Source organism: Jatrophihabitans lederbergiae (assembly GCF_031845305.1).
GTDB classification, from domain to species: domain Bacteria; phylum Actinomycetota; class Actinomycetes; order Mycobacteriales; family Jatrophihabitantaceae; genus Jatrophihabitans_A; species Jatrophihabitans_A lederbergiae.
Map to the genome: position 1 here is coordinate 1 of NZ_JAVREH010000030.1, position 43,772 is coordinate 43,772.

45 protein-coding genes, 1 tRNA gene and 1 pseudogene are annotated in these 43,772 nt (G+C 68.2%); 26 read left to right on the forward strand and 21 right to left on the reverse strand.

The annotated features are described in order from the left end of the window. Positions 1–123: 123 nt before the first annotated feature. The gene (locus RM423_RS17330) at positions 124–858 is read right to left on the reverse strand and encodes an aminotransferase class IV (RefSeq protein WP_311424300.1); all 735 of its coding nucleotides are present in this window, start codon (positions 856–858) and stop codon (positions 124–126) included. A gap of 107 nt (positions 859–965) precedes the next feature. Here RM423_RS17330 and pabB point away from each other — a divergent pair, with 107 nt between their 5' ends. Continuing rightward, positions 966–3,095 (forward strand): aminodeoxychorismate synthase component I, encoded by a 2,130-nt coding sequence (gene pabB / locus RM423_RS17335; protein ID WP_311424301.1) that lies wholly within the window; start codon positions 966–968, stop codon positions 3,093–3,095. Here pabB and pstB read toward each other — a convergent pair. The 6 genes from pstB to RM423_RS17365 form a co-directional block, all read right to left on the reverse strand. Further along, the gene (pstB, locus tag RM423_RS17340; protein WP_311424302.1) at positions 3,071–3,850 is read right to left on the reverse strand and encodes a phosphate ABC transporter ATP-binding protein PstB; all 780 of its coding nucleotides are present in this window, start codon (positions 3,848–3,850) and stop codon (positions 3,071–3,073) included. The genes pabB and pstB overlap by 25 nt on opposite strands. A 32-nt stretch (positions 3,851–3,882) precedes the next feature. Further along, complete coding sequence (pstA, locus tag RM423_RS17345) at positions 3,883–4,818, reverse strand: phosphate ABC transporter permease PstA (protein WP_311424303.1); 936 nt, start codon at positions 4,816–4,818, stop codon at positions 3,883–3,885. After that, positions 4,815–5,867: a phosphate ABC transporter permease subunit PstC gene (gene pstC / locus RM423_RS17350; protein ID WP_311424304.1), complete on the reverse strand. Its 1,053-nt coding sequence runs from the start codon at positions 5,865–5,867 to the stop codon at positions 4,815–4,817. Before pstC ends, pstA begins: the two co-directional genes overlap by 4 nt. Positions 5,868–6,032: 165 nt before the next feature. Then, positions 6,033–7,226: a phosphate ABC transporter substrate-binding protein PstS gene (pstS, locus tag RM423_RS17355; protein WP_311424305.1), complete on the reverse strand. Its 1,194-nt coding sequence runs from the start codon at positions 7,224–7,226 to the stop codon at positions 6,033–6,035. A gap of 154 nt (positions 7,227–7,380) precedes the next feature. Further along, on the reverse strand, positions 7,381–8,271 hold the full coding sequence (mshD, locus tag RM423_RS17360; RefSeq protein ID WP_311424306.1) for a mycothiol synthase: 891 nt from the start codon (positions 8,269–8,271) through the stop codon (positions 7,381–7,383). Further along, positions 8,268–9,056 (reverse strand): winged helix-turn-helix domain-containing protein, encoded by a 789-nt coding sequence (locus RM423_RS17365; protein WP_396327767.1) that lies wholly within the window; start codon positions 9,054–9,056, stop codon positions 8,268–8,270. Before RM423_RS17365 ends, mshD begins: the two co-directional genes overlap by 4 nt. A gap of 301 nt (positions 9,057–9,357) precedes the next feature. Here RM423_RS17365 and RM423_RS17370 point away from each other — a divergent pair, with 301 nt between their 5' ends. The 6 genes from RM423_RS17370 (at position 9,358) to RM423_RS17390 (ending at position 12,917) form a co-directional block, all read left to right on the forward strand. Next, positions 9,358–9,897, forward strand: coding sequence for an alpha/beta hydrolase family protein (locus RM423_RS17370; protein ID WP_311424308.1), 540 nt, complete (start codon positions 9,358–9,360; stop codon positions 9,895–9,897). Beyond that, positions 9,894–10,775: a hypothetical protein gene (locus RM423_RS17375; protein WP_311424309.1), complete on the forward strand. Its 882-nt coding sequence runs from the start codon at positions 9,894–9,896 to the stop codon at positions 10,773–10,775. The genes RM423_RS17370 and RM423_RS17375 overlap by 4 nt, the downstream gene beginning before the upstream one ends. Positions 10,776–10,833: 58 nt before the next feature. After that, positions 10,834–10,908, forward strand: coding sequence for a putative leader peptide (locus RM423_RS25730; RefSeq protein ID WP_396327768.1), 75 nt, complete (start codon positions 10,834–10,836; stop codon positions 10,906–10,908). Positions 10,909–11,040: 132 nt separating this feature from the next. Next, entirely contained in the window at positions 11,041–11,874 is an 834-nt protein-coding gene (locus tag RM423_RS17380) for a sulfurtransferase (RefSeq protein WP_311424310.1), read from the forward strand. 6 nt (positions 11,875–11,880) lie between these two features. After that, positions 11,881–12,180, forward strand: a complete 300-nt coding sequence (locus RM423_RS17385) for a DUF1416 domain-containing protein (RefSeq protein ID WP_311424311.1) — start codon at positions 11,881–11,883, stop codon at positions 12,178–12,180. A 191-nt stretch (positions 12,181–12,371) separates the two neighbouring features. Beyond that, a complete protein-coding gene (locus RM423_RS17390; protein ID WP_311424312.1) occupies positions 12,372–12,917 on the forward strand; it encodes an FABP family protein in 546 nt (181 codons plus the stop codon). A gap of 272 nt (positions 12,918–13,189) precedes the next feature. Here RM423_RS17390 and RM423_RS17395 read toward each other — a convergent pair whose 3' ends face one another. Next, complete coding sequence (locus tag RM423_RS17395; RefSeq protein ID WP_311424313.1) at positions 13,190–14,074, reverse strand: aminodeoxychorismate lyase; 885 nt, start codon at positions 14,072–14,074, stop codon at positions 13,190–13,192. A gap of 161 nt (positions 14,075–14,235) precedes the next feature. Here RM423_RS17395 and RM423_RS17400 point away from each other — a divergent pair, with 161 nt between their 5' ends. From RM423_RS17400 to nrfD, 6 genes are read left to right on the forward strand one after another with little or no spacing between them, the layout of a single operon-like run. Then, complete coding sequence (locus RM423_RS17400) at positions 14,236–14,604, forward strand: Fur family transcriptional regulator (RefSeq protein WP_396327766.1); 369 nt, start codon at positions 14,236–14,238, stop codon at positions 14,602–14,604. Then, positions 14,597–15,688, forward strand: a complete 1,092-nt coding sequence (ygfZ, locus tag RM423_RS17405; RefSeq protein WP_311424315.1) for a CAF17-like 4Fe-4S cluster assembly/insertion protein YgfZ — start codon at positions 14,597–14,599, stop codon at positions 15,686–15,688. The genes RM423_RS17400 and ygfZ overlap by 8 nt, the downstream gene beginning before the upstream one ends. A gap of 49 nt (positions 15,689–15,737) precedes the next feature. Continuing rightward, on the forward strand, positions 15,738–16,724 hold the full coding sequence (locus RM423_RS17410; protein WP_311424316.1) for a TIGR03557 family F420-dependent LLM class oxidoreductase: 987 nt from the start codon (positions 15,738–15,740) through the stop codon (positions 16,722–16,724). 59 nt (positions 16,725–16,783) lie between these two features. Further along, positions 16,784–20,119 carry a formate dehydrogenase gene (gene fdh, locus RM423_RS17415; RefSeq protein WP_311424317.1) on the forward strand — a complete coding sequence of 1,112 codons (3,336 nt, stop codon included), beginning with the start codon at positions 16,784–16,786 and terminating at the stop codon, positions 20,117–20,119. Further along, positions 20,119–21,030 (forward strand): 4Fe-4S dicluster domain-containing protein, encoded by a 912-nt coding sequence (locus RM423_RS17420; protein ID WP_311424318.1) that lies wholly within the window; start codon positions 20,119–20,121, stop codon positions 21,028–21,030. The genes fdh and RM423_RS17420 overlap by 1 nt, the downstream gene beginning before the upstream one ends. Beyond that, entirely contained in the window at positions 21,027–22,157 is a 1,131-nt protein-coding gene (gene nrfD / locus RM423_RS17425) for an NrfD/PsrC family molybdoenzyme membrane anchor subunit (RefSeq protein WP_311424319.1), read from the forward strand. Before RM423_RS17420 ends, nrfD begins: the two co-directional genes overlap by 4 nt. Positions 22,158–22,190: 33 nt before the next feature. Here nrfD and selD read toward each other — a convergent pair whose 3' ends face one another. Next, entirely contained in the window at positions 22,191–23,183 is a 993-nt protein-coding gene (gene selD, locus RM423_RS17430) for a selenide, water dikinase SelD (RefSeq protein WP_311424320.1), read from the reverse strand. 40 nt (positions 23,184–23,223) lie between these two features. On the opposite strand from selD, the gene RM423_RS17435 reads away from it, so the two are divergent. The 5 genes from RM423_RS17435 to RM423_RS17455 all read left to right on the forward strand — a co-directional run bounded on the left by RM423_RS17435 (position 23,224) and on the right by RM423_RS17455 (position 28,061). Further along, a tRNA-Sec gene (locus RM423_RS17435) sits at positions 23,224–23,319 on the forward strand. A 44-nt stretch (positions 23,320–23,363) separates the two neighbouring features. Continuing rightward, positions 23,364–24,662 (forward strand): L-seryl-tRNA(Sec) selenium transferase, encoded by a 1,299-nt coding sequence (selA, locus tag RM423_RS17440; protein ID WP_396327770.1) that lies wholly within the window; start codon positions 23,364–23,366, stop codon positions 24,660–24,662. After that, a complete protein-coding gene (gene selB, locus RM423_RS17445) occupies positions 24,659–26,422 on the forward strand; it encodes a selenocysteine-specific translation elongation factor (protein WP_311424322.1) in 1,764 nt (587 codons plus the stop codon). Before selA ends, selB begins: the two co-directional genes overlap by 4 nt. A gap of 120 nt (positions 26,423–26,542) precedes the next feature. Beyond that, the gene (locus RM423_RS17450) at positions 26,543–27,208 is read left to right on the forward strand and encodes an HAD family hydrolase (protein ID WP_311424323.1); all 666 of its coding nucleotides are present in this window, start codon (positions 26,543–26,545) and stop codon (positions 27,206–27,208) included. Then, a complete protein-coding gene (locus tag RM423_RS17455; protein ID WP_311424324.1) occupies positions 27,195–28,061 on the forward strand; it encodes a DUF72 domain-containing protein in 867 nt (288 codons plus the stop codon). Before RM423_RS17450 ends, RM423_RS17455 begins: the two co-directional genes overlap by 14 nt. Before the next feature lie 26 nt (positions 28,062–28,087). Here the strand turns inward: RM423_RS17455 and RM423_RS17460 are convergent, their stop codons facing one another. Beyond that, positions 28,088–28,987, reverse strand: coding sequence for a Rieske 2Fe-2S domain-containing protein (locus tag RM423_RS17460; protein WP_311424325.1), 900 nt, complete (start codon positions 28,985–28,987; stop codon positions 28,088–28,090). Between the two features lie 510 nt (positions 28,988–29,497). On the opposite strand from RM423_RS17460, the gene RM423_RS17465 reads away from it, so the two are divergent. After that, positions 29,498–30,670, forward strand: coding sequence for a S53 family peptidase (locus tag RM423_RS17465; protein ID WP_311424326.1), 1,173 nt, complete (start codon positions 29,498–29,500; stop codon positions 30,668–30,670). Positions 30,671–30,741: 71 nt separating this feature from the next. Here the strand turns inward: RM423_RS17465 and RM423_RS17470 are convergent, their stop codons facing one another. The 3 genes from RM423_RS17470 to RM423_RS17480 form a co-directional block, all read right to left on the reverse strand. Further along, positions 30,742–31,254 (reverse strand): hypothetical protein, encoded by a 513-nt coding sequence (locus RM423_RS17470; RefSeq protein WP_311424327.1) that lies wholly within the window; start codon positions 31,252–31,254, stop codon positions 30,742–30,744. Then, positions 31,251–31,946, reverse strand: a complete 696-nt coding sequence (locus RM423_RS17475) for a hypothetical protein (protein WP_311424328.1) — start codon at positions 31,944–31,946, stop codon at positions 31,251–31,253. The genes RM423_RS17470 and RM423_RS17475 overlap by 4 nt, the downstream gene beginning before the upstream one ends. 86 nt (positions 31,947–32,032) lie before the next feature. Next, the gene (locus tag RM423_RS17480; protein WP_311424329.1) at positions 32,033–32,620 is read right to left on the reverse strand and encodes a hypothetical protein; all 588 of its coding nucleotides are present in this window, start codon (positions 32,618–32,620) and stop codon (positions 32,033–32,035) included. Between the two features lie 480 nt (positions 32,621–33,100). Between RM423_RS17480 and RM423_RS17485 the strand changes: the two genes are divergently transcribed. The 3 genes from RM423_RS17485 (at position 33,101) to RM423_RS17495 (ending at position 34,773) form a co-directional block, all read left to right on the forward strand. Further along, complete coding sequence (locus RM423_RS17485; RefSeq protein WP_396327771.1) at positions 33,101–33,532, forward strand: helix-turn-helix domain-containing protein; 432 nt, start codon at positions 33,101–33,103, stop codon at positions 33,530–33,532. Further along, on the forward strand, positions 33,516–34,286 hold the full coding sequence (locus tag RM423_RS17490) for a hypothetical protein (RefSeq protein ID WP_311424331.1): 771 nt from the start codon (positions 33,516–33,518) through the stop codon (positions 34,284–34,286). Before RM423_RS17485 ends, RM423_RS17490 begins: the two co-directional genes overlap by 17 nt. A gap of 190 nt (positions 34,287–34,476) precedes the next feature. Beyond that, positions 34,477–34,773 carry a DUF2516 family protein gene (locus RM423_RS17495; protein ID WP_311424332.1) on the forward strand — a complete coding sequence of 99 codons (297 nt, stop codon included), beginning with the start codon at positions 34,477–34,479 and terminating at the stop codon, positions 34,771–34,773. Between the two features lie 22 nt (positions 34,774–34,795). On the opposite strand, the gene RM423_RS17500 is transcribed toward RM423_RS17495, so the two are convergent. The 5 genes from RM423_RS17500 to RM423_RS17520 all read right to left on the reverse strand — a co-directional run bounded on the left by RM423_RS17500 (position 34,796) and on the right by RM423_RS17520 (position 37,097). Continuing rightward, on the reverse strand, positions 34,796–35,182 hold the full coding sequence (locus tag RM423_RS17500) for a DUF962 domain-containing protein (RefSeq protein ID WP_311424333.1): 387 nt from the start codon (positions 35,180–35,182) through the stop codon (positions 34,796–34,798). Between the two features lie 287 nt (positions 35,183–35,469). Continuing rightward, entirely contained in the window at positions 35,470–35,889 is a 420-nt protein-coding gene (locus RM423_RS17505) for a TraR/DksA family transcriptional regulator (protein ID WP_311424334.1), read from the reverse strand. 160 nt (positions 35,890–36,049) lie between these two features. Next, positions 36,050–36,397, reverse strand: coding sequence for a hypothetical protein (locus RM423_RS17510; protein ID WP_311424335.1), 348 nt, complete (start codon positions 36,395–36,397; stop codon positions 36,050–36,052). 33 nt (positions 36,398–36,430) lie between these two features. Next, positions 36,431–36,793 (reverse strand): DNA ligase LigA-related protein, encoded by a 363-nt coding sequence (locus tag RM423_RS17515; RefSeq protein WP_311424336.1) that lies wholly within the window; start codon positions 36,791–36,793, stop codon positions 36,431–36,433. 52 nt (positions 36,794–36,845) lie between these two features. Beyond that, complete coding sequence (locus tag RM423_RS17520) at positions 36,846–37,097, reverse strand: hypothetical protein (protein ID WP_311424337.1); 252 nt, start codon at positions 37,095–37,097, stop codon at positions 36,846–36,848. Between the two features lie 165 nt (positions 37,098–37,262). Between RM423_RS17520 and RM423_RS17525 the strand changes: the two genes are divergently transcribed. Further along, the gene (locus tag RM423_RS17525) at positions 37,263–37,439 is read left to right on the forward strand and encodes a hypothetical protein (RefSeq protein ID WP_311424338.1); all 177 of its coding nucleotides are present in this window, start codon (positions 37,263–37,265) and stop codon (positions 37,437–37,439) included. Between the two features lie 88 nt (positions 37,440–37,527). Here the strand turns inward: RM423_RS17525 and RM423_RS17530 are convergent, their stop codons facing one another. After that, positions 37,528–39,135 (reverse strand): APC family permease, encoded by a 1,608-nt coding sequence (locus RM423_RS17530; protein ID WP_311424339.1) that lies wholly within the window; start codon positions 39,133–39,135, stop codon positions 37,528–37,530. 99 nt (positions 39,136–39,234) lie between these two features. Here RM423_RS17530 and RM423_RS17535 point away from each other — a divergent pair, with 99 nt between their 5' ends. Further along, positions 39,235–40,311 carry a lactonase family protein gene (locus tag RM423_RS17535; RefSeq protein WP_311424340.1) on the forward strand — a complete coding sequence of 359 codons (1,077 nt, stop codon included), beginning with the start codon at positions 39,235–39,237 and terminating at the stop codon, positions 40,309–40,311. Positions 40,312–40,325: 14 nt separating this feature from the next. Here RM423_RS17535 and RM423_RS17540 read toward each other — a convergent pair whose 3' ends face one another. Then, positions 40,326–40,733: a hypothetical protein gene (locus RM423_RS17540; RefSeq protein WP_311424341.1), complete on the reverse strand. Its 408-nt coding sequence runs from the start codon at positions 40,731–40,733 to the stop codon at positions 40,326–40,328. 345 nt (positions 40,734–41,078) lie between these two features. Between RM423_RS17540 and RM423_RS25735 the strand changes: the two are divergent. Both RM423_RS25735 and RM423_RS17550 read left to right on the forward strand, forming a co-directional pair. Next, positions 41,079–41,563, forward strand: a pseudogene (locus tag RM423_RS25735) (DUF6932 family protein). Next, positions 41,560–42,537 carry a hypothetical protein gene (locus RM423_RS17550; RefSeq protein ID WP_311424343.1) on the forward strand — a complete coding sequence of 326 codons (978 nt, stop codon included), beginning with the start codon at positions 41,560–41,562 and terminating at the stop codon, positions 42,535–42,537. Before RM423_RS25735 ends, RM423_RS17550 begins: the two are co-directional and overlap by 4 nt. A 109-nt stretch (positions 42,538–42,646) precedes the next feature. Here the strand turns inward: RM423_RS17550 and RM423_RS17555 are convergent, their stop codons facing one another. Further along, a complete protein-coding gene (locus tag RM423_RS17555) occupies positions 42,647–43,567 on the reverse strand; it encodes a toll/interleukin-1 receptor domain-containing protein (protein WP_311424344.1) in 921 nt (306 codons plus the stop codon). Positions 43,568–43,772 lie beyond the last annotated feature (205 nt).

The following is a 43,772-nucleotide window of genomic DNA, read 5'->3' on the forward strand; positions in this document are numbered from 1 at the left end:
CGCCGCAATCGAGACTTACATCGACGCCTGGAACGAACGCTGCCAGCCGTTCACCTGGACCAAGACCGCCGACGAAATCCTCACCAAAGCAACCAGCGGTCAAAGATCATCGTTCACGCTACACTAGAGCGATTCCTGCTGCGCTTCCAGCCACGTCTGCCAGGCCGGTGCGTGGACGGCCGATCCCGCCGCCGTAGCAGTGCCGAGCCAGCGCGTCACCGGACGGATGCCGTGCAGGGCGTTGACCAGCCACGCCTCCCGCCCGTCGAGTTCGTCAATGCTCACCCGGCAGTGCCGGACCGGAATGCCGAGCTCGCCGGCCCGCTGAAGGAGTACCGCCGCCGTCACGCCGGGCAGCACCGGCAGCTCGGGCGCAGGCATGCACAGCACCTCATCGCGCCACCAGAAGAGGTTGGCAGTCGTGCCCTCCAGCAGGGTGCCGTCCGCGGTCCGCAACAGCACTTCGGCCCCCGGCGCGCGTGCCCACCGGGTGCGAAACGCCGCGAGCCGGTTCAAGTCGGGGCCTTTGCGCAGCGGCAGGACGCGTGGGTCCGGGGCCGCGGCCAGGGCCGCCTGCACGCTGGCCGACCGCTCCGGTGCCGGACGCAGCGCGAGCCGGAACTCGACCTCGTCGCCGTCCGGGACAGCTTCGATGCGCGGAAACCACTCGCCGTGCCGGGGAAGTGACCTCATGGCCACGTCCCAGAAGACCCCGGCATCCGCTCTCGATGCCGGACGGGACAGCAGTTCCTGGCATGAGGCGAGGAACCGCTGCCGGTGCAGGTCCAGCCGCCGGACGCGCCCGTCGACGAGCAAGAACGAGTCCGCGACGAGCAGCGGGGGAACGGGATTCGGCACGAGGAGGATTGTGCAGCAGCACCCAACCGCTACGGTGTCGCCACAGCGTCCGCCGCCGACGGGCTGACAATTACGGGCCGGCTGACAATCAACGGAAGGGGGACCGGATGCGGGTACTGATCGTCGACAACTACGACTCGTACACCTATAACCTCTTCCAGCTCTTCGCCGAGGTGGGCGGTGAGGACCCGGTCGTGCTGCGCAACGACGCCGACCCGGCCCCCGATCTCGCCGACTTCGACTGCGTGGTCATCTCCCCAGGACCGGGCACGCCTACCAACGCCGCGGACTTCGGCCTGTCGGCCGGCATCATCGCCGATGCCACGATCCCGCTGCTCGGTGTGTGCCTGGGCCACCAGGGGATCGCGGTGGATGGCGGATCGCTCATCACGCGGGCACCCCAACCGAGGCACGGGCAGTTGAGTGCCATCAGTCACCTCGACGTCGATATCTTCCAAGGCCTGCCGCAGCGGTTTCTGGCCACCAGGTACCACTCGCTGTCCGTTGTCGAACCACTGCCTGCCAGCGTGCAGGCCATCGCCTGGTCCGAGGACGGTGTGGTGATGGGCCTACGGCATCGAATGAAACCCGCATGGGGTGTGCAGTTTCATCCCGAGTCCATCGAGACCCAGTTCGGTGCTGAGCTGGCGGCCAACTTCCTGAACCTCGCGCGCGAGTACGCGAGGCCCTCGGGCCCTCAGGTGGCCACCGTTACGTCACCACTGCGGGCGCGACCCCAACTCCCGCCGCGGTACCAGCTGCACGTGCGATCGATGCCCGGGGCCGTCGACACGCAGTCCGCGTTCGCCGCGCTCTTCGCGGACAACCCGCGACCGTTCTGGCTGGACAGCGCTGCACCTGGCCGGTTCTCCTTTCTGGGTGACGGCAGCGGACCGCTGGCGGAGTTCGTTCGGTACCGCCTCCCTGACCGGGCAGTCGAGATTGAGGCTTCTGAGAAAGGTAACTCTCGGGTCGCTGGTTCGGTGTTCGAGTATCTGCGCGAGGAATTGCTCCGGCGTGGCGTCGACGGCCCACCGCTGCCCTTCGGATTCGGATGCGGGTACGTCGGATACTTCGGCTACGAACTCAAGGCCGACTGTGGGGCAGCGGCGGCTCACGACAGCGATATCGCCGACGCGTGCTGGCTGTTCGCCGACCGGATGATCGCCGTCGATCACGAGCGGGACCGGACGTACGTGCTTGCGCTCAGCGAGATCGGCCGGGAGGGGATGAAGGGCGACGAAGCGGACGCCCAATGCTGGATTCGCGCCGCCGCCGACCGGCTCACCAGCCTCACTGAGCAAACCGGCAATCCGTTGAACTACCTGCCTGACACGGCGAATTCCGAGCCGGAGCCGGGCGTCTTCGACCGTAGCCGGGCTGGTTACCTCGCCGACGTGCGCACCTGCCAGGAGCTGCTTCGTGCCGGTGAGAGCTACGAGATCTGCCTGACCACGACGGCCAGGGCGCCGGTCACCGGGCCGGAGCTGGACTACTACCTGCGGCTGCGCTCGGCCAACCCCGCGCCGTACGCCGCCTTCCTCGCCTTCGGGAACGTCACCATCGCCTGTGCGTCACCGGAGCGTTTTCTCAGCATCGATGAGCACGGCACTGTCGAGGCAAAGCCGATCAAGGGGACGATGCGCCGCGGCGGCACCGCCGAAGAGGACGCCTCACTGAGCGAACAGCTCGCGTCGGATCCGAAGGCGCGGGCCGAGAACCTGATGATCGTGGATCTGCTGCGCAACGACCTCGGCCGGGTGTGCGAGGTGGGCAGTGTGCGGGTGCCCCGCCTGATGGCCGTGGAAAGCTACGCCACCGTCCACCAGTTGGTGTCGACCGTGTCCGGGCGGCTGCGCCCCGACATGGACCCCATCGACTGTGTGACCGCGTGCTTTCCTCCCGGGTCGATGACCGGCGCCCCCAAGCTGCGCACCATGGCCATCATCGACGACCTGGAGAACGGTCCTCGGGGGGTGTACTCCGGTGCCCTCGGTTACCTCGGACTACGCGGGGCCGTCGACCTCAATGTGGTGATCCGGACGGCGGTTTCGGCCGGGGGTCAGTGGCGGATCGGAGCGGGCGGTGCGATCGTGCTCGCCTCTGACCCCGACGAGGAGTACGACGAGATGCGGCTCAAGGCGGCGGCCACCCTCGCAGCCCTGCCGACTGAACCCGAAGCCGCTGACCCCTTGAACCGGGCAGTGACGGCTCAACCGAACCGTCCGGAGATGTAGTCCTCGGTGCGGCGCTCGGTCGGGTTGGAGAAGATCTTCTGGGTGTCGTCGATCTCGACCAGCTGGCCGGGCTTACCGACGCCGGCGAGGTTGAAGAACGCGGTGCGCTCACTCACCCGCGCGGCCTGCTGCATGTTGTGGGTGACGATGACGATCGTGTACTTCTCTTTCAGCGACTGGATGAGGTCCTCGATCGCCAGCGTCGAGATCGGGTCGAGTGCTGAGCACGGCTCGTCCATCAGCAGCACCTGTGGCTCCACGGCGATCGCGCGGGCGATGCACAGGCGCTGCTGCTGGCCACCGGAGAGCCCCGCGCCGGGCTTGTCGAGGCGGTCCTTCACCTCTTCCCAGAGGTTGGCTCCGCGCAGTGACTTCTCGACCGTGATGTCGAGATCTGCCTTCTTCATGCGACCTGATTGCAGCTTGAGCCCGGCCACCACGTTGTCATAGATGGACATGGTCGGAAACGGGTTCGGCCGCTGGAACACCATGCCGATGGTCCGTCGCACGTCCACCGGGTCGATCGAGGGGCCGTAGATGTTCTCGCCGTCGAGCAGCACGTCACCCTGCACGCGGGCGCCGGCGATCACCTCGTGCATCCGGTTGATGGTGCGCAGCACCGTGGACTTGCCACAGCCGGACGGCCCGATGAAGGCCGTCACCGACCGGGGCGCGATGGTGAAGTTGACGTCGGCGACAGCGAGGAACTTGCCGTAATAGATGTTGAGGTTCTTCGCGTCGATCCGCTTTGCCATGAGTGTCCTTTGCTTGACTGATGAACGAGACGTTACTGGCTGACCTTGCTGCGCCGGGCGATGAACCGGGCCAGCAGGTTCAGTGCCATTACCAGGATGATCAGGGTCAGGGCCGCGCCCCACATCCGGTCCGCCGCGAAGTGCACGGTGGCCCGGTGGCCGTTGGGCAGCAGGATGGTGGTGTTGCCGAGATTGCCGAACTGGTCGCGGATCAAGCCGGGCAGTGACGCCTGCGGCCCACTCAGCAGGTTGCGGTTCCGGTTGGGGGAGTAACCGACCAGGATCAGCAGCGGTGCCGTCTCACCGGCCACCCGAGCCACCCCGAGCACCACGCCGGTGACGATGCCGCTCATCGCGGTGGGGATGACGATGCTGGCGATGGTGCGCCACTTCGGCACACCCAGCGCGTACGAGGCCTCCCGCAACTCGTTGGGCACCAGCCTCAGCATCTCTTCGGTGGTTCGCACGATCACCGGAATCATCAGCATTACCAAGGCGAGCGACACCAGCCAGCCGGCCTGCTGCCCATGGAAGGTGGTGATGACCACGGCGTAGATGAACAGCGCGGCCACGATGGACGGGATGCCGGTGAGGATGTCCACCATGAAGGTCGTCGCGCGGGCCAGTGGTCCCCGGCCGTATTCCACCAGGTAGATCGCGACGAGCAGCGCGATCGGCACCGAGATCAGCGTGCACAGGGCGACCTGTTCCACGGTGCCGATGATGGCGTGCAGGGCGCCGCCGCCCGGTGTCCGGTAGGTCGTGCCGCGCTGGCTGCGGGTGAACCAGCCGTCGCGGGTGATCGCGTGCAGGCCGCGGCTGAGGACCGTCCACAGCAGCCAGATGAGCGGCACCAGCGCGACGAGGAACGAGCCGTACACCAGCGTGGTGGCGAACCGGTCCTTGAACTTGCGGCCACGGTTGGCCGACAGCCCGGCCAGGGTGTTACTGGTGCTGGCGGCGGTCATGAGAACTCCCTGCGGCGGTTGACGACCGCGCGCGCCGCGGCGTTGACGGCGAAGGTCAGGACGAACAGCACCAGGCCCGCGACGATGTACGCGCCGGTCTGCTGGGGGCTGTTGAACTCCGAGGAGTTGTTGGCGATCTTGGACGCGAACGTCTCACCGCCGTTGAAGAGGCTGAACGAGAACGGGCCGGTGTTGGCTACCTTCGACAGGATCAGCGAGATCGCGATGGTCTCGCCGAGCGCCCGGCCGAGGCCCAGCATGGCACCGCTCACGACCCCCGGACGACCGTAGGGCAGCACCGCGAGCCGAATCATCTCCCAGCGGGTGGACCCGAGCGCCCAGGCCGCCTCGATGTTCGCGCGCGGCGTCCGTTCGAAGACGTCCCGGCACACCGCGGTGATGATGGGCAGGATCATCACCGCGAGCACCACACCGCCGGTGAAGATCGTCCCGCCCCGGACGTTGTAGTCCTTGAACAGCGGGAACCAGCCGAGGTGGCCGGTGAAGAAGTCGGCCACCGGCTGGATCTTCGGCGCCAGCACGGCGATGCCCCAGATGCCGTAGATGATCGAGGGGATCGCCGCCAGCAGGTCGATGACGTACGCGACCGGCCGGGCCACCCGGCGCTGCGCGTACTGGGAGATGAACAGGGCGATCCCGATGGCAACCGGAACCGCCAGAACCATCGCCAGCAGCGAGATCAGCACGGTCACCCAGAGCAGCGGCAGCACGCCGAAGCGCAGCACCGGTCCGTCGACGTCCCAGTCGCGCGAGGTGAGGAAGTTGACCTTGTCGGAGGTGATTGCCGGGATCGCGCGGATTACCAGGAAGGCGGCGACCAGGCCGATCAGGACGACGATGAACAGGCCGGCGCCGGAGGCGAGCGTGCTGAACAGCCGGTCGCCCAGCCGGACTCGGGCCTTCTCCCCACCGGCCGACGGCAGGCCGGCGCCCGGGACCGGCGGAATGTCAGCCAGGGTGCCGACGGCCGCCGGCTGGGCGGAGCCGACCACCGGTTCGTCGATGAGCCGTGGAGTGTGATCTGTCATGATCTCTCGCTCTGGCATCGTCTTCTTGCTCCGTCTCACGAGTAACCCCGCCGGGCGGTACGCGGCCTTCGGCCGGGCGCCCAGCGGGGTCCTCGTCGGTGAATGGAAATCTAGCTGCACGTCGATCTTCTCGGCTAGCCCTGCTGGTTCGTTCGACTCACCAGGTCAGCTGATCGTGGCGACCGCGGCCGTGACCTGGCTCTGGATGCTGGCGGGCAGCGGTGCGTAGCCCAACTCCTTCAGCGCACTCTGACCCTGTCCGGCGGTGTAGGTCAGGAACGACTTCACCAGCGAGCCGATCTTGGGATCGGAGTACTTCGAGCACACGATCTCGTAGGTGACCAGGATGATCGGGTACGCGCCCGGTGCCTTGGTGGCGTAGTCGAGCTTCAGCGTCAGGTCCTTGCCGCCATTGCTGGCGACCTTTGCGGCGGCGACCGCCGCTCCGGCCGAGTCGGCGGTCAACTCGACCGCGCCGCCGCCGTTGTCGACCTTGGCGGTGTCGAGGTTCCCGCTCACCGCGTAGGACCACTCGTCGTAGCCGATGGCGCCCTCGGTGGTGCTGATGGCCTGCTGGACGCCCTGTGAGCCGGTCTTGCCCTGGCCGGCGAAGCCCGCCTTGGACGAGTCCTTGTCCGGGGTCGCGGTGAAGTCCTTGGCGTCGTTGGCAGCGAGGTAGCGCTCGAAGTTCTGCGTGGTACCCGATGAGTCGCTGCGGTAGAAGACCGTGATCTTCTGCGACGGCAGCTTCACGCCGGAGTTGGCGGCCTTAATGGCTGGGTCATCCCAGCTGGTGATCTTGCCCAGGAAGATCTGGGTGATCAGGGTGGGAGTCAGGGTGAGGTCGGTCACGCCCTTGAGCTTGTACGCGACCGCGATCGGGCCGGTGACCATCGGCAGATCGAGAGCAGGCGAGCCACAGGCTGCGGCTGCCTTGGCGACCTCGCCCTTCTTGGGATCCAGCGCCGAATCGGAGCCGGCGAAGTTGTCCTGCTTGGCGAGAAAGTTCGAAACGCCGGCGCCCGAGCCAGTGCCGTTGTAGGTCACCGTCGTCCCGCTGCACTGGCTCTGGAAGTCCTTGACCCACTGGTCCATGGCGTTCTTCTGTGCGGTGGAGCCTTCTGCCTTCAGCGAGCCGGTGCCGCACGCGGCGGCGGCCGGCGCCGGGGACGAGGCCGCGCTGGTGGTGGAGGCGCTGCTGGTGGTGGACGCGCTGCTGGCGGTGGAGGCGCTGCTGGCGGAGGTCGCGGCGGCGCCGGTGGTGTTGCTGCTCGTCACGCCCTTGTCAGAACCGCAGGCAGTCAACGCGATGGCGCCTGCCGCAAGTCCGGCGACGACGCCTGCACGGGTGATCAACACCTGTAATCCCTCTCTAGTACGTCGGGCTGCGGGCATGAGTGCCTGCGCAGCGCGGGACCAGCCGAAGTGGCTGATGACGCCGACGGTAGGGAGCGGAAGTGGCCTGCTGGGAAGTCCTCGGTGAACGGGAAGTGAACGCCCGCACCGGGCTCGGTCAGGGCCGGACGTACTGGACGTCGCGCGAGAATTCCGCGAAGCCGAGCGTGCGGTACAGCGCGACGGCGCCGGTGTTCGTCTCGTCCACATAGAGCAGCACCGTGCCGAGTCCCAGCCCTCGCAGGTGCCGCAAGCCGGCCGTCAACAGCACCCTGCCGAGGTGCATGCCCTGCGCGGCAGGATGGATGCCCAGGACGTAGACCTCGCCCATCGGCTCGGGGGTCTCGTCGTGCACCTTCGTCCAGTGGTAGCCGACGAGCTCGCCGTCGCGTTCGGCGAGCAGGAAGCCGCCCGGGTCGAACCACGGCTCCTGCAGCCGCTCGTCGAGGTCCCGCTGCGTCCAGCCGCCCTGCTCAGGATGGGACGCGAAGGCAAGGGCGTTCAGCGCCAGCCAGGCCTGGTCGTCGCGCCCGGGGACGAACGGGCGGATGTTCACGCCGGCCGGACGCGGGACGTCGCCGAGCTCCAGGTCCGGCAATGAGCGGCGCAGCTGCAGCAACTCGCGAGTCACCAGCAGGCCGGCCTGCTGGGCTGCCCGTCGCGCGACGCTGGACTCCCCGTGCGCCCACAGCCGCAGCTCACCGTGCGGGTCCTCGGCGTCGAGCTTCTCGAGGGCGCCCAGCAGCTCGAGTGCGACCGCGTCGTCGACGGCGACGAGTTCAGCGGCCGTCGCCTCGGCGTCCGGAGCCAGTTGGGCGTAACCCAGCAACTCCGACCCCTCGGATGTGGCGAGCAGGTGCCGGACCGGCGCCCCGGCGTGCAGGCGCAGCAGGCCGCCCTCGCTGATCGGCGGGTTGTCCTGAGCACCAGCGGACTGGGATACCAGCCGGCGGACCTGGTCGGCCTGGTCCTCGGTGAGGGTCGTTACCGAGCGGAGGTCAGGGGTCACACCTGAACGTTAGCCGCGTCCTCCGCGCTCGCTCGCCGCATCGCCGGATCATCGCCCGCCTCCGCAAGGTCGCCGCCCTCGGCCAGCGGATCGCCACCGCGGGCACGCAGGCCCGGCTCGGCAGGCTTGACGAACTTGTAGCCGACGTTGCGCACGGTGCCGATGAGCGCCTCGTGCTCCACGCCCAGCTTGGCGCGCAACCGGCGCACGTGGACGTCCACCGTGCGGGTGCCGCCGAAGTAGTCATAACCCCACACCTCTTGAAGCAGGTGCGAGCGGGTGAACACCCGGCCGGGGTGCTGAGCGAGGAACTTCAGCAGCTCGAACTCCTTGTACGTCAGGTCGAGCACGCTGCTCTTCAGCCGGGCCGTGTACGTGGCCTCTTCGATCGTGAGCTCGCCGACCTTGACCACGCCAGGCTCGCCCTGGACCACGGCGCTGCGGCGAGCCAACGCGAGCCGCAGCCGGGCGTCGACCTCAGCCGGACCAGCGGTGTCGAGCAGCACGTCGTCCACGGACCAGTCCGCCGACAGTGCGACGAGGCCGCCCTCTTTCAGGACCACGAGCACCGGCAGGCTGACCTCCGCGGTGGCCAGGACCTTGGTGAAGGCGCGGGCACCGGCCAGGTTGAAGCGGGCGTCGATCAGCACGGCGTCGGCCTTGGTGGTCAGCAGTGGGCTGACGTCGAACTCCGACACGATGACGTCGTGTCCGAGCAGCCCCAGCGCGGGAAGAACCTCGGTGGTCGGCTGCGCTGCCGTGGTGAGGAGGAAGATTTCCATGATGCCTCCCAGATAGCCCGAATCAAGCGGTGATCACAGGGCCGTCGAATGGTCGAGGAGAGAATATGGACATATGGGGCCCGGAACCTGTGCTGCTTCGAACAGGTGACGACATTGTTCTATCGGTGGCCTATTACGTCGGTGTTTCCGACGGTCCGTCGTACCTGCTCGGTCATGGTTTTACCGGCTCCAGCTCCAATGAGCACTTCCGCAGCGTGGCGGAGCGGCTGCACGCTCGCGGCGCGGCCGTCCTTGCCCTTACTTTCCGGGGCACGGGCGGTCCGGCGGCACCTCGACGGTGGGAGTGGACGAGGTCCAGGACATCACCGCGGGCCTCGAATGGCTGCGCCACCGACGCCCGGGTGTGCCGGTGATCACGCTCGGCTTCTCGATGGGCGCGTCGGTGGTCATCCGGCATGCCGGACTGGCACCGGCCGGGACGGCGGCCGACGTGGTGATCGCGGTCAGCGGCCCCGGCCGCTGGTACGAGCGCGGCACCAAGCCGATGCGCAGGCTGCACTACGGGGTCGAGACCCGGATCGGCAGGTTTGTGCTGCACCGGGTCTTCAAGACGCGCATCGGCGGCGGCTGGGACCCGCTGCCGGTCTCGCCCGTCGAGGTCGCCGCGTCCATCCGCGTTCCGACTCTCGTGGTGCACGGCGACCGCGACCCGTACTTCGGTGTGGAGCACGGCCGGATGATCGCCGCGGCGACGCCGGGAGCGCAGCTCTGGCTCGAAGCCGGCATGGGGCACGCCGAGAATGCGACAAGCATGGAACTACTCGACCGGATCGATGACTGGGCACGGCACGCGGTGAGCGTGTCTGAGAGCATGGCCCGGTGACCGTGGACAGCTCGGCCAGCACCGCGATGCAATCCGACCGGTCGGGGACAGGTTCGGCCCCCCACCTCCAGCTCGCCGTGCTGAGCCTGCTGGCCGGTGGTGTGCTCGCGGGTGGCTCCTACCTCGGCGACATCGGCCTGCTGGTGGCGACCGCCGTGGTGCAGGCGCTGCTCGTGGTGAGCTGGGTGCTCGGGACGGGACTGCCCGGCCGGACGGGGGCGCTGGCGATCGGCGGTCTGGCTGCCGCCGCGGTGGACGCGGCGACGACGCACTGGCACGACAGCGGCTACTCACCGGTGCTCGGTGTGCTCGGGGTCGCGATCCCGCTGATGTTCGTCCACCAGCTGATCCGTGGCGTGGTCCGTGCCCGGGTGGTCGAGTCGCTGGCCGACATCACCGTGCTGCTGCTCGCCGTGGTGGCGCTGACGGGCCTGATGGTGCTGCGCAGGCAGGGTGACGGGAACGTTCTGGTTCCGGCCGTCGTCGCGGCTATCGCGGCCGGAATGGCGGCCAGCCACGTCACCGACGCCGGGTGGTCTGCCCCCCGCTTCGATCCGGCGGTGGACCGCGGGCTTCCGGCGGTGGTCGTCGGCATCGTCGTCGGTGGCGGAATCGGCCTGCTGGCGCTGCGCCGGATCATCGACTTCACCGGTGGCCGTGGTGGTTTCGTCGGAGCGGCGGTCGCGGCGGTGGCCTGCCTGCTGTCCATCGGCGCCACCTTCAGCGGCACCCACTCGACCCTGGACGCCCCGACCTCGGCGGAACCGGGTGGAGCGCTGCCCCGGGGCGCGCGCCTGCGACCCGTGGCCGCGACCCTGATGACCGTCGCCTTGAGCGTGCCGGCGGCCTACGTCCTGGTCAACGCGCTCTCGAGCTGATCGGACGGCCGACCCCCAGCTTGGCCGAAGGGCTCCCGATCGCTACCCTGATGAGATTATGGGACAGCTGCTCACCTCTCGCCGCGCGGTCGATCTGTGCCGCGTCGGCAGCGCGCTGTGTCCCCTCTTCTGATCGGGTAGCTCGTTCAGGCCCCTGCCGCCGACTGCCCCACCCCCGCACGTAGCCCTCTCGCCCTTGCCGAGCCGTGCCACGGGGGTCCGCGAAGTTTCTATAGCTCGCCCACCAATCGAGGAGAAAACAACCATGAGCCGCTCCGAAGCGCTCGTCCCGGCCGACTGGGTCGAAGAGAATCTCAACACCCCCGGCATCGTGATCGTGGAGGTCGACGAGGACACCACCGCCTACGACGGCGGCCACATCGCTGGTGCGGTGAAGCTCGACTGGAAGACGGAGCTGCAGGACCAGGTCCTGCGCGACGCGGTCAACAAAGAGGACTTCGAGAAGCTGCTGTCGGCCAAGGGCATCGGCAACGACGACACCGTGGTCCTCTACGGCGGCAACAACAACTGGTTCGCCGCATACGCCTACTGGTACTTCAAGCTGTACGGCCACGACGACGTCAAGCTGCTCGACGGCGGCCGCAAGAAGTGGGAGCTCGACGGACGTGAGCTGTCCAAGGACGAGGTGAGCCGGCCGGCCACCGAGTACCAGGCCGCGGACCAGGACCTGTCCATCCGCGCCTTCCGGGACGAGACGATCGCCGCCATCGGCAACAAGAACCTGGTGGACGTCCGCTCGCCCGACGAGTTCTCCGGCAAGCTGCTGGCACCCGCGCACCTGCCGCAGGAGCAGTCCCAGCGCGGTGGACACATCCCGACCGCGGTGAACGTCCCGTGGTCCAAGGCGGCCAACGAGGACGGCACCTTCAAGAGCGACGACCAGCTGGCCCAGCTCTACGCCGACGCCGGCCTGGACGCCAGCAAGGAGACGATCGCCTACTGCCGGATCGGCGAGCGCTCCAGCCACACCTGGTTCGTGCTGCACCAGCTGCTCGGCCACCAGAACGTGAAGAACTACGACGGCTCGTGGACCGAATACGGTTCGCTCGTCGGCGTGCCGATCGAGAAGGGAGCCTGAGCCATCATGTGCGGAGCCCCAGCGCAGACGCCCACGCTGCCAGCCCACGTGGACATCACCAAAGAGACCGTCATCTACGGAACCGTGGTCAAGGACGACGCCCCGGTTCCCTCCGCCTACGTCCGGCTGCTCGACTCCACCGGCGAGTTCACCGCGGAGGTCGTCACGTCGGCCACCGGGGACTACCGGTTCTTCGCCGCTCCCGGCGAGTGGACGCTGTCCGTGCTGCACAACAGCGGCTCGGTGCGCAAGCAGGTCCACGCCCTCGAGCCTGGGTTGGTCGAAGCTCAGCTCGTCCTGAACTAGGCGCGAAGCGCAGCTCGTCCTGAGCTGAGCGCCACACTCTGCCGCGGCTGGTCGCGGGGAGCGCCGCAGCGACTATCCTGATCGACATGGAACAGTTCTATGTCGGCCTGCTGATAGTGGCGTTCCTCGCGATCGGCGGTATGGCCGTGCTCGTCATCACCAAGCTGTTCGCCGGCCAGCAGTAAGCCGCGGTGGCCGACCCTGTGACCCCGCAGGTCCCTGCCCTGGATGACACCAGCGACCTGCGCCTCGGTCCCGAGATCGACGAGGCGCTGCTCGCTGTCCTGCCGCTCGTGGGCTCGTGGAGCGGGCACGGCACCGGCGTGGACCCGGCGTCCGGAGAGCAGTTCACCTTCGCGCAGCGGGTGACTTTCGCCCATGACGGGCGACCTTTTCTCTCCTATGACTTACACAGCTGGGTGCTCGACCAGGCCGGGTCTGTGCTCCGGCAGGGGGTGCGCGAACACGGCTTCCTGAGGATGGGCGAAGCCGAGGACGAGCTCGAACTCGTGCTCACCACGGCCGACGGGGTCATCGAGATCTTCACCGGCCTGGCTGGCGACCTCCGCTGGGAACTGGTGACCACCGCGGTCGGGTTCACGCCCTCGGCGGAGCAGATCGCGGGGGAGCGGCGGCTGTACGCGATCGCCGGGGACACCCTGGCCTACGTCCAGGAAGTGGCGGTCGAGGGTGGCAGCTACCAGCCGCTGGTGAACGGGCAGCTCCAGCGCGACTGACCACGCCTGATCTCGGCCGGGACCCGGGTGCGGCCGGTCCGGACAGTATGAAACCCCCGAGCCGGTTCAGGGTGAACCTGCTGCCGTTCGGACAGCGCGGCGGCTCGGGGGTTCGGTGGGACGCCGGAATTAACCGGCGACCTCCTTGGGAGTCCGAGTGTGCATCAAGTTACGGACCACCTCCTTTCCTTACGCCGTTGAGGATATGACGTCTCGAGCAGAGCTGCCAGTCTTTATTCGAGGTGTCGAATCAGAAGATTCACGGCGTCGAATCAGAAACCCGCGAGCTTGCTCAACCGCTCCGTCGCCTCGGCGCAATCGCGCAGCGGGCTCCCGTCCAGGGTGTGTATCCGGGCGACACCGCGGCCGCTGGACACCAGCCAGACGCCGTCGGCAGCGTGCAGGTCGGTCACCGTACCGAGGGCGTAGTCGGTGGTGAAGCCGTCACCCTCGGCCTCGGTAAAGAGCGCCTGCTGCGTGATGGAGGCGAGAATCCCTGTTCCACCGTGGGGTGTTGTGTGCAGCGTGGAGCCGGTCAGCCACACGACGGACGCGGTCGGCGCTTCCAGCACGAAGCCGTCCGTGCTGGTGAAGAGCACGTCGTCGGCGCCGCGCTCGGTCGCAGTCCGCAGTGCCGCCACGTTCACCGCGTACGAGAGCGTCTTGACGCCACCGAGCAGCCACGGCGCGTCGGTGTAGGTGTTAGACGCGGTGCCACGCGCCAGGGTGGCGACGCCGATGCCCCGCTGTCGCTGCCGCAGCACCTTCTCCGACGTCGCCGTCACGCTGGCAATGCCGGTGATCGGCCCGCCGGGGCTCGACTCGCGGCCGCGCGTGAGCATCAACTTCAGCATCGCCTCGCCCGGACGGTGCCACTCGGTGAGAACCTGGCCGACGAGCTCCAGCCACCGCTCGCGATCGGGTTCGGGCAGGGCCAGCAGGGCGCACGAGACGGCGAGTCGGTCGAGGTGGGCGTCCAGGTGGTCGACCTCGTGCGAGCCGCTCTCTGAAGTGACCACGCGGGTGGCCTCGAAACAACCGTCGCCGCGGGTCAGGCCGAGATCGTCGGCGGCGAGCACCGGATCATCAGCCGGAACCAGCCCCGCTCCGAGAACACCCAGCACTGGCAACGTCGTATCGGTAGGCCGCTTCGTCACCCCGGCAGCGTAGGCGCCGATCGGCTGAGTGCCGGTAGGCGCCGATCGGCTGAGTGCCAGATCTACCATGGGCCATCATGAGTTCCTCCGAGTCCGGTCCGCCGGGTAGGCCGCATCAGCCGGATTTGTTGGCTGCCAGGTTGCGAGAACGCGGAATGCGGATGACACCGCAGCGCCAGCGCGTTATGGATGCCGTGACCCAGCTCGTGCACGCGACCCCGGACCAGGTCGCGGAGGCGACCCCGGACGTCGACCTGACGACGGTGTACCGGACGCTCGAAGTCCTCGAGCAGATCGGCATGCTGGCGCACACTCACCTCGGTCACGGCGCGCCGTCGTACCGGCTCGCCGACGACGATCACATCCACGTGGTCTGTCACCACTGCTCCGCCGTCGTCGACGCGCCGGCCGGGCTGGCCGATGATCTTGCCGCCCGACTGCTCGACGAGCGCGGCTTCCATCTCGATCGTTCACACTTCACGGTTTTCGGCACCTGCGCCGACTGTGCGGCTGGAGGGCTCCATGGCTGATTACCGATCACTGCTGCTGGACTGGCCAGGTGCCGTGGCGGCCGACGGCGTCGACGCCGGCGTCGCCTGGCACTACGGCGACCCGTTACGCGAGCAGCGGCGGGCCGCCGAGGCCGCGGGGCTGGTGGACCTCTCTCACCGCGATGTGCTGGTCGTCCCGGGCCCGGACCGGCTGGAATGGCTGCACGCCATCTGCTCCCAGCACCTGTCGGCTCTCGCCGACGGGGACTCGACCGAGGCGCTGGTGCTCTCGCCCAACGGGCACGTCGAGCAGCACTGGCAGGTCACCGAACTCGGTGGCCAGGTGTGGATCGACACCGAGCCTGCCGCTGCGGACGAGGTGCTCGGCTACCTGCTCAAGATGCGCTTTCTCAAAAGGGTGGAACCAGCAAAGGTGACCGCGGACTTCGCGGTGCTGGCACTGCTCGGCCCGAGCGCGGCAGCGGTGCTCGCCGACGCCGGCCTGCCGGTTCCGGATCAGGGCGCGTTGGCCTCGGCAAGCGGTGGCTTCGTACGGCGCGGTGGCACTGGCACGTCCGGCAACGGCGCGTTCGATCTTGTCATTCCGCGGGCTGAGCTCGCCGGCATCGCGGGTCGGTTGCGCGATGCCGGAGCCGAGCCGACCGGAACCTGGGCGTCCGAGGCGCTGCGGGTGGAACGGCGCCGGCCGCGTCTCGGCCTCGACACCGACCACCGCACCCTTGCCCACGAGGCCGGCTGGATCGGCTCCGCGGTGCACCTGGACAAGGGCTGTTACCGGGGCCAGGAGACGGTGGCGCGGGTGCAGAACCTGGGCAAGCCGCCTCGCCGGTTGGTGCTGCTGCACCTGTCCGGCGACTCGGAGCAGTTGCCGACGCCGGGCAGCCCCGTCGAGCGGGACGGTCGCGCCGTGGGCTTCGTCGGTACCGCGGTGCAGCACTACGAATTCGGGCCGATCGCGCTGGCCATCGTCAAGCGCGGACTGTCGGCCTCGGACGTGTTGACCGTGGCAGGGCACTCGGCGGCGCTCGATCCGGACGATGCCGTCGCGGAGCTTCCGACCGGGTTTGCCGGCCACGCGGGACCGGCGCAGACCAGCGCCTGAGGTTGGGCGGTAACGGCACGGGCGTTACCCGCGATGACGATCACGATGCATGACTCGTTTCGGATACACCCTGATGACCGAGCAGAGTGGACCCAAGGACCTCGTCCGCTACGCGGTCGGCGCCGAGCGGGCCGGCTTCGACTTCGAGGTGTCCAGCGACCACTACTTCCCGTGGCTGCAGTCCATGGGACACGCGCCGTACGCCTGGTCGGTGCTGGGCGCGGTCGCGCACGCCACCGACCGGGTGGAGCTCATGACGTACGTGACCTGCCCGACCATCCGCTACCACCCCGCCGTGGTGGCGCAGAAGGCCGCGACACTGGGCATCCTGTCCGACAACCGGTTCATCCTCGGCCTCGGCGCGGGCGAGAACCTCAACGAGCACGTGGTCGGCGAGGGCTGGCCCGCGGCCGCCGTCCGCCAGGACATGCTGGTCGAGGCCATCGAGATCATCCGAGCGCTGCTGACCGGTGAGCAGACCACGCTGGAAGGCCAGTACTTCCGGGTGGATTCGGCCAAGGTCTGGGACGTGCCCGACGTCGAGGTGCCCATCGCGACCGCCATCTCGGGCGAACGCGGCATCGAGCAGTTCGCCCCGCTCTCGGACCATCTGATCACGACCGATCCGGTACCGGACCTGCTGCGGAGCTGGGATGCCGCCCGCCGCGAGCAGGGTGCCGAGAGCAGCCGCAAGATCGGGCAGATCCCGATCTGCTGGGGGCCCGACAAGCAGGCAGCCATCACCCGCGCCCACGAGCTGTTCCGGTGGTTCGGCGGCGGCTGGCACGTCAACGCCGACCTGCCGCTCCCGGTGAGCTTCGATGCCGCCAGCCAGTTCGTCCGGGAAGAGGACGTCGCCGGGTCCATCGCCTGCGGTCCCGATCTGGATGAGCTCGTCGAGTCCTTCCAGCCCTTCCTGGACGCGGGCTTCACCGACATCGCGCTGGTCCAGGTGGGTAATGAGAACCAGCAGCGGTTCCTGGACGAGATCGCCGAACCGCTGCTGGAGAAGCTGCGCCAGGCCGCGTCCGCATGACACCCCCTACCAACAGGCAGCGGTAGTAGGGTGACTCGAATGCGGAAGGTGAGCAGCTCATGAGCGTACGTAAGACCCTGCTGTCCTGGCCGGTGCTTCGTCAGGCCATCGACGGCGACGGGCTCGGTCGCGGCAAGGCCGTGCAGTCCCAGCGGACCGCGGACTGGACCGCTCGTACCGAGACCGCCGACCGGGTCGTCGAGAGCGTGTGCCCGTACTGTGCCGTCGGCTGCGGTCAGCGGATCTACGTCAAGGACGAGAAGGTCATCCAGATCGAGGGCGACCCCAACTCGCCGATCAGCCGGGGCCGGTTGTGCCCCAAGGGCTCGGCCAGCGAGCAGCTGGTGAACTCTCCCGGCCGGCAGACCGCGATGCTCTACCGCAGGCCCGGCGGAACCGAGTGGGAGCCGCTCGACCTCGAGACCGCCACGGACATGATTGCCGACCGCATCGTGGACACCCGGGCGCGGACGTGGCAGGACGCCGACGATCAGGGCCGGCCGCTGCGCCGCACGCTCGGGATCGCCTCGCTCGGCGGGGCCACGCTCGACAACGAAGAGAACTACCTGATCAAGAAGCTGTTCACCGCCATGGGCGCGATCCAGATCGAGAACCAGGCCCGTATTTGACACAGTGCCACCGTCCCCAGTTTGGGGGCATCGTTCGGACGCGGCGGCGCGACGTCGTTCCTGCAGGACCTGGCCAACTCTGACTGCATCGTCATTCAGGGGTCCAACATGGCCGAGTGCCACCCGGTCGGTTTCCAGTGGGTGATGGAGGCGAAGAAGCGGGGCGCGAAGGTCATCCACATCGACCCGCGGTTCACCCGGACGTCCGCGGTGGCCGATCAGCATGTGCCGCTGCGCGCGGGCAGTGATATCGCCTTCCTGGGCGGCATCATCAACTACATCCTGGCGAACGAGAAGTTCTTCCGCGAGTACGTGGTCGCCTACACGAACGCCTCCACTATCCTGCGCGAAGACTTCGCAGACGTGGACGACCTCGACGGGGTGTTCTCGGGCTATGACCCGAAGACCGCCACGTACAACAGCGAGACGTGGGCGTACGAGGGTGTCGAGGACATTCCGGCACCCGGTGACCGCACGCCGCGCTCGGACGACGGCAGTGACGGTGGCGAAAGCCACGAGTCCCAGGGCGAGCGGGGCGCGGGCCACGAGCTCGGTGGCCACGGGGTGAAGCTGGCCCACTCCCGGGTACGCCGCGACGACACCCTGCAGGACCCGCTGTGCGTATTCCAGGTGCTCAAGCGGCACTACGCCCGCTACACCCCCGAGATGGTCCAGCAGGTGTGCGGCGTCGACCCCGCGGACTTCCTCGCCGTGTGCGAGGCGGTCACCGAGAACAGTGGCCGCGAGCGCACCACGGCCTGGGTGTACTCGGTCGGCTGGACCCACCACACCGTGGGCGTGCAGTACATCCGGGGCTCGGCGATCATCCAGTTGCTGCTGGGCAACATCGGCCGGCCCGGCGGCGGGATCATGGCGCTGCGCGGGCACGCCAGCATCCAGGGCTCCACCGACATCCCGACGCTGTTCAACCTGCTGCCCGGCTACCTGCCGATGCCGAAGGTCGGTGAGCACGACACCCTGTCCGGCTACGTCGACACCATCCGCAGCCCCGAGCAGAAGGGCTTCTGGTCCGAGGCCGAGTCCTACATCGTCAGCCTGCTCAAGTCCTACTGGGGCGAGGCGGCCACGGCCGACAACGACTTTGCCTTCGACTACCTGCCCAGGCTCACCGGCGACCATGGCACGTACCAGACAGTCATGGACATGCTGGAGGACAAGGTCGAGGGCTACTTCCTGCTCGGCCAGAATCCGGCGGTCGGCTCGGCGCACGGCAAGATGCAGCGCTTGGGCATGGCACATCTCAAATGGCTGGTCGTGCGCGACCTGAACATGATCGAGTCGGCCACGTTCTGGAAGGACAGCCCCGAGATCGAGACCGGTGAGCTGCGTACCGAGGACATCGACACCGAGGTCTTCTTCTTCCCGGCTGCCTCGCACGCCGAGAAGGACGGGACGTTCACCCAGACCCAGCGGCTGCTGCAGTGGCATCACAAGGCGGTCGAGCCACCGGGTGACTGCCGCAGCGAGCTGAACTTCTTCTTCCACCTCGGCCGCAAGATCCGGGAGCGGCTGGCCGGCTCGACCGAGCAGCGGGACCGTCCACTGCTCGACCTGACCTGGGACTACCCCGTCAACGAGCTCGGTGAGCCCTCGGCCGAAGCGGTGCTGCGAGAGATCAACGGCCAGCACCTGACCGGTGAGAAGGCCGGCCAGCCGCTCACCAGCTACACCGAGATGAAGGCGGACGGCTCGACCGCCGGCGGCTGCTGGATCTACACCGGGGTGTACGCCGACGGCGTGAACCAGGCGGCCCGGCGCAAGCCCGGCCAGGAGCAGGAGTGGACGGCGCTGGAATGGGGCTGGGCGTGGCCCGCCAACCGGCGGACGCTCTACAACCGCGCTGCCGCCGATCCCGAGGGCAAGCCATGGAGCGAGCGCAAGGCCTACGTCTGGTGGGACGAGGACCAGCAGAAGTGGACCGGTCACGACGTCGCGGACTTCGTCGCGGACAAGGCTCCCTCGTATCGGCCCGAAGCCGGTACTCCCGGCGCGAAGGGTCTGGCCGGCGATGACCCGTTCATCATGCAGGCCGACGGAAAGGCCTGGCTGTACGCACCTGAGGGGCTGCTCGACGGGCCGCTGCCGACGCACTACGAGCCGGCCGAGTCGCCGATCCGCAACCCGATGTACAACCAGCAGGCCAGCCCCGTCCGACAGGTGTACCCGCGGCTGGACAATCTGCAGAACCCGTCGCCGCCCGAGCCGCACGCCGACGTGTTCCCGTACCTGTTCACCACCTACCGGCTGACCGAGCACCACACGGCCGGTGGGATGAGCCGATGGCTTCCGTACCTGTCCGAGCTGCAGCCGGAGTTCTTCTGCGAGGTGTCACCCGCGCTCGCCCGCGAACGCGGCCTGACGCATCTCGGCTGGGCCACCATCGTTACGGCCCGGACGGCCATCGAGGCCCGCGTCCTGGTCACCGAGCGGGTGGTTCCGCTGCGGATCGACGGCCGGGAGTTCCACCAGATCGGCCTGCCGTATCACTGGGGCGTGGGCAGTTCAGCCCTGGTGTCCGGTGACTCCGCCAATGACCTCTTCGGCGTCACGCTCGATCCGAACGTGCATATCCAGGAGAGCAAAGTGGCGTCCTGCGACATCCGGGTGGGCAGGCGTCCCACCGGACCGGGCCTGCTGTCGTTCGTCGAGGGCTATCGTCGAAGGGCAGGAATAACCGTGGAGACCGGAAACAAACAGCGCACACCCGAATCGACGCCTGTCGCAACCGAAACCCAGGAGGTCTGATGTCCAGGCTGTCCGGTCCACTGCATAATCCCGCCACCGACGCCGGTTGGGAGGATCCCCCACCACGTAAAGGATTTTTTACCGACACGTCGGTCTGCATCGGCTGCAAGGCGTGTGAGGTTGCCTGCAAGGAATGGAACGACGTTCCCGAGGACGGCCTCAACCTGCTCGGCTCGTCCTATGACAACACCGGCGCGCTGAGTGCCTCGACGTGGCGCCATGTGGCGTTCATCGAGCAGCCGGCGAAGCCCGCCGCCAACACGGTCAGCCTCGGCATGCCGACGACTCAGCGTCCCGGCGACACCATGGACGCCAGCACCCTCACGGACTTCCGCTGGCTGATGTCCTCCGACGTGTGCAAGCACTGCACCCACGCCGCGTGCCTGGACGTGTGCCCCACCGGGTCGCTGTTCCGGACCGAGTTCGGCACGGTCGTCGTGCAGGACGACATCTGCAACGGCTGCGGCTACTGCGTGCCGGCGTGTCCGTTCGGCGTCATCGATCGCCGCGCCGGTGACAAGAACACCAAGAACGTCGGCATCGCGCAGAAGTGCACGCTCTGCTACGACCGGATCGGTGTCGGTGAGACCCCCGCCTGCGCGAAAGCCTGTCCGACCGAGTCCATCCAGTTCGGCGATGTGGACGAGCTGCGCGAGCGCGCCGCTGCCCGGTTGGCCACCCTGCAAGACCAGGGCGTAAGCACCGCCCGGCTCTACGGCGAGAGCCCGGACGACGGCGTGGGCGGCTCCGGCGCGATGTTCCTGCTGCTCGACGAGCCGGAGGTGTACGGATTGCCGCCGGACCCGGTGGTGACCACCCGCGACCTTCCAGACATGTGGAAGAAGGCCGCGTTGGCCGCCCTCGGGCTGCTGGCCGGCGCCGCCGCCGCGTTCCTCGGAGGCGGGGGATGAGCGAGCAGCAGGCGGAGTTCCGGGCCGAGAAGCGCACGGACGTGCCGGAGCAGTCCACCACTGGGGTCTTGGACGAGAAGCTGCAGCCCGGTGCTGCCGTGGAGTCCGGCGAGCGGACCGGCCGTCGCGGCGCCGGCCGCGGCGGGCGTCGGGGCAGGCGCCGCCGCGACGAGCACCAGATGGTGCCCGATGCGACCTTCACCTCGTACTACGGTCGGCCGGTCGTCAAGGCGTCCCCGTGGGAAGCCGACATCCCCGCGTACCTGTTCCTCGGTGGCCTCGCCGGAGGCTCTTCCCTGCTGGGCGCAGGCGCACAGCTCACCGGCCGTCCCGTGCTGCGCAAGGTGGGCCGCATCGGGGCACTCTCGGCCATCACCGTCAGCTTTGCCGCGCTCGTCCACGACCTGGGCCGGCCGTCGCGCTTCGTCAACATGCTGCGGGTGGCGAAGCCGACGTCCCCGATGTCGGTGGGCACCTGGATCCTGACCATGTACGGGCCGCTGGCCGGCGCCGCGGGGGCGGCTGAACTGGTCGCCCCGTTCGTCGACCTCGCCCCCAAGCGGCTGCGATTTTCCTTGAGGCTACTGGTGAAAGCGGCGTCGCCTGCCGGTCTGGGCGCTGCCCTCGTCGGCCCGGCGGTCGCCTCATACACCGGCGTGCTGCTCGCGGACACCGCGACTCCTACCTGGCACGCTGCCCGCAAGCACCTGCCGTTCGTGTTCGTCGGCTCGGCCGCCGCGGCGTCCGGCGGCCTGGGCATGCTGCTCTCCCCGCCGTCCGAGGCAGGACCGGCCCGGCGGCTCGCGCTCGGCGGTGCGGTCCTCGAACTCGCGGTGGAGCACCACATGGAAGGCGGCATGGGCATCACCGCCGAACCGCTGCACACCGGCAAGCCGGGCATGCTGATGCGGGCCAGCAAGGCCCTGACCGCGATCGGAGCCGCGGGATCACTGCTCGCCGGCCGAAGTCGGCTTGCCGCCGCAGTCTCCGGAACGGCGCTGCTGGCCGGTTCGGCGTGCACCCGGTTCGGCATCTTCCACGCCGGTCAGGCGTCGGCCCGCGACCCGAAGTACACGGTGGTGCCACAGCGCGAGCGGATCGAGCGTGGCGAGGCGGCGGGCGCGTAAGCCGGTCCGCTCCTCAGCGTTGTGGGGGTCAGTTCAGCGGACCTGCAGTACCGCGTCACCCCGGGGAGCCACGAACTCTCCGATCACGGTGCCCAGCGGCAGTTCACCCGCCACCAGCAGGCCACCGCTCGTCTGGGCGTCGGCCAGCAGCAGCAATTCGTCCTCGGGGACCGACGCGCTCAGGTGCGGCCGTACCCAGTCCAGATTGCGGCGGGTGCCACCGCTGACGTAGCCGGCGGCCAGCGCCTCGCGAGCCCCGTCCAGGTACGACACGGCTGCGGCGTCCACCACGGCGGTGACGCCCGAGGCACGCGCCATCTTGTACAGGTGGCCGAGCAGGCCGAAACCCGTGACGTCGGTGGCTGCCCGCAGGCCCGCGTTCAGGGCCGCCTCGCAGGCGGCGCGGTTCAGCGTCACCATCGAGGCGATCGCGTTCTCGAATACCTCCCCGGTGGACTTGTGCCGGTTGTTGAGCACCCCCACGCCCAGCGGCTTGGTGAGCGAGATGGCCAGCCCCGCCTCGGCCGCGTCATTGCGCAAGAGCCGATCCGGATTCGCGATCCCGGTCACGGCCATGCCGTACTTGGGCTCCGGATCGTCGATGCTGTGCCCGCCGCCCACGTGGCAGTCCGCCTCCCGCGCCACGTCGAGGCCCCCGCGCAGGACCTCGCGCAGCAGGTCGGACGGCAGGACGTCGCGGGGCCAGCCCACCAGGTTCACCGCCATCAGCGGCCGGCCGCCCATCGCGTAGATGTCGGACAGCGCGTTGGCCGCGGCGATCCGGCCGAAGTCGTAGGCGTCGTCCACCACCGGGGTGAAGAAGTCGGCGGTGCTGATGACCGCGGTGTTCCCGTCGATCCGTACCACGGCTGCGTCGTCGCCATCATCGAGCCCGACCAGCAACTCCGGACTGGCCTTGCTGCCGGTGAGGCCGGCGACGATGTCCTCCAACTCGCCGGGCGGGATCTTGCAGGCACAGCCTCCGCCGTGTGCGAACTGGGTCAACCGGTACGCCGTGGCAGTCATGGTTTCGAGGTTAACTCGCCGACCCGCTAGCGTGGCGGGTGGAGGCGTACAGGTGCCTGGTGGCCCTCCCGGTCTTCAAAACCGGTGAAGCCGAGTATCTCGGCTTGGCGGGTTCGATTCCCGTCCGCCTCCGCCACGCTCGGAACAGAAGGAGGCCCGGTGCATATCCCCGAGGGCGGGCTGAGCGCTGCCGATCCGCGCCGGCGGGTTCCCCGTACCGACGTGGTGCTGGCTGATCCGCTGCTCGCCGATGCGGTCGACCGGCTCGGTGCCGGCGAGGTGAAGCAGGCGGTGGTGCGGGTGCAGCAGCTGGTACGGGACGGGCGGCTGGCGCCTGAGCGGGTTGTCGACTCGGTGCTGGAACGGTTGCCGGACTCGGCCAGCTCCATGCAGCCCGTGCTGAACGCGACCGGGGTCGTGCTGCACACGAACCTGGGCCGCGCCAGCCTGTCCGCGGCGGCTGTCGACGCGGTGGTCGCGGCAGCCGGTTACGTCGATGTGGAGTACGACCTCAGCGACGGCCGCCGTGCCCGTCGTGGTCGCGGCGCCCTCGCTGCACTGGCAGGGGCGGTTCCCGGAGCGGGCGACGTGCTGGTGGTCAACAACGGCGCGGCCGCTCTGGTGCTTGCCACGACGGCTCTGGCCGCCGGGCGCGAGGTTCTGGTCAGCCGCGGTGAACTGGTCGAGATCGGCGACGGCTTCCGGCTGCCCGAGCTGATCGAGTCGACCGGCGCGCGCATCCGCGAGGTGGGCACCACCAACCGCACCAAGCTGGCCGACTACGCCGAAGCCATTGGGCCGGACACGGGGTGCGTCCTCAAGGTGCACCCGAGCAACTTTCGCATCGAGGGATTCACGTCCAGTGTCTCGATCGCGGAGCTCGCCACTCTGGGTGTGCCGGTGGTCGCCGACGTGGGCAGCGGCCTGCTCAACGCCGACCCGCTGCTTCCGGACGAGCCCGACGTGGCGAGCGCGGTGGACGGCGGTGCGTCGCTGGTGACCTGCAGCGGGGACAAGCTGTTCGGCGGTCCCCAGGCCGGCCTGATCTTCGGAGCCGCCGACGCGGTGAACGGGCTGCGCCGGCATCCGCTGGCCCGCGCGCTCCGGGTCGACAAGCTGACGCTGGCCGCCGTCGAGGCGACGCTGCGCGGGCCGTCCACTCCCACAGAGCGGTACCTGCATGCCGACCCGGCCCGGCTGCGGAGCCGGTGCGCTGCGCTGGCCGCCGAAGTCGGTGGCGAGGTCGTCCCCAGCGCCGGTGCGGTCGGTGGCGGTGGCGCACCGGGGCTCGAACTTCCGGGGTGGGCGGTGGCATTGCCGGCTGCGTACGCGCGCCGGCTCCGCGCCGGCAAGCCCCCCGTGATCGGACGGGTCGAGCACGGGCGGTGCCTGCTGGACCTGCGCTGCGTCGAGGAGTCGGCGGACCGGACGCTCGCCGAGGCCGTCCGCAGGGTGTCGCCGACGGTCGTGTCGCTATGAGGGTGGTGGCGACGGCCGGGCACGTCGATCACGGCAAGTCGACGCTGGTGCGCGCGCTGACCGGAATGGAGCCGGACCGGTGGGCCGAGGAGCGCCGCCGGGGAATGACCATCGATCTGGGCTATGCCTGGACGACGCTGGACTCCGGCGAGCAGCTTGCCTTCGTCGACGTGCCCGGCCACCACCGCTTCGTGTCGAACATGCTGGCCGGTGTCGGGCCGGCACCGGCGGTTCTGCTGGTCGTGGCGGCCGATGAGGGCTGGCGGCGGCAGACCTCGGAGCACCTGGACGCCATCGATGCCCTGCGCATCGAGCACGGTCTGCTGGTGATCACCCGGGCCGACCTTGCCTCGCCGGCCCAGGTGCAGGCGGTGCTCACCGACGCCCGGGAGCGGATCGCCCGGTCCAGCCTCGGGAACGTGCCGGCGGTCGTGGTGTCGGCGGTCACCGGCGCGGGCCTGCCCCAGCTGCGCACCGCGCTCCAGGAGCTTGTCGACGTCCTGCCCGCGCCCGACACCACCGGCCGGGTGCGGCTCTGGGTGGACCGGTCGTTCACGGTGAAGGGCAGTGGCACCGTGCTCACCGGAACGCTGGGGGCGGGGCAGCTCGCGGTCGGGGATCAGCTGGAACTGCACGGCAGGACGGTCACCGTGCGGGGCCTGCAGGAACTCGGAGCGCCGCGCGACCGGGTGGCCGCGGTGGCGCGGGTCGCGGTGAACGTCCGGGGCCTGGATCGGGCACGGGTGGGCCGGGGCGACTGCCTGCTCAGTCCCGGTGCCTGGCGGCTGAGCGACCAGGCCGACGTGCGCTTGGATCCGCTGCTGGCCGAGCCGGGCACCGAGCTGGTATTGCACATCGGCTCCGCGTCCCTGCCGGTGCGCGTCCGGATGCTCGGCGAGGACACCGCGCGGCTCAGCCTGGCGCAGCCGATTCCGCTGCAGGCCGGTGACCGGGCCGTGCTGCGCGATCCGGGGCAGCAGTCCATCGTCGCCGGCGTGCTGGTGGCCGACGCCGACCCGCCGGCGCTGCGCAAGCGCGGGGCGGCCAGGGCCCGGGCGCTGGAACTGTCCGGTGGTGCCGCCAGCCGGCTCGAGGCCCAGGTGGCTCGCCGCGGCGCCGTCCGGACCTCGACTCTCGCGGCCCTGGGCATCGCGGTCGACGACCTGTCCCAGGTGCTGGTGCGGGGGCAGTGGCTGGTCGATCCCGACACCTGGCAGGCCTGGACCGACGCGCTGCTGGCGACGGTGGACGACTACGCCGGGACGCATCCCGAGCAGCCGCGGATGCCTGAAGAGGCGGCGCGACGGACCCTCGGCGTGCCGGACGCGGAACTGCTGCGAGAGCTTGCCACGGCGGCTAAGCTGCAGGTCCAGGGCGGCCGGATCGCCCGTCCCGGAACGCAGATCTCCCTTGGCGCGGCTGAGGGATCCATGCACAAGGTGGTACTGCGACTGGTCGCCGACCCCTATGACGCACCGGAGCGCGCGGAGCTCGCCGAGCTCGGCCTGCGCCCGAAAGAGCTGGCCGCCGCGGCTGCCAAGGGACAGGTGCTCCGGCTGGCGCCCGATCTGGTGGTGGCGACGAACGCGCCGGAGCACGCGCTGGAGGCGCTGCGCCGGTTGCCGCAGCCGTTCACCGCCAGCCAGGCGCGGCAGGCGCTGTCCACCACGAGGCGGGTGGCCCTGCCGCTGCTGGAGCATCTGGACAGCCTCGGCCTGACCGAGCGGGTGGATGGCACCAGTCGCTCGGTGCGGAACTGAAGCCGACGTGCAGTACCGTTCATAACAGGCTGAGCGCACATGCCTTGGTGAGATTCGGGCACTGGAGTGCGAGCACATGGGTATCAGGCACCTGGTCATCAAGCACGTGGGGATCGAGCGATGAGCGACAGGCGTGGTGTGCTGTTCGACGTGGACGGCACCCTGGTGGACACCACCTACATCCACACGGTGACGTGGTGGCAGGCGATTCGCCAGGCCGGTTTCGACGCAACGATGGCAGTGATTCACCGCAGTGTCGGCATGGGTTCTGAGAACCTCGTCGAGCAGGTGCTCGGCAAGGAAGCCCTCGACCAGGTCGACCAACTCGCCGATAGCCACAAGGCCCTCTATGCGGCCTACTGGCCGGCGCTGCGGCTGCTCCCCGCCGCGCGCGACCTGGTCGTGCGCTGCCACGAGGCCGGTCTGGTGACCGTGCTGGCCAGCTCGGCGAGCGAGCGTGAGCTGACCGTTCTCAAGCAGGTCCTGGACGCCGACGACTATCTCGACCACTCGACCAGTTCCGATGACGCGAGCAGCAGCAAGCCCGATCCGGACATCGTGCTGGCGGCGTTGAAGAAAGCCGAGCTTGAACCGGGCGACGCGATCTTCGTGGGCGACGCGGTGTGGGACGTGGAAGCCTCGGCGAAGGCCGGCCTGACCTGTATCGGACTGGAGTCCGGTGGCACCAGCGCCGCCGAACTACGCGATGCCGGCGCGGTCGCCGTCTACCGGGATCCGGCCGACCTGCTCGCGGCATTCGACGAGAGCCCGCTTGCCTCGTCCTGATAGCGCGCTGCCGGCGGTGGCGCCAGAAGAGTTGCCGACCGGGCCCGGGAGGGCGCGGATCGGCATCTCGGGTTGGACGTATGCCCCGTGGCGTAAGGACTTCTACCCGGCTGGGCTGGCGCACCATCGCGAATTGGCTTACGCCGCCGAACGATTGTCGTCGATCGAGGTCAACGGCTCGTTCTATTCGCTCCAGCGGCCGACCAGTTACCACCGGTGGGCGGAGCAGACGCCGGACGACTTCGTCTTCTCCGTCAAGGGCGGCCGTTTCATCACGCACATGAAGAAGTTGCGGGACACCGACTCGGCAGTGGCGAACTTCTTCGGCTCGGGTGTGCTGGCGTTGGAGGACAAGCTCGGTCCGGTGCTCTGGCAGCTACCGCCGTCCCTGCCCTTCGACGCGGACCGGCTGGACGGCTTTCTGCAGCGACTGCCGAGGTCAACCGGTGAGGCCGCCTACCTCGCCCGCGGCCACGACGAGCGGCTGGCGGAACGGTCGTGGACCGGCACCTTGCATGATCGGCCGCTGCGGTACGCGGTGGAGGTGCGGCACGACACGTACGGGGCGGACTTCGTCGAACTGCTCCGCCAGCACCGGGTCGCCACCGTCGTCGCCGACACCGCCGGGCGCTGGCCGCAGTTGTTCGACGTCACCGCCGACTTCGTGTACGTCCGGCTGCACGGCGCGCAGGAGCTGTACGTCAGTGGGTACGACGCTCCGGAGCTTGCCGTATGGGCCGAACGGATCCGGCTGTGGATCGGCCAGGGCCTGGACGTCTATGTCTACTTCGACAATGACGTCAAGGTCCGGGCGCCCTACGACGCGATGGCGCTGGCGGCGTTGCTCGGCTGAGGTACCTTACCGGGCGAGCGAATCGCTCAGCTGACGGGATTTCCCCGCAGGACGCCGGGCTCGTCCGCCCGCCGGACCTGCACCGAGCCGTACCGGATACGGACCTCGAACACCTGCTCCGAGCGACTCGGCGGCCCCTCGATCACCTGGCCGTCCGAGACCCGGAAGGTGCCGCCGTGCCAGGGACAGGTGATGCAGCCGTCCTTGAACGTGCCCTCGTGCAGCGGGCCGCCGCGGTGGGTGCACCGGTCGCCGATGGCGAGCAGCTCGTCACCGGACTTCACCAGCATCACCGGAACGCCGTCGGCGTGCACGAGCACGGGCTCGTCCGGTTGCAGGTCGGCCTCGCTGAACACATCGGTCCATTCTGATGGGACCACCTCGAACGCGGTGGTGTCCACACCGACGCCCCGGGCGTACGTCAGGTGGCCGCCGAGCCAGCCGGTCAGGGTGACGGTCACCGAGCCGGCCGCCGCGAGCGCCTTCCCGAGGCCGACCCGCTGCCGGCGGCGAGCCGTCCAGCTGCCGAGGTAGAGCCCGAGCGCGAAGTAGTTGCCGGCCGCGTGCACCAGTCCGACGCGGCGTTCCGCCCCGCTCGTGTACATCCAGTCATTCGCACCGGTGAGCGCCGCGGGAACGGCACTGACGACGCCCATGGCCACCAGTCTGCGAGCGGCACACTCGCCGTCCGTACCACCGACGAGGTCGAGGTACGTGGCGCTCAGCCAGGACCCGACGGGGACCAGCACCATCGCCGGGTGCGCCGGGTGGCCGACCGGGGTGCCGCTGAGAATGCTGCGCATGGGCGCGGGCGACAGCGGTTTGCTGAGAGCGGCCGACAGCTTGTCCGCGATGGGATCGAGTGATTCGGCGCGCTCGATCTTGCCGATGAACGTGTCCAGAACGCGATTGAGTCGCGATATCATGAGGCCTCCGCATGCCGCGTCACTTCGATCACCACCAGCTGTGCGCTCAGCCCGGTTCTCCGACACTAGCGCATGAAAAACCGCGCGGCAGTCCACCGATCGAGCGCTCCGCACGCGTTACCCGATGCCGATTAGCTTCAGCCTGATCGTCGCTGCCGGGCCTGGGCGGACCGCGTGCGGGTGGCGGAGCAGCCCAACGGCGGAAAGCCGGGGCACTGAACACCGGCATCGCTACCGCGCTCGGTGACATCCTCGTGCTTGTCGGCGGTGACACGGTGTTCGAGCCATCGCCATGCCGTTCGAGAGCCCGCGGCCGCTGCGGGCCCTGCTGACGCAGTAGTTGGTGTACCGGCAGCTCATGTGCATTGCGTACGAAGTCCCAGCTTGACACCCCTGTCAGTGGTGTCACACTTACGCGGATATGACGGGCACTGGTCCATCATCGTTCGATCCGGGCGACGCAGACACTCCCTCGCACTAGCCCGACCCACTCCCCACTCTGGAGGTTAGGTGAAGTTCTCCACCACGCTCGCTGTGACCGGTTCCGCCCTGACGGTTGCCGCGTTCGCAGTCACCGGCGTCGCCAACGCGGCTCCCGCATCCGCCCGCAACGGCAACCACGCGGCGCGGATCTGTTCGGCCCCGGCGGCCGGCCAGGCCGCGTGCCTGAACCAGGTCGTCGTCGACGCGACCGGCAAGCCCGCCGTGACGGGTACTCCATCCGGTCTGAACCCGGTGGACATCCGGTCCGCCTACGCACTCACCACTGCGTCCGGCGGCGGCCGCACGGTTGCGATCATCGACGCCTACGACGACCCGACCGCTGAGGCGGACCTCGGCGTGTACCGCTCGCAGTTCGGGCTTGCCGCGTGCACCACCGCGAATGGCTGCTTCCGCAAGACGAGCCAGACCGGCGCCTCCAAGCTCCCCCGCACCAACGCCGGCTGGGCCACCGAGACCAGCCTGGACCTCGACATGGTGTCGGCCACCTGCCCGGACTGCAAGATCCTGCTGGTCGAGGCGTCCTCCGCCTCGTTCGCCGACCTGGCGACCGCGGTGAACTACGCGGCCACGCAGCCGGGTGTCGTCGCGATCAGCAACAGCTATGGCGGCAGCGACACCGCCCCCTCGTCCGCCTATGACCACCCCGGCATTGCCATCACGGCCTCGACGGGTGACTCCGGGTACGGCATCGAGTCGCCTGCCTCCTACGACACGGTCATCGCGGTGGGTGGCACCAGCCTGCGCAAGGCGAGCACGACCCGTGGGTGGACCGAGACGGCATGGAACGGCGCGGGCAGTGGTTGCTCGACCTTGAACGCCAAGCCGGCGTGGCAGACTGCTGCCACCCAGTGCTCGGGCAAGGCCAACGCCGACGTCTCGGCGATCGCTGACCCTAACACCGGCGTGTCGGTCTATGACTCCACCGCGTACCAGGGCTCCTCGGGCTGGTTGGTCTACGGCGGCACCAGCGTCGCCTCGCCGATCATCGCCAGCGTGTACGCGCTGTCGGGCAACACGGCGGGCTACCCGGCGTCCTACACCTGGGCGCACACCAGTGGTCTCAACGACGTGACCAGTGGCTCGAACGGCACTTGCACCACCGCGGTGTGGTGCAGCGCCGGCTCCGGCTGGGACGGTCCGACCGGCCTCGGTACCCCGAACGGAACCAGCGCATTCTGAGCTAGCGCTAGCAGCTCACGCTGCATGTGATCGACAGAAGTTCCCGTGGTGGGTGATCGGCGTACAGCCGGTCACCCACCACGCTTTATGTGCTCAGATGGCTGGGTGATGAGCGGCAGCAGAACTCCACCGAAGCCCAGGCGCAGCGCGGTGCTCGCGAGTGCCTCACGTAGGTAGGGGTGGACCACCATCGTCGCCGTCATACTGCCGAAGCGCTCAATACAGGGCGGCGGAGGAGCTGGTGCGGTGAGGGTCAGCGTAAGGACGACGGAGGCGCTGACCTGCCCGTAGTCGGTGCCGGCCTCATCGGTGAGCTGACCGGTCGCGTCGAAGCGGTAATGGACGGCGTCGGTCTCGACTTGATACGCGGCGCCCAGGTCGAAGCGGGTCTGTGTGGCCTCCCCGGCCGCGCGGCGCTCGCCACCGATGCCGACGACGTTGATTGCGGTCAACGCGACCGAGGTCACGAAATCGTTGTAGGTCCCCGGATCGACAGTGTCGCCGCTCGCGGCCGGCTCGTGGACGGAACCGTCCTCGGCGTCCTCGATGCTGTCGGCGTGTGTCTGCTCTTGCGCGCTTGTCATCGCGTCGCAAGCCGTTGAGAACTGTCGGCCGCCGGTCCGCACACGTCCTCGAGGACGTCGTGGAAGCGGGTGTACCGGCCGCCGACGGCGCCTGAACCCAGCACAATGGCCTGCCCGGTCGCGGTCGTCACGTGCGGAGTCTGCACATGCATCGGCCGCCACGGCAGCTCCGGTGCGGCGGCTGGCTCCGCCAGGCCGGCGAGCTCGGCGTTGAGGTCGGCGGACTGGGCGCTGTCGAGGTAAGTGATGCCTTCGTCCGGGTCGATGCTGATGACGTCACGAACCCAGGACAGCACCTCGCGCCAGGCGTAGAGACTCATGGTCTTGCCGCCGGAACCGGACCCGACGACCTGGCGCGGCGCGGGAAACGCCCGGACTGAGGAGCGCCGCTTTCCCGCAGCCCACAAGCGCACCGCCTCGGGCGCGACCGCGCAGCGCGCGGCGATGTCGGCGGTGCTGACTAGCTCATCGAAGGCCTCAGCCACGTACACGCCGGGTATCAGCTTGAGGATGCGACGTGCCCACTCGGCAGCCTCGTGCGCCGGTGAGGGCTCATCGGTGTAGACGACAGCGAGACTGACACCGCCGTGGGATTGAAATGACAGCTCAGCGAGGTCCTCCGGGATGCGCTCGTAAGCCTCCGAATGGCGCAGATCCAGTCCTTCCAAGCGCAGTGCAACTTTTACCGTCACGGTTGCCTCCTTCGATGCTTGGTTGAGAGTACGCACAGTGTTGGAAAGTTCCAACAGATAAACCATCGACTGAGCCCGATCGTTCCTTACAGCCTCTCCAACCGTTCGCGAAGCTCGGATACGCGGCTTCTAGCGGCCTGGGCCCTCGTCCTCAGCGGTACAGCGATACCCTGACGACGGATCTTCGCCGCCACATCTCGGGCTTCCCCCGCGGCAACATCGGCATCGCCCAGTGTCCTCGCGATGTCTGCGGCACCAGGAGCATCCTCCAGGTCGGCAGCTCGCTCCAGAGCCTGCTCCTGCTCAGCGGCGAGGACCTCGTCCGCCGTCGCATCGGCGGTATCGAGGACAATTCTCAGTCGGTCGAACTCGGTGAATGCCGCCTGTCGCTGTTCGGCCCGCCACAGGTCCCTGGCGGCGGCAGAGATCAGATCTTCGGCACGCAGCAGCAGCCGCTCGCACTCGGCTCGCCGCGCGGCCACCTTCGAGCCCAACGTTGCGGGCGTTCCGTGCTGGCATGATCGCAGCTGCTTCGGGACTTCCTTCGCCTTGGTCTCGCCGCCTCTGGCCGTCTTGTCAACGTTGAAAGTGTGTTCTCCTGCCGGGCAGGACACCACACCGAACCAGTGGCCACCAGTGGTGAATGTCCAGCCGGCCTCGCGTGCCTGTTTCAAGGCGACGTTCCAGAACGGTTTTTGGTGCTCAGGCCACGTTTCATCTGGGCCGTAGACGGTGGCATTCACGCGTAACCCAGTTCGGCCCGAGATCTCAGCACGTCGGCGTAGCGGCTCGGCCGTCCGACGGGCACTGCAGACACCGGGGTGCGCCTCTCGCTGGGTCGGTCGTGTCTGGGCGGTACGCCGCGAAGGGAGCGACACCGAAGACACGTTTTTCGGACCCTTGAGTCTTACGCATTGAGCCGACGCTGCCGTGGAGCAACTCACCATGGCCGCAACGTGTCGCATCGATTCTCTGACGGCCCCGTTTGGCGCGGCCGGCAAGCAGCTTTGCCCTTCTCGCTCACGCAACTTCGCACCCAGTTCTTATGAGGCCGCCCACAAGCGCTAGCTCCGCGCTTGCAACTGCTAGCGCTGGCGAGGCATGCTGGCGTGGTGAACGTGGACGGGATCAAGGAAACAGCCGCGAAGGTACCCATGGTCGGCGGGGGCACCATCGGTGACTTCATCCGTGAGCAGCGCGAGCAAGCGCAGGTCTCGCTGCGGCAGCTCTCGAAACTGGCAGGTGTGTCCAACCCGTACCTTTCTCAGGTAGAGCGCGGCCTCCGCAAGCCCAGTGCGGACATTCTGCAGCAGATTGCCAAGGGCCTGCGGATCTCTGCCGAGCAGCTCTACGTCCGCGCCGGAATCCTCGAGGACCGCCGTGGCGATTCCGACCTTGTCGGTGCCATCTTCGCCGATCCGGTGCTGACCGAGCGCCAGAAGAACGTCCTCGTCGAGATCTATGAGTCGTTCCGCCGAGAGAACCCCGCCGATGTCGCTGAGCAGGCGTCGGCTGCCGAGATCACGCCCCCATCGCCGCTGATGCGGCGCCCGATAAGGAGTAATACCAATGTCGATCGCGACTGACGTCCGAAACTATGCAGACCTCGCGCTGGAGCAGGGCAAGACCGCGCTGATCCAGGCAGCATCCCTCGTCACCACGGCGAACAAGCGCCTGGTGGCCGACGCGCCCAAGCCTGCCTACGCTGCCCTCGGTGCCGCGGACCTCGTCGCCGCGACCGTCACCAAGCGGATCGAGGCGCTCCCGTCCGACGCCGTCGCCAACGCCTCGAAGGCGCAAGAGGGTGGCAAGGCCCTGCTCAGCAAGGCCCAGCAGGACGCGGTCACCCGGGTCAGCGAGCTGCGCGAGCGGATCGACGCGGGCATCGGCAACGTGAAGTCGATCCAGACCCGGCCGCTGGTCAAGCTCACCACCGAGGTCTATCTCGACACCGCCAAGCGGCTGTACGGGCAGCTGACCGCTCGCGGCGAGGCCAGGGCTGCCGAGCTGCTCAACGACTCGCGGCTCAGCCGGGTGATCGGTGACGTCGGGGACGATGTGGCGCCGCTGGCCCGGTCCGCGTTCGACACCGCGCGCAACGTCGCCGCGGATGTGGAGCCCGAGGCCGTCGTCCGCAGCACTCCCACCCGCAAGAGCACCGCGGCCAAGCAGACAGCCGCCAAGAGCACGGCAGCGAAGAGCACGGCAGCCAAGCGGGCTGCGGCCAAGACGTCTCCGGCCAAGAGCTCGGCAGCGAAGAGCACCACGGCGAAGAGCACCACCCGCCGGACGGCGAAGAGGATCCCCGCCAAGGCCGGCAACACCGCCCACAACGCCTGACTGCAGGCGCGGCTCTTCTGAGGCTGCGCTTTCACGACTACGCCGCGCCCCGGTCCACCAGTAAGACGGACCGGGGCGTGGCTGTGTCATGACCTGCCGAGCCAGTGGCCGAACGCCATGAGCCAGGGCGCGCCGGGCCGCATCCACCGAAGCGGCGTGCGAGGCAGCGCCGCCTCTATAGGCTGGGGGTGTGCAGACCATCTACCACATCCAGGACTGGCTGATGTTCGTCCTGTTACTGGGCGTGCTGGCCCTTCAGGTATGGGCTCTGGTCGACTGCGTGAGCCGCAAGGCGGCAGCCTTTCCGGCGGCCGGCAAGCTGACGAAGCCGACCTGGGTGCTGATGACGGTGCTGGCCTTGATCGTGGTGCTGCTGCTGCGCGACGTGACGAACCTGGTGTCCTACATCGCCATCATCATCAGCTCGGTGTACCTGGCTGATGTCCGTCCCGCCGTCCGCGAGATCAGCGGCCCCTCCCGCTGGTAGCGCGCCCGCACCGCCCGGCCGGTCACGCCACCAGGCGCAGGTCCCGGCCCTTCCAATTGGACGCCGTCCGGTGCTCCGGGTGTTCGGTGAGCCAGTCCCGGGCAACCACGGTCAGCTCGCGGTCGCGGCCGCGCAGCATCATCGCGATCATCTCGAAGTCACCGCGCAATGACCATAGCGGGTGGCCGAAGCTGGCCGGGTTGTTGCCCTCGATCAACCAGTGGCTGGGCCACGCTGTTCCGTAACCGAGTGTCGGCAGCGCGGCAAGCAACGTGCGCCGGCCGGTCAGCACGCCGGTGATGCTCAGCGCCAGGCCGGTGAGGGTGCCGGCAAGGTGCAGTCGCCGGGTCACCGGCTTGGAGTGCATCGCGACGTAGTACGGAAAGAACTCGCGGTAGCTGTGGAACATGCAGGCTTCCTCTCGCGATGCCGGCGAGCACTGGTCCGGCGCTCGCCGAGTCCATTCTGGCAAAGGTTCCCGCGTTGCAGCCAGGTTGTGCACCGCGGCTGGGGTGCACGGCGTCCGGGCGGACGCCACGCTCGGACGCGGCCCTCGCCCGGAGCAGGGCGAGGGCCGCGCCGGCCGCTGTCAGTCAGTCAACTTCCTGCGGCTATCCAGTCGTAACGAGATCACGGGGAACAGGGCGACGATCAGGCCCGGAGCGAGCAGCATCCTGGGCCGATCGAAGTCCGCGCTCACCGTGTCGTCTCGTGCGGCGTGGTCTTGGTGGTTGCCCTGTCCGAGGGCGCGATCTCTTGTCGGCGTTGGCACGGCATGCACAGCGCGGCCATCGGCAGGATCTCCAGCCGGGCGAGCTGGATGTCCCCGCTGCATTCCATGCAGCGGCCGAAGACGCCCTGCTCGATCCGCAGCAGCGCCGCGTCGACGTCGGCCAAGGCTGAGAGCGCGGCGGCGCGCAGCAGTCTCGCCACCTGCGCCTGGGCTTCGACCTGTTCGGCGGTGGCTCCCGTGGACAGGGCAGCTCGGACCGGTGCCGCGCTCAGTTCGCTGAGTTGCTCCAGCCGAAACTGCCGTTGCTGGCGGAGCGCGTCCCGAAAGGTGGACGTTTCTTCGATGCGGGTGGACCCACGGGCGTTGGGAGTGAAACGGATCATCTGATTCTCCAAGGAGGGTGGCGAGCACATGCTCGCGGTGCGAAGGCACTGAATACGAGGCGGACGGTGCGGAAGGCCCTCGATAGGCGTCCGCGAAAAATGAGCCCTGGCGGAGCCCCCATCGGACTGGCCTCGCCTCAGCAAGGTCGAAACGCCGGTGTCAGCGGCGCAGTGGCGGGGCCCGACCAGACGGCAGGCCTCGCAGCGCCGTAGGTAGGCGATCACGTCCCGGCGTCCGCGCGAGGAGTGCGATGCCGAGGGTGACGACCAGCAGGGCAGCGGGTGAAAGGACGGTATCAAGGGCCGGCGACTGCGGACTTTTGGCGGTCGTAGCCAGGGAGTGGACGGCCGCGAGCTCATGCGCGATGCCGGCCGTGAGGGCCGGGTGGCGCGGGGCATTGGTGGCGGACGCCGGTCCCGGGTGGGCCGCGAGGGCCGCGAGCAGCAGCCCGACCACGGCAGCGAGCACGGCCAGGCGGCTACGCCGCTCCGCTGTGATGGCCGCCATACCCGATGAACGAGCGGTCGGGCAGCAAGGTTCCTACGTCGGCGGGGCCACGGTCTCGCGCGCCTGCACCTCAGGCACCTGATCGGGCTGGCCCTGCCGCGGCTCGGTCAGTAATCGCTGCGCCACCTCGGTCGCTTCGGGGTCGTCCAGCGGAAGGTCGAAACCGGTGTTGCCGGTGTAGTGCCGGAACGCGTCCAGCTGGTACGGAACGGCCTCGGCGGCCTCCGGGTCCTTCCGCTGCAGGGCTACGAGTTCGCGGCCCCAGGCATCGAAGGTCGCGTCCGGCACAAGGGTGCTGTCGAGGCGGTAGTACAAGATCGAGTGCACCAGGATCTGATGACGCCTGCGGTTGATCAACTCCCGCCGGTCGGCACGGGTCGGGGCAGCGTCGCTCATCCCCGGATCCTATCGACCGCAGACCCGCGGATCAGGGTCAACCGGTGCGCGGTCAGCCCGCCGTCGCCTCGGTGATCACACCGGTTCGCGCATCGACGGTGATTCGATTGGACCGCAGGTCGGCCGTCACCGGCTGGTTCTCGGAGTCGATGACGCGCAGGTGCACGCCGAGCTGGGTCGCCAGCAACTTCGCCTCGGCGACGTCGAGGCCCAGGAAGTCCGGCTCCAGGGCCTTCGTCCGGGCGAGCTGCACTTCGAAGGAGGGCTCGGAATCAGCGGACGTGGTGCTCGGCTGCTCAGTCATAGGCCAGATCAGATCACATGGAGCCGGCGTCCGGTCACACCTGTCGTGCCGGACATCCGGCCGGTCTGCCAGTTGTCCTCGATCACCGCCACGATCGAGGCTGCTCCGGCACGGTGTGCACCCCGTTCAGCTGACGTTCACCGGCAGAGTGGCTAGATTCAGAGAATGACCAACCACCCTGACGAAGAACGCATCGAAGCCCGTTCCCACCTCTTCCCCGAAGAGCTCGCCGCAGGTAGCGATGACCCGCATCGCCAGGCCGAGATCATCCTCGAGGACTCCGATGCGCGGACCGAGGACCCGGAGCAGGCGGCACGCGACTCGCACCAGACCCCCAACTGAACCCGTTCGACATGCTGTCCGGCCGCCATAGCGACCGGACAGCATGTCAGACCACCGTGTCAGGCCATCGGGTCAGGCCGCGGGCACATCAACGGTCAGCGGTGGTCAGCGCCTCGTCGTCGGCGAGGTAGACCGGCGTGGCGCGGTTCAGCGTCCGTCCCGCGAAGAAGTCCCGGTAGATCGGCATGCACACGAGCATCAGCACCAGCCCGACGATCAGGCTGCCCACGCCCAGCAGGAACGCGAACCCGACCTGCCAGTGCGGCGCGAAGTGCATGTTCCACACCACGTAGCTGTTGATGGGTTTCCAGTCCTGGACGGCGGTCAGCACCATGCCCAGCCAGAGCATCAATCCGCCCAGGAACGGGATCAGTCCCTTCAGCAGGAAGTCCCGGCCGCTGCGGGTGAGTTCGCGGCGGTAGTACCAGGTGCAGGCGAACCCCGTCGCGCCGTAGTAGAACGCGATCAGGATGCCGATCGCCGTGACCGCGTCACCGATCACCTGGCCACCCGAGAAGTAGTTCATGATCAGGTAGAGCACCGCCGAGACGCCGCCCATCCACAGCGTCGAGCTGGTCGGCGTGAAGTACCGGCGATGGATCTTGGCGAAGGTGTGCGGAATCGCCTTGTAGACGGCCATCGAAAGCGTCGTCCGCGCAGTCGGCAGGATGGTGGTCTGGGTCGATGCCGCGGCTGAGGTCAGCACCATGAACAGCAACAGCTTCGACATCACGCTGCCGATCCCGGACGAGCCGAACACCGAGCTGCCCAGGACGCTCAACACGTCGCCGGAGTTCTTCGCGTTTCCCAGGCCGATGCCGTCGGTGCCGACTCCCGCGAACGCCTGCGCGGCCACCGACACCACCGCGTAGATGGCGAGCAACAGGACGGTCGAGATGATGGCCGCCCGGCCCGGCGTCTTCTTCCGGTCCTTGGTCTCTTCGTTCACCGAGACGGCCGAATCCCAGCCCCAGTAGATGAACAGCATGAACAGGATGCCTTGCGAAAAAAGGTTGAACGAGAAGTGGCCGTTGTCGCCCTTGATGTTCGCCGGGTTGAACCAGGACAGCGCCGGGTGGATCGAGATCCCGTGGACGCCGTTGCCCGTGTACACCTTCACCAGCGCGAACACCGCCAGCACGGCGAGCATGACGACCTCGATCGTCAGCAGCCAGCGCTGAATCGCCGCGGACAGCTCGATGCCGCGGTAGCAGATGTAGGTCATCAGGGCCATCCACAGCAGCCCCACGAGCAGTACCCACCCACTCGTCGGATCGGAGCCGATACCGTCCGCGCCGAACAGCAGGAACAGGTATTGCCCTGCGACCTGGGCCAAACTGGCCATCACCAGGACGTCGGCGGCGATGATGCCCCAGCCGCCGAGCCAGCCACTCTTGGGGCCGAATGCCTTGGTGGCCCAGGCGAATGTCGTACCGCAATCCGGTTCTGCCTTGTTCAGTTGCTGATACCCCACCGACACGAACAGGATGGGGACGAAGGCCAGCAGGACGACCGCCGGTGACTGCAGGCCGACGAGGGCCACGATGAAGCCGAGGGTCGCAGCGAGGCTGTACGCCGGCGCCGTCGACGCAACACCGATGACGACGCTGGACACCAGGCCGATCGCACCGGTCTTGAGCCCCTTGCCGCCATCGTCGGAAGCCGCCGGCGTTCGATTTCCAGTCGCTGTAGTCATGCCGCTCCCGATCGTCGTGGCGTACAGGTGGTGGCGGGCATGTTAGCCGTCGCCGGTATCGGATGGGTATCCCCGCGCGGTGGGGAAGAATGGCCCTTGATGACTACCGCACCCGCCGACTTCCGAACCCTGCTCGTGGGTGGCTACACGCCGCCGATGGGCACCGGTCATGGCATCCGACTGATCGTGCACGACCTGGTGCAGGCGACCCTGCACGATCACGGCCTGGTCGCGGTCACCGAGTCACCGTCCTTTCTGGTCTCCGCACCGGCCGGTTTGGTGTCCGCACCAGCCGGCGGGGTGGTCTATGCCGTGAACGAGACGGACGCCGGTCGGGTCAGCGCCTTCCGGGTCACCGGAGCGGGTGCTGATTGTCATCTGGAGCAGTTCAGCGTGCAGTCCACCGGGGGAGCGCACCCGTGTCACCTGGCGGTTCATGAGGGGCTGCGGCTGCTGGCCGTGGCGAATTACACCAGCGGCAGCGTGTCGATCCACCCGCTGGGTTCCGACGGGCGGATCGAGCCGCTGACCCAGCTGATCGAGTTGCCCGGCGGCGGGGGACCGGACGCCGAACGGCAGGAGGGGCCGCATGCGCACCAGGTGACCTTCTTCGATTTGGACGCGGCCGGCGTCGGCCTCGCTGTTGCCGACTTGGGCAGCGACCGGGTCTGGCGCTACCGCCACGAGGACGGGCGCTTTGCGTCGTTGCCGCTGCTGGAACTTCCGGCGGGTAGCGGCACCCGGCAGTTGCTGGTGGTCGGTGGGCGCGCCCTGGTGCTGGGCGAGTTGGACGGCAGCCTGGCGGTAGCCGACTGGACGGACAACCCGCGGCTGCTGTCGGTGGGGCCAGGTCATGCGGGGCCGTTGCCTGATCCAAGCCTGGCGGCGGCGTTGCTTCTCGGACCGCGACCGGAGCTGTTCTACGCCACGCACCGGGGCGGAGACATCGTCAGCCTGCTCCGGCTGGACGGTGACTCTGTGGTTCCTGTCGCGGACTTCGACGCCGCCGGGCGCTGGCCCCGGCACGCGTGCCTCGCCGGCGACCAGCTGTACCTGGCGAATCAGCTGTCGGACACGGTGGTCAGCCTTCCGGTCGATCCGGTGACGGGCCTGCCGAGCGGACCGCCGATTAGCGTTGAGGTGCCCGGTCCGAGCTGTGTCCTGGCGCTGTCTTAGCTCGCGTCTTTGCCTTAGCTCGCGACCTGGTACAGCGCTGCTGCGCCGCACACGGGGCACTCGTACCTTGCCGGCTCGGTCTCTTCGAGGCCCCCGTGCGAGACGCAGTTTGGCTCGCCGGCGCCGGAGAGCACGACGTTGCCCAGGGTGACGTCCCAGCCGCCGGGCAGGTCGAGCAGTTGGCTGCGGCCGCTGCTCGCGAGCGTACGGGCGGCGTGCACCGCGGCGATCGCGGTGAGGGCGGCCTCGAAGGACGGCGAGTCCGCGGCCCAGCCGGGGATGAGGTTCGCCTCGGGGATGGTGACGTTGCCGTCGGTGACGCGCAGCAGCACGCTGCGCTCCTGGTTGTCGGGCATCAGGAACGTCACCGCGTAGGCACCGTCATCGGCAAGCGCCTCGATCCGGCGCATCAGAGGATCCACGACATTGAGGATGCATCACGTGCGCTGCCGGGGCGCGTCGGCACCGGCCGCTGCATTCCGGACTTGTCGACGTCGGGCTGAGGGAAGCCCGGCGTTGGCATCGTGCCGCTGGCAGCGAATCGCACGGAGAGCGTGTGACCTGCTTAGGTTCACGTGGCGACAGGGGTGACCGCTCGATCAGCGGCGCGCTCTCGTCCGCGAGTACATCCGCGTGACCGTCGGCCCGGAAACACTCATGATCGCATCGAAATATCCTATGTGTAGTGGGTTGGCGTAGCGCTGGCACATGACCGAAGTTAGGCTGCACGCGCATTGTTGATCAGTGAGTGGGAGGGTTCTGTCGTCGTGCCGATTCCTGCCCTGGACGCTGACGGCCTCCTGCCCCCCGGACGACACACCGCCACGGTCGAGGAGATCAAGGCTACGTTCGTGGACCCGTTCGGCGGGAGCACCACACGGGTGGCCATCTTCACGGGCTGGCGGATGCACCGCGAGTCGCTCCAGAATGTCGTACCGGCATGTACCAATGGGTTGACGGGAGCTTCGTGACCTCGAAGCTCGACCCTGGGGACATAGACGTGGTGACCTTCATTGACGGCATGCAGTACGACGCTCTGCCCGCTTGGCGGCAGGCGCTCGGAAGCTCACTTCTACTCGGCCACGACAACAAGCAGTTCTGGAACGTCGACTCATTCCCCGTCCCTGTTGTCCCTCCGACCGATCCAAGGCATCCCGCGTACGCTGACGGGCAGCAGTACTGGGACGACCTGTGGTCGCAGATTCGGGGCGTGACCGGGCGGCGAAAGGGCTATCTGGAGGTGGCGCTATGACCTCGGCCACCTTTCTTCGCGCCCAGCTTGAACAGCTTTCCTCAGTGATCAACGCAGCGCCCGACGACAGCCCGTCTTCGCAGCTTCTTCGCGCCTCGATGGAACGCCGACGCGAGCAGGTTCAGCGCGAATACGAGCCGCTGGTCTCGCCGGTCCTCCGCGTCGTGATGCGCGGCAAGCCCGTACGCGGTCACCAGGTTTTCGTTGACTCGCTCTCGAAGCTCATCCACGAGCTACAAGAATCCGTCTCCTCCATCGGCCAGGCGATGCGCGGCGTCGCAACGGACCGGTCCGCCATCCCGGCGAGCATCCGCCAGGAGACCGCTTTCAGACTGGTGGCTGTCCATCCTGGCTCTGTGGAGTTGGAGCTACTCGGACCAGAGGATGAGCGTGTAACCACGCCGACCCTCTTTGAGGAGACCGAAGACCTACGCCCAGAGCCACTAGTCGGCGCGTCGGTCAACGTCCTTCTCGACCTGCTTGTGATCGCTGGTCGGCACCAGTCTCTCGATGACGATCTGATTGAGGCGGTCTTGCCGCTCGGGCCACGGTCCTTCGCTCACTTGAAAGCGCTCGCCAACGCCGTCGTGGACGAGGAGTTTGATGTGGACCTAGGCTGGCGTTCGCCGGTCATGGGCGAGCGCGTCGAACGCCTCGACATGGCGCGCTCCCGGCGACTGCGTGACGCGCTCGGCCGGACCCAACTTATCCGCGAGACGACGAACATTCGTGGACAGTTGGGAGGGGCAAGCCTCTTCCGGGGAGCGTTCGAGTTGCGGACCATCGAAGGCGACACCGTTCGTGGGCGGGTGCAACAGGACCTCGTCCCGCAGCTACAGGCTTGGTTCGGCCGCTGGGTCATCGCCACTGTAGAGACGAGCGTAAGCACAGAAGCTGGGACTGGCCGGGAGCGGCCCCACTATCTGCTGTCCGGGTTGGCGTCCGATCCTGAGGGTGGCTCGACCCAGCCCTGATCGTGTCCGTCGGTGTGCGTTAGACCGTTGAACTTTGGTTGACCGGCTTCTCGGTGTGACGGAGGCGTTCTACTGGGCTCCGTGGGAATGAGCCACAGCACGACCGTGGCTAGAACGGCGGCTCACTCGAAGCCCAGGGGTCAGGCTCCGACCTCACTACGGGGATGCCGCCGCATTCCCTGATTAACACCTGCACCAGTTCGGGGATAGACGTACCTGATAAGTTTGCATCCTTGACCTGATCGTTGTTTCGGGTAGCCGCGTCCAGCCGCTGTAGCTGGGCGGGGGTATACGAGCGCAACTGAATCAACTTGCCGTAGACCTCGCGGGCGCGATCGTACGAGTAAACTCCCTCAAACGCCTTGACCAAGCCGTCTGTCATCGCGGCCTGCGCGCTTGGTGTGCGAATGAGCCACTGGACGATCTTGTCTCCGATCTGCGGCGCTGCCATCCCGGCACAGAGTTCGGCTTGGAGCTTACCCATGAAGCCGTAGGGGTTGAGGTCAATGTTGAGTGGGAGCACCGGGATGCGCCGGGCCATCGCAAAGCCGACCTCCTGGTCGCACCAGTTGCTCTCCTTGAAGCCATCGTGGAGGAACACCACCATCGCATCGCTAGTAACCAGCGCCGTCTCGATGACCGTCTGCCACTCCTCTGACGCATCGATGGATACGTGGGCGACGAACGCGCTGACGCCGTAGCCCTGAACGTAGATGCCGACGTCACTGACGAACTTTTGGTGGGTGGCGAGATGGCTCATGAACAACCGGAGCTCACCCGCGCGCCAAGGCTCTGCCCCCGGCTTCACGGTGATAACGCCGCCCGTAACATAAGCGTGGAGTTCTAACAGCGTCGGGTCCGTCGCCTCTCGAATCATGGCGATCACGTACTGGTACAGGTTGTCGCCGCGCCAATCGTCTGTCGTAGGCAGGCCGTGTTCGCTCAGCACGAGATCGATGTCCACCCAATCCCGCTGGCTGAGCAGAGTCGCAATTTCCCTCTTCGTATCGATACGCTGCGCAGTGTTCACGGCCGCAGTGTAAGTCCGACGCGCCGCCATTCGGGTGCAATGGACGAGACTCCAAGCATTGAATGCACAGCTATCTAGCCCGAAACTTTCACGCGGCGCCTGTTGATCGTCGTTCTTGGGGCGGCAGCCTCTGTGGTTTCCGATTGTGCCGTGCGGGCAGGACAGTTTGGCCGAGGTCGCTCGGTGCGCCGGTTCCACGTGCCGG

Coding starts and splice junctions, on each gene's coding strand:
- nrfD (WP_311424319.1), top strand. CDS start 21,027: ATGAGCGAGCAGCAGGCGGAGTTCCGGGCCGAGAAGCGCACGGACGTG.
- selD (WP_311424320.1), bottom strand. CDS start 23,183: ATGACTGCCACGGCGTACCGGTTGACCCAGTTCGCACACGGCGGAGGC.
- RM423_RS17530 (WP_311424339.1), bottom strand. CDS start 39,135: ATGACTACAGCGACTGGAAATCGAACGCCGGCGGCTTCCGACGATGGC.
- RM423_RS17410 (WP_311424316.1), top strand. CDS start 15,738: ATGACTCGTTTCGGATACACCCTGATGACCGAGCAGAGTGGACCCAAG.
- RM423_RS17450 (WP_311424323.1), top strand. CDS start 26,543: ATGAGCGACAGGCGTGGTGTGCTGTTCGACGTGGACGGCACCCTGGTG.
- ygfZ (WP_311424315.1), top strand. CDS start 14,597: ATGGCTGATTACCGATCACTGCTGCTGGACTGGCCAGGTGCCGTGGCG.
- RM423_RS17400 (WP_396327766.1), top strand. CDS start 14,236: ATGACACCGCAGCGCCAGCGCGTTATGGATGCCGTGACCCAGCTCGTG.
- pstB (WP_311424302.1), bottom strand. CDS start 3,850: ATGGCAAAGCGGATCGACGCGAAGAACCTCAACATCTATTACGGCAAG.
- RM423_RS17535 (WP_311424340.1), top strand. CDS start 39,235: ATGACTACCGCACCCGCCGACTTCCGAACCCTGCTCGTGGGTGGCTAC.
- pstC (WP_311424304.1), bottom strand. CDS start 5,867: ATGACAGATCACACTCCACGGCTCATCGACGAACCGGTGGTCGGCTCC.
- RM423_RS17490 (WP_311424331.1), top strand. CDS start 33,516: ATGTCGATCGCGACTGACGTCCGAAACTATGCAGACCTCGCGCTGGAG.
- RM423_RS17380 (WP_311424310.1), top strand. CDS start 11,041: ATGAGCCGCTCCGAAGCGCTCGTCCCGGCCGACTGGGTCGAAGAGAAT.
- RM423_RS17525 (WP_311424338.1), top strand. CDS start 37,263: ATGACCAACCACCCTGACGAAGAACGCATCGAAGCCCGTTCCCACCTC.
- RM423_RS17550 (WP_311424343.1), top strand. CDS start 41,560: ATGACCTCGGCCACCTTTCTTCGCGCCCAGCTTGAACAGCTTTCCTCA.
- RM423_RS17520 (WP_311424337.1), bottom strand. CDS start 37,097: ATGACTGAGCAGCCGAGCACCACGTCCGCTGATTCCGAGCCCTCCTTC.
- RM423_RS17505 (WP_311424334.1), bottom strand. CDS start 35,889: ATGATCCGTTTCACTCCCAACGCCCGTGGGTCCACCCGCATCGAAGAA.
- RM423_RS17470 (WP_311424327.1), bottom strand. CDS start 31,254: ATGACAAGCGCGCAAGAGCAGACACACGCCGACAGCATCGAGGACGCC.
- RM423_RS17510 (WP_311424335.1), bottom strand. CDS start 36,397: ATGGCGGCCATCACAGCGGAGCGGCGTAGCCGCCTGGCCGTGCTCGCT.
- RM423_RS17485 (WP_396327771.1), top strand. CDS start 33,101: ATGGTCGGCGGGGGCACCATCGGTGACTTCATCCGTGAGCAGCGCGAG.
- RM423_RS17385 (WP_311424311.1), top strand. CDS start 11,881: ATGTGCGGAGCCCCAGCGCAGACGCCCACGCTGCCAGCCCACGTGGAC.
- selB (WP_311424322.1), top strand. CDS start 24,659: ATGAGGGTGGTGGCGACGGCCGGGCACGTCGATCACGGCAAGTCGACG.
- RM423_RS17420 (WP_311424318.1), top strand. CDS start 20,119: ATGTCCAGGCTGTCCGGTCCACTGCATAATCCCGCCACCGACGCCGGT.
- pstA (WP_311424303.1), bottom strand. CDS start 4,818: ATGACCGCCGCCAGCACCAGTAACACCCTGGCCGGGCTGTCGGCCAAC.
- pabB (WP_311424301.1), top strand. CDS start 966: ATGCGGGTACTGATCGTCGACAACTACGACTCGTACACCTATAACCTC.
- RM423_RS17460 (WP_311424325.1), bottom strand. CDS start 28,987: ATGATATCGCGACTCAATCGCGTTCTGGACACGTTCATCGGCAAGATC.
- RM423_RS17515 (WP_311424336.1), bottom strand. CDS start 36,793: ATGAGCGACGCTGCCCCGACCCGTGCCGACCGGCGGGAGTTGATCAAC.
- RM423_RS17500 (WP_311424333.1), bottom strand. CDS start 35,182: ATGTTCCACAGCTACCGCGAGTTCTTTCCGTACTACGTCGCGATGCAC.